Genomic DNA, 55,415 nt, shown 5'->3' on the forward strand with positions numbered 1-55,415 from the left:
AAAATCGGAATTTACATATTTCAATTATTATTCATCTAAACCATTACATATCAAGGGGCTACGCCCTATTTATTTTTTTAGCTGCGAAACTTCTGGAAATATTGTAGTTTAATTGAGTGTTACAAGGGACGGTTAATGACTTATTGTTTTGGGGCATTAATCGTCATTTTTTATTTGCTAGACGCGCCGAAGGGACGATAGCAAATAGAATCAAGCAGATGGTTATCAGGTAGAACCATTTATGCAATAACCCTTAACAATGCCCGGGCTTGGAAAAAGGGACAGACGCTTGGGGTACTATTACAAAAATATTACTCTTAATGAAGGAATTTCTATAGATTAGTAGAAATTACTAAGTATGAAGTTAGGTAGATAGAAGCCTGTATAGGTTTTGAACACTTCAAAGTAAAGGTACTAAAATGCTAGAGTTCCTGGAGTCCTTTCTTTTAAGTAATAGCCGAAAAGTATTATTGAGCTTCTCCCAGGTAAATGAAATAGAGCCGCAGGCATAGCACAGGTTAAGGGGATTTAAGGAATGCGGCATTTTATTTGGGATAGAGGAAACAAATTCCGGCTTGATGAACACGGAAAAAGATAGTATGTCTAAAAAGCAAGTTATTGGGGGCGGTTAATGACTTATTGTTTTAGGGCATTAACCGCCCCTTAATTACTTATTGAAATTAACTTCCGCTTTTTTTCTATGAAGTTTTTAATAGTCATGAATTTTTTAGTGTCACCTAATATGATGGCCCCTACAATGCGTTTATTACGGATGAATAGTTTGTAGTACCTATTGTTTTTATCGTCAACTTCAATTAACAATTCAGTATCCTGTCGCTCTTCAATATCGCCTATTGAATTCAGCGATAGGCCAAAGGCATCCATTATGGTGACTGGTGCCGGAGGTTCAAAAATTAAACCTTGATTACATATGTTTGCTCCAGCAATTTTTCCTTGCTGCGTTGCTATGCTCCATAGGCCATAAACTCTTCCGTTAAACTCAGCGATATCCCCGGCTGCAAAGATGTCATTTACATTGGTTTCCATTCTTTCATTTACCTTTATACCTCTACTTATAGAGAGCGATGTATTTTGAGCGATTTGAATATTTGGCATAATTCCTGTAGAATAAATGACCATATCGCAGGATCTTTGTATTCCTTCTTGCGTGATAAAGCCTTCAACCTTATCATTACCCAATATCTCATTAATTTGGGTATTCAGCATAACCTCCACACCATGGGATTCAATGGATTGTTTTAGTTTATTGGATGCAAAATCGTCGAGCTGACGTGCCATTAAACGTGGAGCAAATTCTGCAATAATTATTTTCTTACCACTTTTACAAAGTACATTTGCAATTTCAAGATTTTGAACACCGCCACCAATTAAGAGAACTGTTTTAATATTCTTTAAATAATCTATGACCATAAATGCTTCATTCAGTGACCTGAGGGTAAATACTCCCAATTTATCAATACCCTCAATCGGAGGGGTAAGGTTGCTTGCACCATTTGCAAGAAGCAACCTGGAATATGAAACAGAAGCTCCGCTTTGTAGAATTATTTCTTTTTTTTCAGGAGCCAGGCCAACGACTCTTTGTCCCAAACAAAGTGTAATGTTATTAGATTCATACCATTGCTTATTTTGAATTAAGATTTTTTCCTCATCCAAGCCACCTAAAAGACTCTTGGAAAGTTTAATGCGATAGTAAGGATGAAATTTTTCCTCACCGAATACAAGAATCTCACTTTGTTGATCTATATTACGTATTGCTTTAACTGCTGAAACAGCAGCAGCTCCGTTACCAACGACAACGATTTTTTTATTCAAGGATATCACCTCACTATTTGTATGATTTGTGTTTGTATAATTGTGTATGTGCACCTGCAGATAATCTTTGATGTAATCCTCGAGTATAAATTGATTATATGTTAAATTCATGACAATATATGTGATTACAATCAATTTAGAGAAGCAAAGGGTAAAAAGATTTGATTAACAATACGCGAGGGGCAATTCACATTTGATTGATGTTATAGGTATATGCTTTATTCTATAATCTATATTATAGCTATAGACACGAACAAATATTATGATATAAAGTAATTATAAGGGATAGATATATTTTTATCGCAGAAGTGTTCTGAATATTTTTTATATATAGAGAGAAAGGGGTGTTTTTAATGAAAAATATCGATATTGGAAATGGTAAAATCAATGCTTCCGAGATTTCCCTTGGCTGTATGAGAATTGCAAACCTTGAAGTTAGCGAGGCAACCAAGCTTATTAATACTGCCATGGAGGAAGGAATCAACTTTTTTGACCATGCTGATATATATGGGGGAGGAAAATCCGAGGAAGTTTTTGCAGAGGCTGTTGATATGAAGCCCAGTGTTAGGGAAAAATTTATTATTCAGACCAAATGTGGTATCCGAAAGGGATTTTATGATTTTTCAAAGGAGCATATTTTAAACTCTGTTGAGGGCAGCTTGAAGAGGCTGAGAACCGACTACATAGATATACTGCTTCTGCATCGTCCTGATACATTAATGGAGCCTGAGGAGGTTGCAGAAGCCTTTGATATATTGCACAGCAGCGGCAAGGTTAGGTACTTTGGAGTAAGCAACCATAATCCCATGCAGATTGAACTGCTTAACAAATATTTAAACCAGAAGATAATAATAAATCAGCTGCAGTTAAGCATAACCCACACCGGTATGATTGATTTCGGGCTTAATGTCAACATGAAAAAAGACGCCTCTATTGACAGGGATGGAAGCGTTTTGGAATACTGCCGTTTAAAGGACATAACAATTCAGGCGTGGTCGCCACTTCAGTATGGTTTCTTTGAAGGTGTATTCCTGAATAACGATAAATTCCCAGAGTTGAATAGGAAAATAAACGAAATAGCAGAGGTTAAGGGTGTACAAAACATAGCCATCGCCATTGCCTGGATATTAAGGCACCCCGCCAAAATCCAAACAATAGTTGGTACAACAAACAGCCAGCGCCTTAAGGATATCTGCAAGGCTTCCCAAGTTGAGTTAACAAGACAGGAATGGTATGAATTATATAGAGCAGCAGGAAATCAGTTGCCATAGGATACGCAGAGTGCTAAATGAGAAATGCACTTTGTGCCTTTATACTATACTCTAGAGGGAAGGGCAAAAAACTTTGAGATTATATTCGAGAGAAAAATAGATGAAGAAGAATAGGGGTGAGGGGTAATAAAATGAACGAGGTCTTAATGCAAATAAAAAATAGAAAATCTGTGAGGGTGTTTGAAGAGAGACAAGTTGAAGATGAGGTTAAAAATGAAATATTAAATGCTGCCCTTGAAGCTCCCACTGCGGGAGGAATGATGCTATATAGCATACTTGATATTACTGATGAAAGGTTAAAGGAAAGGCTTTCAGTGGTCTGCGATAATCAGCCATTTATTGCAAAGGCGCCTTTGGTGCTTGTATTTCTTGCAGATTATCAAAGATGGTATGATGCATATTGTTTTGAAGGCTGTAATCCGAGAAAACCCGGGGAAGGTGATATTCTTCTAGCCTGTGCCGATGCAATAATAGCTGCACAGAATACGGTTGTAGCAGCAGAATCCCTGGGGGTTGGTTCCTGTTATATTGGAGATATAATTGAAAACTGCGAAACAGTCAGGGATCTTTTGGATCTTCCTGATTATGTTTTACCTGCTGCTATGGTGGTTTATGGTTATCCTGCGGAGTCTCAAAGGATCAGAAAAAAACCTGTTCGCTTTGAAAAGGATTATATAGTCTTTAAAAACAAATATCGCAGGCTAACAAAGGAAGAGCACAGGGAGATGCATAGTATAAGAAATAAAAAATCAGGTCTTTTAGAGAGGGACGCCAGTGAAATTATTAAAGCTAATTGTGCACGCAAGTATATGTCCGATTTTTCACTGGAAATGAATAGATCTGCATCTGAATACCTTAAAAAGTTCAGGGAAAAATAAAATAAATATATACAAGGGACGGTTAATGACTTATTGTTTTATGGCATTAGCCGTCATTTTTTATTTGCCGGACGAGGCCGAAGGGACGACAGCAAGTAGAATAAAGCAGACGGTTATCAGATAAAACCATTTATGCAGTAACCCTTGATAATGTCCCTGCTTGAAAAGGGGGACAGACGATCAAGGACCGTTATAAAAATATTACTCTTAATGAAGGGGGTTATATGAATTGGTAGAAATTACTAAGTATGAAATTAGATAGATAGAATTCTGGCAGAACTAATCTGCAGGTAAAACGGAGGGCGGAAGGATTGATAATATGTACGTAAATATCAGATTTGCAACAGAAAAGGATCTCGAAATACTAGAGGAATATAGAGGCAGGGGTATAGGTACTAAAATGCTAGAGTTTCTGGAGTCTTTTCTTTTAAGTAATGGCCGAAGAGTATTATTGAGCTCCTCCCAGGTAAACGAAATAGAGCCGCAGGCATGGCACAGGTTAAGGGGATTTAAGGAATGCGGCATTTTATTTGGGATAAATGAAGGGGGAGTTGGATATTTGTACAAGTAATTTTGTATATAAATCCCAGGAGCAAACAAATTCCGGCTTGATGAACACGGAAAAAGATAGTATGCCGCAAGGGGTATAAGAGATATTCTTTAAGTTTTTGAGGAGGTAACATGATGAATTTTAATGAAGGATTCAAGGAAATAAGGTTTAAGATGAAGGAAAAGGAAAGGCTTCAAAGTCTTAAGAGTAGGGCTGAGTATCAGCAGAAGGAGCTCATGGAGAGAAAAGGGGAGCTTCAGGAGATACTTAAAAAGGAAGAAAAGGACGTTGAAAAGCTTGAGGGCATGTCTTTAACGCGCTTCATTCATATGATTAAGGGTGATATGGATGATGCCCTTTTCAAGGAACAGCAGGAGGCCATTGCTGCTAAAATGAAGTATGACGGGGTTTGCTCGGAGCTTGAGCTAGTAAACAGCGAAATAGAAAATGTACGCAGGCAGATATACGCCCTTGGAGACCTTGAGGGGCAGTACATGGCTCTTATAAGGGAAAAGGAGGAGTACATTAAAAACAATCCTGCTTTTTACACCGATGAGCTTGAAGCTATAGTTGAAAAGCAAGCGGAAGTTAGAAGAACAATAAAGGAACTTCAAGAGGCTTTATACGCAGGAAGAGAGCTAATGGTCGCCCTTGAAGGTGTGAAGGAAAGTCTTAGCTCTGCGGAAGGCTGGGGAGTTTACGACATGATGGGAGGAGGGTTTATAGCTACTATGGCTAAGCACTCTAGGCTTGATGAAGCAAGTGAAAGGATAAACACAGCACAGTCGCTTTTAACCAGATTTCACAGGGAGCTTAAGGATCTAGGTGAATATCTTGACATAAGCATAGACATTGGCTCCTTCCTGGGTTTTGCAGATTACTTTTTTGATAACTTTTTTACCGATTGGACAGTACAAAATAAAATTCACGATGCTATGGCCAGGGTAGAAGACGCTGTTTACAGGGTAAACTCCCTGATAAGTAAAATAGAAGGTCAGCTGGATGAGGCGCAAGAGGAATTTGAGAAACTTGAAAAGCAGAGGCTGGAAGTTATTGAAAGAGCTTAAGCAAGCACTTATAAGGGACGGTTAATGACTTGTTATTTTAGGGCATTAGCCGTCCATTAACTACCTAAACTAATTAAACCAAACAGCAAATACAACCTAAAAACCGGGAAGGAAAAAATCTATGTTTAGCCTTATAAAGGAAAAGAATTACGATTTATATCAATTCATAATCGGAACCTTTCTCTTCACTATCGCTGCATCCCTGTTCGTGTTTATAAGGATCTGGTACAGAGGCAGCCTGAGATATGCCTTTCTAATATGGAACATATTCCTCGCCTGGGTCCCCTTTTACCTAAGCCTCATCTTAACCCAGAGTAATTTAAGAAGCAGAGCCCTAAAGTTTATAACCGCCTTTCTTTGGATTATCTTTTACCCCAACGCCCCTTATATCATCACAGACTTTATCCACCTGTCAGCATACAACTTCTATAAATCAGGGGCCCATGCCTTTAATGCCAACTTTAACATCTGGTATGATTTCTTCCTGATCTCCATTTTCGTCGTAAATGGGCTAATACTGTCCTATGCTTCGCTGAACCTTATACATAACTATGTTAAAAAGCATATTGGTAGAGTTCGAGGGTGGATTTGTGTTGGCGCAGTATCGGCTTTAAGTGGATATGCAATTTACCTTGGGAGGTTCATAAGGGTGAACAGTTGGGAGATTGTGAGCAACCCGGGGTATTTGGTTGGGGTGCTTCTGGGGAATTTGGATGTTAGTGGAATTAGGTTTACGGCGCTGTTTGGGGGGATGGTGTTTGGGTTGTATGTGGGGTTTTACTTGGTTGGGAGGAGATGAATAGAATATAAACGGCCATAACCCTTATAAAACATATGCACTAAGGCCCAAGTGTACTATGTCTAAGACATTCACATGAAATACTATAGGATGCCTTATATTAGATTATAAAGAAATGGGGAGATAGAAATTGTTTATAATTAAAAACACGCCAAATAATACGGGAGTTTCAGTTTATGGTGATCATATGGATTTTGAAAATCTTTATGAGGCCTTGCATAATGTAGCAGGCGATGAGTATGAGTTTCCCTCCTATTCATCTGCCAGAATAAGGGTTTTAGGAGTATGCTATGACCTCCGCCATGCCATGATGGGGGGCAGGGAAGTGGAGTTTGTAGATAATGGCATGGACGCCGAGAAAAAGAGGCGGATGGATATTGTTGCCCCTGACAAAAACCTGTATTTGAAGATAAATGTGCTGTGGCCTGAGATGCTTTTTGTTACTATGGCACTCAACGATTTTATAAATCTTTACGCCAGAAAGAAGGCTAAGCTTAAATTTGAATTTGTACTTGACCGATGCAACATATGGGACCCATACATTGCGATAGTCCGTCTTTTTCAGTCAGAAATTGCAAAGTGTGTAAAGGAAACGGTTTCCGAAGCTTCCTTCGCTCGAATGATGAATATAATGAATAAAGACTATCCATGGATGGACGGCTATATTACCCAGTACTTAGACCTTTTAAATCTCAAATTTATCAATATGAACAGTGAAAAGCGTCTTAAAAGCATACCTACCATGGCGAAGAGGCTTGCCGAGCAGGGAGATGAATATCAAAGAGTTAAAGAAGAGGTAATTGTCGCAGCAAAGGAATATGGCCGCTCAGTTGAGGATATAAGGCTAAGGGAGGAGTATCCTGAGGAGATTGTGTGGTAGGGGGAAAAAGGGATACATATCTCTAAACCATTGATATAACTAACTTTTTCTTAATACAAAAAGGAAATTCACCCCAAATGTCGAATATATTAAGTGACACCAAAATAATCCAACAAAGAGGCGAATTCCACTTCCTTAAATAATAAAAAAATTGGGAAATATTATGTAACCAGTTTTTATTTGATGAATACATTATTACCAGGAAAGGATAGGACAAATTTCGATACGGTAAAGATTTATCCTATTCCTAAAAATAATATCTATAAGGTGGTATTTTTATGTATTCAGATGAATATGAGTCATATTATCCTTATTACGAAGGATATGGCGGATATGATGCATATAGCGGATATGATGGATATAGCGGAACTACAGGATACTACAATTATAGTAATTCTGGTAACCCTGATGGATGGTGGTTTAGGAGAAGGCGCTTCTTCCCATTCTTTCCATTCTTCTTCCCGTTCTTTTTCATTTGGTAAAATGCTTTGGAATATGAAATAAGGTAAAGTGGCAGGCTCATGAGTTAGCAGGCTGCTTTGCTCATGGAAAAAGAAAATTTGATGAAGCCTTAAAGGCACTGCCGGATTCAAAAAGTTTAGCTAAAGTAGCAGCTAAGGAAGGGCCTGACTTTAGTAATCAGCTTTGGTGAGATACATTACCTGACAACTGCAGAGTTTCTAGTCAAGAATAATGATATATTGATCCCCATCTATATAATAGGTGGGGATTATTTTACGCTTATATAAATTTCATAATATTAAAATTAAGTATAAATATAATAACCATAACATATCTATCAGAAAATTCAAGAGCATGAAATCCTTTAGTTCTAAAATAAAATAGCATCTGAAAGAATTACTTAACTTATAAAATAAATATGTATAAATATGCATTTTTACTATTTACATATAATGGTACTGGTGTATATAATAAACATATAAATTATAAGGAGGTAATAGTCATGAAAAGGAAAAATTACATTATCGCTGTATTAACTCTTTTACTGGCTCTATTCCCTGTTGTTAATGCTGTGGCAAAAAGCAATCAACCCAAAATCAAAGAAAACAAACAAATCACTGACCTTAATGAACTTTATAATAGGGCAGTAAAAGGGGTAAGTGACAAACAAGAAAAGCATGCAGAAAAATGGATATTTAAAAATCATACTACGAATGAAATTGTAGAGGTTGACGCCCTATCCACAACACAAATACTTAAATCAGTTATAACTAACGACTATGAGGAAATCACTTATGCAACAACAACATTCCTTGCACCGGAAGATACAGTAAATTTCACCGACGGACTTATCAGTAATGATTCTACTATGTCAGAGGTTGTTGCATTATCGGAGCCCTATGGTGAAGCAAATAAGTGGGATTCAACTTATGGGGTTAAAGCATATTCGACTAAAGTTTATACTGTTATTACATATGCTGGAAAAGAAGCAGTCAAAATGTCTAGAGTTTACGGAGGATGGTACGTAGCTGATACAACAATCAGATTAGAAATGAGACATGTTTGGTATGGACAAAATGGAACATCTGCATATGATGGTAGTTATGTAAATGATCAAGTAAGAAATTATTATCCTGCATATGATACGTGGGATTATAGTGTCGATTCTGGTTGGACACCTATAAAACGCGATGCGTCAATGTCAGTTGGTGTAAACTCTGAAGTAAACTTAGTTCGTGGCAGCTCTGTGTGGTCATTATATTTACAAAATTGGATTAGGTAAACATAATATAATACGTTATATTTATATTGTGAAGATGGACATAAAAAGAAAAAAATGCAATTATAAAATTCCATGATCATTTAATCAGGTGTGCTAATTAGGTTTAATAAACTTAGGAGCATTTTGATATTTAATTATAGTTTTAAACTATTTCTATTTATGGATAATTATACATTAATTGATATTGTTTGGTAATAACTAATTAATTTAAGATATTACTTTTAAGCATTTGCATAGGTTGATTTGCGTGGAAATATAAAATAAATTGCATATTAATATGATCACCAACAATAGTTTAAAATACAGCTATTATTATCTCCCCGATAAAACTAAAGAAAAGCCTGTATCTGATTTGGCTACATAGGCTTTTCTATATTATTTAATAGGCAAAGATAAATAATTTATAAAAATTAAGAAGTCAAGTGCAACTTTTTAGATATTTTTTCCACTATATAACTAGAGGGGATGGTTATGCTGGAGGGTGTGAAAGAACTTTATGAGACATATGAACGGTATATCTTCAGATATTTATATGGATTAACTCTAGACTACTATGTAGATGAAGAACTTACTCAAGAAACATTTTTTCAAGTGCTTAAGTCTTTTCATAGATTTCATGGTGACTGTCATGTATCTACCTGAATATATAAAATTGCAAGGAATGTTTATAGTCAGTATTGCAGAAAAAGAATTGTTGTAACAATTCCTATAGATAAAAATACGCTTGATATCTCAGACGGAGAGGGGCCTGAGGAAGCTTTTGAAAGGAAAGAAACTAATTTTGAATATAAAAATGGATAAAATAGACAGAATTAAACATTATCTTTGAAATTAGGAAATATCGTATCATAATATTTAAATAAGGGGATTATTTAAATGAAATCATGGGTTAAATACTTTATTAATATTTTATTAATACTTATAATAATGTTCTTTGGGGAACATGTTTTTGAAGGCATTACGAAAAATATTCAAACAACATTTAAAATGAATCCTTTTTTAATAAATATGGTTATGATTATTTTTTATGGATGCATAGGTTTATTATTGGGTTTAGAACATCTAATTAACGAAATAAATAAAGAAGGAACATGGATAATCAATTCACCTAAAATAGTATTTATGGTGTTGCCCTCATTATATTTTTCATTTGCTATGTTTTTATATTATAGCAGCATTCAATTTGTGAGAAATATATTGGCATACCCTGTGGGTATATTATTGGAAAGTGGAACAAATTTTATGCATGTATTTCAATTAATATTTGGATATTCAATTATTACGAGTTTCTATAAACGTAGTGAAAAAATGTGATAATAATTCCTTGAAGAGTTTATCAATAAAAACATGTAAACTCATATATTTTTAGTGGTGGTATCAGCCATCGTAGAGAGGACTGTTTTTTCTTCTTTCCACGGTGGCTATATCTATTTTAGTAAGCTTTTTTAAAACCCCTTTATTTAAACTAAAATATTCATAAATGCAATTAATTGAAAATATGCTTTAAAAGAATATGAATTTTAAGGGGTGTAGTGATGCCGATATCTTTGATAGATATGCTGCCAAAGATTGCGGAGGATGGCAGGAAAGAGGCACAGCTGATACTTGAGAGATTATCAAAGGGAAAGAATTTATTGTTGCAAACCAATGAAGTTGTTATTAATCCAAAGGATAGAAAATGTGAAAATATTAATAAAAATGAATGGTATAACAGACTAATTTATGGAGATAATCTACTTGCAATGCAGGCACTATTGGCTGGGGATGAGGAAAATGGGCTTGAACCCATGAGGGGAAAGATAGATTTAATTTACATAGACCCGCCCTTTGATTCCAAGGCTGATTATAGGACAAAGATTAAATTGTTTGGTGGCGATTTGGAGCAGTTACCGACTATAATTGAACAATTTGCTTATTCGGATACATGGAAGGATGGTACTGTAAGTTATTTAAGGATGATTTATCCAAGGTTGGTCCTTATTAAAGAATTGCTGAGTGATCAGGGGAGCTTATATGTTCACTGTGATTGGCATGTAGGGCATTATGTAAAAGTATTATTAGATGATATATTCGGTAAAGAAAATTTTAGAAATGAAATAAGCTGGTGTTATACAGGTCCTTCAAATGTAAAAACTGATTTTCCTCGGAAGCATGATAATATATTGAGATATGTAAAAGGGGACAATTTTATATTTAATAGCACGGATATAAGAATACCTTATAAGGAGCTCCACACTGACAAGGGTAAGAATGCAGCTATTTGGGGTAGTGTTGGTAAACTTCAAGATGAAAAAATTAGACAAAATTATTTGGAAAGAGGAAAATTGCCCGAGGATTTTTGGACCGACATTGGAGCTGGTGGGCATATGCCACCAAGTGAAAGATTAAATTATGATACCCAAAAACCTGAAAAACTTATAGAAAGAATAATAAAAGCATCTTCTAACAAAAATTCCATAGTTGCCGACTTCTTTGCAGGCTCCGGTACCACGGCTGCAGTTGCAGAAAGGCTGGGCAGGCGGTGGATAGCCTGTGACATAGGAAAGCCTGCGTGTATGATTATGAGAAAAAGATTGATCGATCAAAAGGCTAAAACTTTTTTATATCAAAGCATAGGTGATTACCAGAAGGAGATTTTTGAATCAACCAGGGTTTTTAGGAGAATAGGGGATTTATCTCAGGTTATTTTAAAGCTTTATGGTGCCAGGACATTTTCTCAGGAACAATGTCCTGGGAAGAACCTTGGTTGGATTGAGGGGACTAAGGAACTGGTAATGGTAGACTCACCTTCTAAGCTTACAGGACATAACTCCATCAAGCGTGCAGAAAAATATAAGGAAAGTTTTCTAGGCCAAAAATGGGACAAGGTAACTATACTAGGGTGGAATTTTGATTTTAACATAGGTAGAATTCTTATGAATTATGGCGCCAATGAAATAGAAGTTAAAATTATTCCTCCAGATTTACTTAACAAAATGAAAAATGAAAAGAGCTATCAGGATTTGATAAAGTCGGGAAAAATCAGATTTTCAAGTTTGCAATACCTATCAATAAAACCCATAATAAAGCAGCCAACCACCACAAATGACGGTAAAATGATGGACAAACTTACTATAGAACTTGAAAATTATATTATTCTTTCACCTGATGCACTACCCCTTGAGGATAAGGATAAGGAAAATCTTCAGGGTATAATCGCAAAGGATCCCCTCTCAATTATTGAATATTGGAGTATTGATACCGACTACGATGGTGAGATATTTAAAAGCACATGGCAGGATTACAGGGAAAATAATGGAACTAAGGATGGTCAGTTAAAGGTTGTAAAAAAGGCTGAACTGTTGGTTGATAAAAAAGACGGTGAGAGGAAAATCTGTGTTAAAGCAGTAGATATCTTCGGATTTGAGAGCATTGTTTTAGAGGTGGTTAAATAATGCCAACTGGGCTTAATTTAGAAACAGGAAATATTCCCCTAAAGTATGCAAAACGCATAACAGAACTTGCAAATCATGAGTGGGAAAGTGGTGCTTTTCTTGAAAAGGTAACGCCAATAACACAGTGGCTTTTGAAACATTGGTTTACCTCACCCTTTACAGACAATAGGAGTATGAATTTTCATGAAGGACAAAAACAAGCAATATTAAATACCATATATATTCATGAGATATTGAAACCACAGTCAGCAATTGAAACGTGCAAAATTATTGGAGAGGGATTTAAAGAAGAAGAAAAAATATATAAGAAACTTGATGATAGATTTGCCTATCCCAAGTATGCAATAAAGATGGCAACGGGTACTGGTAAAACCTGGGTTATGCATGCCCTCATAGTATGGCAGTATTTAAATGCAAAATTTGATACTCAAAACTCTGGGAGATATTCAAAGAACTTTTTATTAATTGCTCCAGGATTAATAGTCTATGACAGGCTTCTTGACGCGTATTTGGGAAAAATAAAGGCTAACTCAGAGCAGAATGAACTCAGGGATTTTGATACATCAGACATAAAAATAAACGCAGAGCTTTTTATTCCTGATGAGTATAGGGAAGAGGTACTGGGGTTTATACAAAGCAGCATAGTAACCAAAAAGGATATTGGCAAAAAGGTAACCGGCGATGGCATGATAGCGATAACAAACTGGCATCTACTATCCTTGGAAAACGAGGAAAAAGATGAAGCTAAAGATGATATTTACTCAATAGTAAATGATGTGTTCCCAATCACGCCAGGTAAGACTGCAAACCATTCCCTTGAAACCCTGGATGATAGATATCTAAGAGGAAATGAAATAGAGTATTTAAGCAGTTTAAGTGATATTGTTGTTATAAACGATGAGGCACATCATGTCCACGATAATAAAAACAGGGGTGAGAAAGAAGAGGTTAAGTGGCAGCAAAGCATAAACGTTATCGCTGCTTCAAAGGGAAATAAATTCATTCAGATTGATTTTTCAGCTACTCCCTACAACGTAACAGGAAGCGGACAAAGAAGAACAAAGCACTATTTTCCACACATTATAGTAGACTATGGATTGGAAGAGGCCATAAAAACCGGAAAGGTAAAAACAATTGTAATAGACAAGAGAAAAAGCATATCCGGGCAGAATCTTGAAGCCTTGGACTTTAAGGCAGTTAGAGAGGGAAAAAAGGTTGTCTCCTTATCGGAAGGGCAGAAGATAATGATTAGAGCCGGGCTTCAAAAGTTAAAGATATTGGAAAAACAGTTTGTAAGTTTTTCTGCGGATAAAAACGGAATATCAAACAAGCATCCTAAAATGCTTATTATGTGTGAGGATACAAGTGTCTCTCCATTTGTAGTTGACTATCTAGTAAAGTATGAGGGATTAAATGAGGATGAAGTTGTAAGGATAGACTCCGACTCAAAGGGCAATGTATCGGATAAGGTATGGTCAGAGGTAAAGGAAAAGCTGTTTAATATTGATAAGTATCCTAAACCAAAGGTTATTGTATCTGTTCTTATGCTTAGGGAAGGTTTTGATGTGAATAACATTTGTGTAATAGTACCACTTCGTTCCACAGAAGCTCCAATTTTATTGGAGCAGACAGTGGGCCGAGGTTTAAGGCTTATGTGGAGAGAAAGGCAGTTTGATGACATCAAGGCTGAGAACAGAAAGAAGCTTTTAGAGGAAAAGAAGGAGCCGAATAGCTATCTTGATATTCTAAGCATAATAGAGCATCCAAGATTTCAGGAGTTTTATAATGATTTGATAAACCAGGGCATATGTGGAGAAGGAGGAGAAATTCCAACTGATAGAGAGAAAATATTAGGGGATTTAATAAGAGTTCCGCTGAAGGAAAATTACAGGGATTATGATTTGTATATACCTTTCATTATAAAAGACAAGGAAGAGATTCTTGAAAATATTAAATTCAATATTGATAAAATGGAACCATTTACAGCTTTTTCACTGGAACAGATGAAAAAGTTTGTAAAGAACAAAGAGAACACCTTTTATTCTGAGGAATTGACAGTAAAAACGGTCTTTGGAAACTATAGGGTTCCTCCAGAAGTTTTTAGTGCACAAAGTTACAATGAGTACATTGCCAAGATTGTATCTGCAATTAACAGAAATGTATTAAAGACAGGTAAACATAGGAGCAGGGAATTTACCTACATGCAGATAAATACATCAGAGGTAGCAAGAGCCATAGATAAATATATCAGAATAAGATTATTTAATAGGGAGTTTAACCCACTTGAAGGGGATAATTGGAAGGTTTTACTCCTAACAAAGTATCTTATTGTTGAACACATTATCAGAGAAGTAAACAAGCTGATTTATCATCAACAAAACAACATAAAGACTGAAGAAGCAGTTGTTTTAAAAAAATATCTGTCGGATATAGACGAAATGAAAATGAGAAAAAATTATTCGATAGAAGTTTCTAAGAGCATATATAAAAGGCTGCCCTATCCAAGCAACAAGGGAGAGTTTGAAAAGGATTTCATTTTATTTTGTGACAGGCAGGCGGAGGTTGAGTCTTTTATAAAGATAAAGGAAAACATTACTGATTTCATTGACTTGACCTACATCAGAGACGATGGAATGATAGCCCATTACTATCCGGATTTTATTGTTAAGTTTAAGGATGAAATATACTTGGTTGAAACAAAGGCTGAGGTGAATATGAATAATAGGAATGTTCAGAGTAAGAAGAGGGCTGCACTTGAGTGGGTTGAAAGGGTTAATGCTTTGAAGCCCGAGGATAGAATGAATTGCAGTTGGGATTATGTGCTGTTGAGCGATAAGGTGTTTTATGAGGTAAAGGCCGATGGAGGAAGTCTGAAGGATATTTTGGAGTTGGCCAGAGAAGTGACAGGCTCATGAGTTAGGATGTATTTCCACCAACCTTTTTGCCAACAATCACAATAAGAACAAAAAGGTTGGTGTTTTTTATGGAAGAAAAGTTTAGCCTTGAAGCCACAACAATATGGAGCTTTCCTGATAGAGGCAACTGGTTAACCCATAAGGGAGATTATCCTGGAAACTTTAGTCCCTATGTGCCAAGAAATATAATTTTGAGATACTCCAGGGAAATGATATAGTTTTAGACCAATTTGTGGGCAGCGGAACGACGATTATAGAAGCGGATTTATCCTTGCTATCTCCTGAGAATTTTTATTACGAAATGGAGAAGGTTGCAAAGGAGTGCTATAGGGTTTTAAAACCTAAAAAGTACTGTGCAATCCTTATTGGGGATACAAGAAAGAATGGTTTCATGATACCCTTAGGTTTTAATGTAATGAATATTTTTCTTAACACAGGCTTTAAATTAAAAGAGATTATTATTAAGCAGCAGCATAACTGTAGCTCAACAAGCTATTGGGAGGATATCTGTATTAAAAGGAATTTTTATCTTATTGCTCACGAATATTTGTTCGTATTCAAAAAATGAAGTATAATGTTATTATATCTAATGTATGCAATGAAATATTAAAATGCTATGTGAGGAAGTTAGATATGGAGTACTATAAGAATGAGAATATGAAACTAATACTCGGTGATTGCATAGAGGAACTTAAAAAGCTGGAAGAGAAGTCAGTTAACATGATATTTGCTGATCCTCCCTATAAGCTTAGTAACGACGGGATTACATGCCAAAATGGACGAATGGTAAGTGTCAACAAAGGCGAATGGGACAGGTCAAGTGGTTTTAAAAATGACCATGAATTTAATAAGAAATGGTTAAAGGAATGTGACAGGGTTTTAAAGGACGATGGAACAATATGGATTTCTGGAACCTATCATATAATTCACTCGATAGCCTTTGCCTTAATGGAAATGGATTATTATATAATTAATGAAATCGCCTGGTATAAGCCTAATGCCGCTCCAAATATGGGATGCAGGTGCTTTACTGCAAGCCATGAAACTCTTATATGGGCTAAGAAGAGTAAGAAGGCGAAACATACCTTTAATTATAGCTTTATAAAAGAGTATAACGGTGGCAAGCAGATGAGAAGTATGTGGGAAATATCAACAACCCCTAAAAGGGAAAAGGAATTGGGTAGACATCCCACTCAAAAGCCCAAGGAACTTTTATACAGATGCATAATGTCCTGTACCCATGAAGGAGAACTAGTACTGGATCCATTCTGTGGTTCAGGAACTACTGGAGTGGTTGCAGTAGAAAACAAAAGAAGATTTATTGGAATAGATACTGAACAAGAGTTTTTAGAATTAACGAAAAGACGTATTTTACATCAGGATTTGGAGGTATATTCTTGAAAAAAGTAGAAGCAAAGCCGTTTTTGAAGTGGGCAGGGGGAAAGACACAGTTATTGGATGAAATAAACAGGAGATTGCCAGAAAAGATAAACACAGATAAGATTACAAAGTATGTAGAACCCTTTGTAGGAGGGGGTGCAGTATTCTTTCACCTAATCGCCAGATATGATTTTGAAGAAGTGATTTTAAATGACATTAATAAAGAATGCATTTTGACATATAAAGTAATTCAGAATAATGTTGAAGACTTAATTGCTGTTCTTTCCAGGATGGAAGATGAGTATTTTGGACTCGAAAGCATGGATGAAAAGGATAAAATGTATTATAGACAAAGGGATAAATTCAACGAAGGAAAAATAAATATGGATTATGATAATTTTTCAGAGGACTGGATAGAGCATGCAGCTATTATGATATTTCTTAATAAAACATGCTTTAATGGTCTTTACAGGGAGAACAGAAAAGGACTCTTTAATGTGCCCTTCGGAAAGAGGAGCAATCCAACCATTTGTGATGAACAAAACCTAAGAAAAGCGAGCCTTGCACTACAAGGTGTAAAATTACTTTGCCTTGATTTTGAGGAACTTACTCAGTTTATCGATGAAAAAACCTTTGTGTATATGGATCCACCATATAGGCCACTGAATGCTACATCAAACTTTAATGACTACTCCAAGGAGCCATTTAATGATGAAAGTCAAATAAGACTAGCTAAGTGGTTTAGGAAGTTAAGTGAAGTAAATAATGCATTCTTAATGCTCAGCAATTCGGATCCAACAAACGTAAATCCAGATGATGATTTTTTTGATAAACTGTACGAAGGATTTAATATAGAAAGGGTTAAAGCTTCAAGAGCAATTAATTCAAAGGGAAGTGGAAGAGGGCAAATTCGAGAACTCTTAATAACAAATTAATTAAGGAGTAAAGAGGATGGGGACTAAAAACGATGTTTTTGTCTATGATAAATCAAGTTCAACCTTTGAGTTTTTATTAGACAATTTGGTCGACTCTATAAAAGGATGGAACTATTTTGTTAATTGGTCAAAGGTAAAGGAAAATGTAAAGGATATTGAAATTGAGCTCAATATTTTGAACTATCTTATAGGGAAGGAAAACATAAGGGAAGAGCTAAAATACCTATTAAGAAGAAATCCAGAAATAATAAGAGCAATTCCATTTCTTATTGCCAGCAGGGACAACAAGTTTGAAATACTTAACCTGGGTGCAAATAATACTTTCAGTTTGGAGATATTTGATTTTAATAAGAAGTTTCTCAAAGAAAGTGACATTGAAAACATTATTAACTTTATTGAAAAGACAGGACTAATGGAATTATTTAAAGATAAAACTATTAAGAATCTTGTAGACTATGTATTTGGGGTAGAAGTAGGTTTGGATAGCAATGGAAGAAAAAATCGTTCCGGTACTGCGATGGAGGATTTGATAGAAACTTTTTTAAAGAACATCTGTAGTAAATACGGTTATGAATATTTTACCCAAGCAACTCCAACAAAAATAAAAAGCGAATGGGGTTATAATGTAACTGTTGATAAGTCTGAAAGAAGATTTGATTTTGCAGTTAACACTGGCAAAAAGCTCTTCCTAATTGAAACAAACTACTACGGCGGCGGTGGCTCAAAGCTAAAAGCTACAGCTGGAGAATATAAAACCCTCTTTGATGTTTTAAACGGTGACGGACATGAATTTATATGGATAACTGACGGAAAAGGCTGGCTCACTGCAAGCAGGCCGCTGCAGGAGACCTTTAATCATAATAAATATATATTGAATTTAAAAATGATTGAGCTGGGAATATTGGAGGAGATTTTGTTAGGAAAATTGGATATAAGATAAATCTTTATATTAAGGGTTATATTGGAACATAAATTTTGACTACTCTAATTTTTTTCAAGGCAACCCCGATCTTATTAAAACAGCCTGTGAGTGTGGGCTTGGGGGCAAAAATTCCCTTGGAATGGGTATGATGTAGGTCTATGAGAAAAGATGAAGGTGTATGAATAGAAGTAGGAGATTTTCATTATATCCTGTTATTGAGGAAATCTTCAGGTTGCGTTCAACGCAGCATAGAGGTAGATGGTTAAATAGTCATTCTTGATAACTAACCATATTATGTTATAATAGGATTAAATAGCAAGAAAAATTGTAAACCTCCCGTCCATTTTAAACGATTGGAGGTTTACGACGATTTTTAAGTTTCCACCCCTCCCGAGGCTTTGAAAATCTATGCCTCCCCGGAGGGGTTTTAATCAAACCATGTTGGAATTGAAACAATGCAATTATGTTAGAAGTAGGTGGATATCAATACTGTTTTAATCAAACCATGTTGGAATTGAAACTTGCATAGAAGTTGATAGTTTTATATGACTTGATAACGTTTTAATCAAACCATGTTGGAATTGAAACTTTGGTTGCATATGTAGTTGTATCTGCTGTAGCAATGTTTTAATCAAACCATGTTGGAATTGAAACTAAATTTATTAAATCTTCATGTCTGTTCCCTGATACGGTTTTAATCAAACCATGTTGGAATTGAAACTATAAACTCACTAAAGGAAAGAACTGAAGCAAGTGCAGTTTTAATCAAACCATGTTGGAATTGAAAGAATAGATAAACAAGAAGCTAAGGGATATGCTTTAACAATTTATAATGATTTAATTTGGGGAATTAAAAAAGCACTTAGGATATATATAGATAATCAGTTTCCAGAAAAGTGTTTTATTGAAAATTATAGAATCCAACTTGATCCGGAATGGAGAAGCTAAATTGAAACCCTAAGAAGCTATATTCAAAATGATGAAATTATTAAATATATTTATTTCTTATATGACCGACTTTATGATGTTTCTGATGGAATAAATAATTAAAATAATATGTCAGTGAAAGAAGTAGAAAGTGCAAATGTGTCTAATGGCACAGAAAACTTAAATTATAACAGAGCATCTCAGGCAGAGCGTAATGCACAAAATAGGCGGCAGCAGGCCAAGGCTATGGTTGTAACCTCCTCAAGGCTCCAAGCTGTGAGGTATAAGAAGGAATTCGATAAATATATAAAAGCTATTGGCTATAAGGATTATCTGATGATGGCGGTGTATCAGGAATTGAGGAGTTTGGGTAGGAGATTGATAATTTTAAATTTGTTTTAGGACTATTGGGTTGTTAAGGAGAAAAAAGCACTAATCCTGGGGGGATAGGTGCTTTTTTTGGTTTTAAAACCTTCGCAGTCATCCACTTCTGCGGTTATAATTTTACTGGGATGAAGCAACCTCCTGCATATTGTTTTAAGCCAATTGTCCATTCGGGTTTTTAAGAATCTTATGTCTGATGGGGTTGGCTGCTAACTATAAACTATTTTATATTTGTGGTATAATATTATGGTTCTTATATAATAACCATAATTAGTGGCAAATAATTCTAAATAGGAGGAACAAGTAATCAATGAATAAACAACAAATTGCTGTATTACACGAAGAAGGATATATAAAACAAAAGGAAGACGGATATTTTTCAGTAAGAATTGTAACAAAGGCGGGAACGCTGACTGCACAGCAGATGATTTGTTTATCAGAGATAGCAGATAAGTATGGTAGAGGACAGATAGGGTTTACAACCAGGCAAAGTGTAGAAATTCCTTGGATAAAGGAAGAATACATTTCTGAAGTTAAAGAAAAGATAAAATCGGCAGGACTTATAACAGGTGGTACAGGTAAGAAGGTAGAACCTATTGCTGCTTGCAAAGGAACAGTATGTTCATACGGCTTGATAGACACCCTGGACTTAAGCAATAGGCTTCATGAAAGATTTTTTGCGAGAGAGCTGCCTGGCAAGTTCAAAATTGGCATAGCAGGTTGCCCAAATAATTGTGTAACTGCCCCTATACACGATTTAGGCTTTATGGCACAAAAACTTCCCAGAGTTGAAGAAGATCTATGCAAAGGTTGCACTATGTGTAAGAGAAATTGCAAAGCCAATGCAATAGAAATGGTAGAAAAAAGGGCAAAGATAGATTATGAAAAGTGTGTTCAATGCGGTCAATGTATTAAGGTATGTCCTTTTAAGGCTATGCAGACCGAAAAAGAAGGACTAGCTGTTTTTATTGGTGGAAAATTCGGACGAAGGTATAGAATAGGCGATAGGCTTGAAACACTCATTAGTATTGACGAAGCGGTAGAGATAACCGAAAGAGTAATCGCTTTTTATGATAAAAATGGTCTTCCGGGGGAAAGACTGGCAGACGTTGTAGATAGATTGGGTATTGATAGAGTTAAAGCGGCTGTTACAGTAAAAAGCTATCTCTAAAAGCTGTTTGAAAATTAGGCTTCGGGATAGTTAACATAATTTAATAATTCGGAAATACTGCCTGGCAGCAAGGATATGCTGCTGGGCTTTTTTGAATAGGGGACGGTTCTCAGCTGTTTTGGTCCAAACCATGCAATCTTAAAGTTCTCTTTGAAACCTGTAGGCTTAGTATACATAACGAAACTAAAATAGGTTGTGAAAGTAAATTTGACATTATCAGTATGAGTAATTTCTTAAATCACTGTTGGAGATAAACTATTAGTTCTGGAGGATAAAATGATTTTAAGCGTAAGTAGAAGAACAGACATACCTGCTTTCTATAGTGAATGGTTCATTAATTGTTACACAGCACAATAAAATATGCTGATAAAGTCACAATATAATAACCTCAAAATAATAAAAAATGATTCTAAAAACAGCAGATTAAATAAACTGCTTCTAGTAAAATTAGCCTAAAATGCAAATTCAGGATCTTTTTTGATGAGAAACTAACTAATGAAATTATAGATAGAATGGTTCAACACAGACATTTGCTGAAATTCAATGGCCCAAGTTATAGGCTTTAAAACTCTCTTATGAAATACAATTAATTACATTTATGGAAATTGAGATGTTGTAATTATTTTTTCAACTTCATGTATTCAATTATTACAAAATACACACGCAAGCAGTTTTAATCAAACCATGTTGGAATTGAAATTGTAGGGGCGAACACTGTTCGCCCCTACGGGGAAAGGTTTTTATCATACCATATTGGATTTAACCCAATAAAAAACCACCTAATCCTAATTCAATTTAGGAAGGTGGTTTTTTATATAAAGCTTCATATTTTAATCAATTTCCACTAATTTAACATTGGTGTTAAATGAATTATTTTTTATGTAATTACAATCATTTTCATAATCATCATGATTTAGCCAGATTTTATATATTGTTATTGTATCACTATATTGGTTATAATCCCAAAGAGCCCTAAATACGTTTTTACCATTTCCACCCTTATATAGATATGGAAATTCAAATCCCCACTGGAAATTATGTTTAATCGAATTTTCCAAGCTTCTTGGTTTTTCATATGAACTATAGTAAAGCTTTATCTTTTTAACCATTTCAAGAATTTTTTCAAGAACAAATTTTGAATCAGAATTTCTTATAGTATTTAAGACATCCTCTGAGATTAATTTTTTAGTTTCCAGATAATCGGAGATTAAAAAGTCACCATATACATTTAAAGTAACAAGGGTGTCCTTTGCATCTTCTACAATTTCAAAAAAGAATGAATTATCCTCTATAAACTCCTTTTCATCATCAGAAAGCTCATTAAATGTTAGAACGTTTCTCTTTAGCTTTAAAAGTAGATCTTTACTTTCTACAATCCATTCCAAGTCTATTTTGATGGGCATAGGTGGTATCTTCATTAAAACCTGTGCATCTTCATATAAATATCCTGTTTGATATCCGAAGAAAGAGCCCACAACATATGCAAGATATGTAAGAACTTTATATCCTCCAATAGGTGCGAAAAATGTGTATTCCTTATCCTGTTCAAGCAATGTGTTAGAAAGCTTTTGCATAAAATCCCCAAAGGATTTTTTTAGCTTAATTCTATCCTTTACATCAACGTTATCGATTTCAACTATTTTTACATCTGCATTGAAATACTTGGAAATTATATATTGATTTATAAGTGCCGCTAGTTTTCCATCATGACTCTTTGTATAGAATATTGTTGTCGTGAATTCGTTAAAAAGCTCCTCCTCATTTTTAAGTGCATTTAAAATTGAAAATTCAGCACTTACTCTTTTAGGGCTAATTGAGCTTATGTCTAAAATTGATTTTAGATTTTGAAACTTGGATTCCAGATTTGAATATTCCACTTCCTTTAATTTTTCCATAATGGATTTTGATTTTTCTGACAGGCAGTTAGAACCATTAAATATTGAAGTTCCACCTGTTATGACGATATTTCTAAATTTGCCTCTAATCATGGTATCTATCTCCTTGATATGGTAAATTTCATATTTATATTATAACAAAAATGTAATGTAAAACTACACAAATAATGAAATAATTATCCAAAATTATTTTTTTATGGCAGGAAAATTAAATTTTTTGACGAAATATTTAAATTGATGTAATAAATGAATTGTGTGGTGATTAATGATGAAAATGCTATTACTTTTTTCACATATACTTACGCAGGATCAAAAAGTTGATGCAATTAAAAAACTAAATATAGATGAATTTATTTATTTGCCTGAAGAACTTCAAAATATATGGTCAAATATTAATCCATATGGTGAATTGGAAATTGATAAACTAAATAAAATTAAAGAATTTATTAAGAAAAACATAGATAAGGGAGATTATATTCTAATTCAAGGGGATTTTGGAGCTGTTTATCATATGGTCAATTTTGCAAAGAAGGAGGGGTTTGTACCTGTGTATTCCACCACAAAAAGAGCTCATAAGGAAAGCACACTGGATGATAATACAGTGGAATCGATAAAATTATTTAAACACGTTTGTTTTAGAAGGTATGTTTAAGGAGGCTAATGGTAATATGGCAAAAAAGTTTTTAAGCTTTGTTGGGACAGGTAATTATAGCGAATGTACTTACCGTTTTAAAAGTTTAACAAAAACCAGATTTATCCAAGAAGCACTCATTAAAGATCTGTGTTTAAATTGGACAGAGAATGATGAGATCACAATTTTTTTAACAGAACAAGCAAGAAATAAAAATTGGTTAAACAGTGTAGATCAGAACGGAAATGAACTTATTGGTTTAAAACAAAGGCTGGATCGCTTTGATAAGGATGATTATGGCTTTAAGATTGTTGAAAAGCATATTCCAGAGGGTAAAAACAAGCAGGAGATATGGCAGATATTTGACTCCATGATTGAGTCCTTAGATGATAATGATGAAGTTATATTCGATATAACCCATAGTTTTAGATCCATACCAATGCTTGCTATGGTGGTTTTAAATTATGCAAAGGTTGCAAAGGATATAAGGTTAAAGGGTATATACTATGGTGCCTATGAGGCTAGAGAAAAAAATGGAGAAGAGGAAATAGCACCAGTATTTGATCTTATAGAATTTAATATGCTACTTGATTGGTCCTATGCAATAAATTCCTTCTTGAAATTTGGAAACAGCTCTCAAATTTATGAAGTTTCAAGGCTGCAGTTAAGCGAAAAACTCAGCTTGCGGGATGAAGAGGCCATTAATATGAGGGATTTTGTTGATTCCTTAAACGACTTCACGAACACAATATTAACCTGCAGAGGTAAATATATAAGGGAATTTGATAGCATGAGGAAAAAATCTGTGGAAGTTGCCTACAGGGATATGAGGTCAAAACTTAACAAAATTAAGGATAACAATTCTTTAAAGGCTATAAATCCATTGATTGAGAAAATATCCCTTAGAACCAAGGACTTTGATAAAGGAGGTAACTTAAATACTGGGCTTGCTTATGTAAAGTGGTGTATAGATAACAACCTGATTCAGCAGGCATATACAGCGTTAGAAGAGACAGTTGTTACATATATGTGTGAAAAATATAATTTTGATTCCACAGATCCATTTTTCAGGGAAGAAGTGATTACAAAGGCACTCAGAATAAAAGAGCAGAAGATACCAAGAAGTAAGTGGAAGATTGATGAAAGGGCAATAGAATTTGTTGAGAGCGTGTTGGCTAATATGGACGATGAGATTTTTAAAATTAGTGCAACGTTAAAGATGGCTAGAAATGACTTGAATCATTTTGGGTTTACTAAAGATGTAAAGAAGTGCACAGATTTTTCAAATGAAATAAAAGATCTATACGAGAGTTTTTTAAAAATTGTCAATAAAAACTAATATTTATCCCAGGATTGATTTTTAAAATGTCAGGGGGGAGGAATTTGAAACAGGAATTTCAATTACATGAGGTATACCTATCATCACTTTTACATGATATAGGAGAATTTTACAAAAGAGCAGCCCTTGAAGATGACAAAAATAAGGTATATAACACATTTAAAGAAAAATTGCCTGCTCAAGATATCAATTCACCAGGGCATCGGGAATGGGGAGCATATTTTTGTAAAAATACAAGTTTAGACAAAAAAGATGTAATAGCTCAACGGATTTTAGAACATCACAATCCAGTAAGTTTAGTTGGTAAAATTATAAAAATTGCAGATATATTATCTTCAGGAAAAGACAGGGAACAAAAGGATAAGATAATAGACTACAGGAATATTGAATCTGTATTATCTTTGGTTGATATAGGTAAAAAAACAAATAAAAAGTATAAAGCCTTAGGCAAGGCGTCTGTGTACAAAGGCTTGCTAGACTCGGAACAACCCAACATTAAAAAGGAATATAAGATACTATGGGATGAGTTCTATGAAACTATCAAAAATGAAAAGGATGATGAAAGAATTTATTATATCCTAAAGGAATATACGCAGAACATAAGAAAGGATTTTGATAATACATCTGATATATCTTTATTTTCCCATTTAAATACTACAGCAGCTATAGCAGTTTGTATATATAGGCAGTATGAGGAGGAAATAAAAAAGGGAGAATTTGAGAAAATTGAAGCACTTCTAGATAAATTAGAAGGTGGGAAATCCCCTGAAGATGAGATATTTTGTTTACTTAAGGGAGATATATCAGGCATTCAAGGCTTTATTTACAACGTAGATATGGACGGTGCACTTAAGGCACTAAAGGGACGTTCATTTTATGTTGCTTATATATTGGAGATTATTGCCAGATACATTATAAAAAACGAAGGGCTTACATTAAGCAACTTGCTCTATTGTGGAGGAGGACACTCTTATATTTTATTACCAGCAAAGTCCATTGATAATTTGCCTAAATATCAGAGGTTTGTAGATGAAGTTTTATATAAAGCCCACAGTTTGGACGTAGCTGTTCTTCTTGCTGCAGAAAGGTTTGATGCTGGTATATTTACGAATAATAATTTTTCAGAGATATTTGATAAAGTTGGTAAGATGCTGGCACAGGGGAAAAATAGGAAAAATAAAAGTATTATGAGCCATGACATGTTTAAGCCTAGATGGCTGGCAGAAAGAATTTGTCCATATTGTAACAGGAAAATGGATTCTGATAAATGTAGTTTTTGCTCGTCCTTTGAATCCTTAGGCGACAATCTAATTAAACATAGGTATATAAGTTTTGAAGATGTTATAAATGAAAAAAGACAAATAAAAAATGTATTTGATATTTTCGAGAGCTTTGGATTTAGGATTAGATTTTCAGATGAGCCAAATTTGAAATCCTATTCTATATCTAAAGAGGAGTTTGATTTTAAGAAATCTATGTATTACATAAAAACAGCAAACCATCTTCATAAGAACGGAAATGGGGTTGTATCCCTGGATGATATATCAAAGATATCAGATGGAATTAAAAGATGGGGCATACTCAGGGGTGATGTAGATAATCTTGGAAAAATATTTCATTCTGGCTTAAAGGAAAATAAATCCATAGCCAGGGTTTCTACGTTATCAAATGAACTCGATATGTTTTTCGGAAATTTTCTTGAAGGATTTATTAGGGATGAATTTAAAGAGTGCGATGTAATATATTCTGGTGGTGATGATTTCTTTATAATCGGTCCCTGGAGCAAATTACCTTATCTTGCAGAAGAAATAAATAAAAGGCTATGCGAGTATGCAGGAGGTAATCCCAACATTACAGTTTCCATGGCCATTGAAATTGCACCGGATATTAAATTTCCAATATATAGAGTGGCTGAAGTTGCAGGTGAAAATTTAGATAGGGCAAAGGATTGTAAAAGGGGAAATTATGAAAAAAATGCAATTAGTCTTATGGGACAAGCAGTAGGTTGGGAGGAATATGATACGCATAAGCTTATAAAGGAAATCCTTGTTGGTCTTATAAATGATAAAGTTACAAGGAACATATTTAATGTTCTTTATTCTATATTTGAACAAAACCAAAGGGCCAAGGATAATAATGAAATATTTAGAACTTGGAGGCTTGTATATTACATAGCCAAATTAAAGGAAAGATATTCAAAAAATAAATCTGAAATAGATAAGCTTATAAATTTAATATTAAAGAATCATAATGAGTTATATTCAAAACTTGAGTCAGCGACAATATGGGCTGACCTTGAAACAAGATGTTAGGAGGGGGATAATATGCCAGGATATAATAATGGAAATAACAATAAACAAAGAAACAATACAAATTATCAAACAGGATTTAATTTTACAGCACAGGATGCCAAAGATATTCTAAACATAAATGAAAGGGATGGAAAGGTTTTATTTGAAAAGGCTCAAGCTGTGGGCAGGCAGTTAAAGGATGATAAAGTTACAGTTTCTCAAATTAGAAAAATTTATTCAGAAATGAGAAAGATAAATTATGATGATAAGGGAGATTATAAATATGAACTTAGACTTCTAAAGGCTCAAATAGCATATTCTTCAGGAAGATTTAAAGAGCTTAAGAACTTTAAAAATGTTTTTGATAATTTAATAGACGAAACAGTTAAGGGTGGGAAAGAAGAATTAAAAAGATTTAAAGATTTTGCTGAAGCAGTTATTGCTTATCATCGTGCTGAAAATGGAAGAGAATAATTAAGGGGGACAAAAATATGTTATTTAAAGAAATTTCTTTAAAAGGTAAATATTTAATCGAGGCGAAAATCGAACTTAAAACAGGTCTTCATATTGGAACAGCAGGCAATAGCCTGGAAATAGGCGGGGTAGACAATTCTGTAATTAAAGATGCCTTTGGAAGACCATATATTCCTGGAAGCAGTTTAAAGGGAAAGCTTAGAAGTTTGACAGAATTTCATCATGATAAATTAAGTTTAGGAAATGTAATATACTCAGTATATAATGAAGTAAAATCTGAAAATAACATTAGGATGCATATGTGCCGAGATGAAAACTGTCCTGTGTGCGGTTTATTTGGAAGGAATCACGGAGAACATAAAGTAATAATAGATAACGACGGTAAAATTAAGCCAGAAGATTTTAGTGATGGGATACAACCTACTAGGCTAATTGTTAGGGATGCTATCCTTGATGAAGACAGTATTTCAGATGAAATGAGAGATAATATGGATTTAGATTATACAGAGGTTAAGTTTGAAAATAATTTAGACAGAATAACCTCAGCGGCAAATCCAAGACAAACTGAGAGGGTTCCTGCTGGAGCTAGATTTAAGTGCTCATTTGTAGTGAATGTCTATAACGATGATGGAAATAAATATTTAAATGAACTCATTACAGCCCTTAGGCTTTTAGAGGATGATTATCTTGGTGGACAAGGCAGCAGAGGATATGGACAGGTTAAGTTTAAAGATATCAAAATTTGCTATAGGGATGCAGACTATTACAAGGGAAATAACCAGGATGAAAGAAAGTACGAATATAAAGAATTGGGTGAAATAAAGAAATTAGGTTAGGATGATGAATATGAACAGGTATAGAGTAAAACTGTCCTTTAAAACACCTATACATATAGGATATAGGGAAGGGGCAGTTGATTTAACCGATACTATAATTCATTCGGACACCATTTTTTCAGGGATTATCAACTGCTATGCATTATTATATGGAAACAAAAAGACTAAGGAATTGGCTGATTTATTTCTCAAAGAAGAGGAAGAGACACCTTTTATGGTATCTTCTGCCTTCTATTATGTAGATGATGAATATCTAATAGCAAGACCCTTTAACTTTTCGTTAGAAAGATACACAGAGGATATTAAAGAGGATATTAAAAAGGATAAAAAAGTAAAATACATATCTGAAAGAGTATTGTTTAGTAAGTTAGAAAAATTATATATAAAGGGAGAATTTGCCTTCTCAAAGGATATACAAAAGGAAATATATAAGGTTGAGGAGAGGCCAAGGGTTGTTGTTGATAGGTTTACAAATGCAACACATATTTACTACAGCAGCTGTTCTAGATTTAATGAAGGCTGCGGATTGTGGTTTTATTTAGATGTTGAAGACGGAATAAAGCATGAAATCAAATCTGCCATAAAGCTTCTTGCTGATGAAGGCATTGGTGGGGAAAGAAGTTATGGATATGGACAGTTTGATTTTTCTATGGAGAAAATAGAAAGCAGGGTAGAAAATGCAAAGCAGTATATGCTGTTGTCCCTTTGTATTCCAAATGAAAGGGATGACCTGGAAAAGCTTAAAGCATATGGGCTTATTGAAAGGACAGGATATATCAGCTCTCCCTATTTAAAATCAAAAAGATATATGCTCCACACAATGATTAAGGAAGGGAGCATACTAGGAGATAAATTTATAGGGAATGTTGTTGATAATACCCCTTCTGACTTTGATATTCACAGGGTAATAAAATATGGCAAAGCCTTTTTAATTCCTCTAGGGTTGGAGGTATGAAATGAAAAATAAGGTATATAGATATGAATTGGAAGTTTTATCACCTACCATTGTAAGCTCTGGATATGAGATTAAGAATTTTGAAATTATAAAACATAAAGATAAAGTACATATACTAGACTTGATGAAAATATTTAGATCCAATAGAAGGTTTATTTCCTTATCAAGCCAAATAAAATATGATGATAATAACTTTAATTTAGAAAGCTTCTTAAAGCAAAATGGTTTAAATAATTATCAGGACTATAAAAAGTATGAACTTGACTTAAATGGTACATATTTCAGAGGAGGAGCAGTAAAGGAAGTAATAAAAACAGCAGGAAGGCCATATATTCCAGGAACTTCAATTAAGGGTGCAATGAGGTCATCATTAATTAGGGCAATGAATGTAGAAGGTGATTACAAAAGAGCCCTGAGCAATATTTTAAACAGGAAGGTTAAAAATCCTGAAAAAACAGCCGATGATGGAGCAGAAAGTTATTTGTTTGGTGGTTCCTACAAATCACCCTTCAGATTTTTAAGGATATCCGATACAAGTACATGTGAGTATAATAGTTTAGAGCTATGTGAAATAAAGATAATGAATATCTGTAATGGAAGTGTAAAATGGTATAGCAGAAATCAAAATACTGATAGAATAAATTTAGCTACTTCAATCTACAGCGAAGCAATTAAAAGTGGGACAAAACTAGAGGGGAAGATATCCCAGGGATTTTTTGATTATTTTATAGATAAAGACGAGATTAGAAATATAAAAGTTGTAGAAGATATAGTAAGTAAGATAAGAAAAGATATTGATAACTACATCGAAAGAGAAATACAATTCTTTGAGAGATATCATATAAGTGAAATTGTAAATTTCTATAGGAACTTAAAAAATATAAAACTTGGAGATAACGAATTTTTAATTCAAATAGGTTTTTCAACAGGATATTTGCCCAAGTCTGTTGTAAGGAATATTGATAGCAGTTTTATAGCTAATCTAAAAAGAGTAAATAGCAGTGCCAGAATATATGATGATTTGTTCCCAAAGACCAGAAGGTTAACCATTAAGCATGATAGAATAGGTACACCACTTGGATGGATTAAAATAAGCTTGAGGGATGTTTAATGGAAGGTATAAGAATAAGTGTGCAATTTAAGTTAAGACAGCCTTTTTTCTTTAGTGAAAATTATAAGGAACATATAAACAGGTTCTTAATCGAATCGGGAGTAAAACATTTTGCCTTTTCAGATCTTTTATGTATAAAGCAAAAGAAATTAAATGATGGATTTTATGGATTAAATAAGGGTAGATTTGATATTGCAACTTTTATTAATGGTGATGTGATAAATTTAGTGAGAAAGTTTTCAAATGAAGATATGGATTTGGGGAATGGTACACTTCCATTAAGCAAAATAAATTTAAGTGGTATTGGCTATTTTTCAGAAGGGTATATGCTCTCTCCTGTATTAGTTCTCGATGATAGAGGGGAGAGTGTAAACTATTTTAAAAACCCGGTTATGTTCAGTGAATCTATTAGAAAAAAAATTAATAACAAAATATTTAGATATCTTTAGAAATGTTCCACAGGATGATTCATTTATTTTTATTTTTAGCTCCACACCAGAAATAATAAACTGTAAATTCGGAGTTTGCTTTAAGGGCAAATTCCAGCTGTATGGTTCAAAAGAATTAATAAGGCTATCCAATATACTGGGACTTGGAGATAAAAACGAATATGGCTTTGGGATGACTTCGAGGGATTTATATTTCTTTAAAAAGAAAATTTCCTCCCAAGTAATTTAAGGAGAAAGTTTTCTTTTTACACATTATATGTAAGCGTCAAACATTTTCCATATAGAAATGTTGTTTTATTCATGAGAAAATACTCTTTAGAAAAGGAGGCATGTCTTAAAAGGAGTTTTTTTCCATAAGACAGCCTCTTGTTCATTATGATCTAGCTTCTTTTATCTTTTGAACAAATTGTTTAGCTGTTGCAGTTATTTCATCGCTTGTCCCTTTTGTAAGATTGCCGCCAACACCAACAGCTACGCAGCCGTTTTTAATCCATTGAGCAACATTATTAAGATCAACTCCACCAGTTGGCATTAATAATACCTGCGGCAGGGGTGCCTTTACTGCTGATACAAAAGATGGGCCAAAGGCACTTCCAGGAAAGAGTTTAATTATGTCTGTTCCTGCTTCCATAGCTCTTATCATTTCAGTAATAGTCATACATCCGGCCATATAAGGTATTTGATACCTGTTACATAACTTTGCAGTTTCAATATCAAAACCTGGACTAACTACATATTTTGCTCCAGACAAAATTGCAAGCCTTGCGGTTTCACTATCTAATACTGTTCCAGCTCCAACCAATAGTTTGTCACCAAATTCTTGTGATAATGATTCAATTACTCTATTAGCACCAGGAACAGTAAACGTAATTTCAATAGCATCTATGCCACCATCCATGCAAGCTAGTGCAATGCGCCTGGCATCTTCACTATTTTTGGCTCTAACAACAGCAACAATACCGGTTGACTCAATTCTGCTTAAAATTTCATATTTTTTCATATTATCCCTCCTAACAAAAATTTATAACTAATATTATTGTGAAACTCCGTTTATATAGATATGTATAAAAATAAATTTATTAATGCTTAAAAATGGTTTAAATAAGAATGTAGAAGTGTGGAGAAAAAAGATTGAATTTATAAAAATAAATTGTTTGATAAGAAAGTAACTTTTAAATATATTATATATAAAAAATTATGATAATGTAAATAAATTTTGAAAAATTTTTTCATAAATTTCACGGTAAATATTTTCAATTTATCGATTTATGATATAATTTAGAATATTAACTGCAATATTATTAATTTAGAAATGCGAGGGAAAATATGGAACAAATAAGTTGTTTACAAAAATTAAGAGAAATTTATTCTAGTTTAAAAAATGCAGAAAAGAGAGTAGCCGAATTTATACTTCAAAATCCTAACGATGTTGTTCATTATTCCATTACAGAGCTTGCAGAAACTTGCAAAAGTGGAGAGGCTACTATTTTTAGATTGTGCAAAAGACTTGGATATAAAGGTTATCAAGAATTAAAAATTAAAATAGCAAGTGAAGTTGTTTCGCCCATAGAGGATATACATGAAGAGATTAAAGAAGACGACGACTTGTTTATCGTTATTCAAAAGATTTTTAATTCAACCATTTCTTCATTAAATTTAACTATGAAAATGAATGATACTGCAAGTATTGATAAAGCAATAAATATTTTAAGTAAATCTGAACGCATTGCCTTTTTTGGTATGGGAGGCTCATCCGCATTGGCCTTTGATGCGTATCATAAATTTCTAAGAACTGGGAAAAGATGTGAATATCATGGGGATTCTCATATACAGTCAATACTTGCTGCAGTTTTAGGAGAAAATGACTGTATTATAGCCATCTCAAATACAGGGAGCACTAAGGAATTGATAGAAAATTTGAATATAGCGAGAGAAAATAAAGTTAAGATTATTGCTGTTACATCCGACATAAAGTCACCAATAGCAAAGGTATCGGATATTGTTTTGGTTTCCTGTGGTAAAGGAAATAATCTTAAAAGTGAGGCGATGGAATCTAGAATTAGCACCTTAACTTTAATTGATTGTTTGTTTGTTGGACTTTGTTTAAGGAATAAAGAGCATTATTTTAAAACCTTAGCTAAAACAAGAAGTGCAATTGCAAAGAAGAGATTTTAAATTAAAAAATCTGTCAATAAGTAGGTTTTTAATTATGCGAAAATTTTAACTTGATAAAATTACAAAATTATTAGTAAAAAACAACTTGACTAATAAATAAAACATAGTATTATTAAATTGTGGAGAAAAATTTCACTAAAAACAAAATTCAGAATTTCTTTCAATAAAAATGAAAAAAATTTACAAAAATTTAGAATCAGAAAGAATTTAAAATTGTGTAGTCAGAATGTTTGATAGAAAGTAACATAAATTTGATTATTTAGAAATGATAGAACTTAGTGTTAATTAATTAGATTTTAAAACAAGAAAGAGGGATACGGAATGGGTTACAGGATTGCAATAGTTAATTCTAGTAGTTTTGGAAAGCATTTTCCAGAGCATATGGAAAGACTTAAGGCATTAGGTGAAGTAGAGAGGTTTACTGTTCCACAGGACATGGGTGGAAAGGAATTAGCTGATAAATTAATGGGATATTCTGTAATAATAGCGAGTGTTACAGCACAATATAATAGAGAGTTTTTTCAGTACAAAGATAAAACACTTTTGATTGCTCGCCATGGAATAGGATATAACAATATTGATATAACAGCTGCAACAGAAAAAGGAACAATAGTTACAAAGGTACCTGCTATTGTTGAAAGAGAGGCAGTTGCAGAAAACGCAGTTGCTCTTCTTATGGACGTAATAAGAAAAGTTACACCAGCATCTTTGGCTGCAAAGAATGGAAGATGGTCAGAAAGGGCATCCTTTATGGGATATGAAATAAAAGATAAGGTTGTAGGTGTTATAGGGCTTGGCAATATTGGAAGTAGGGTTGGCGAGATATTAAAAAATGGATTTAATGCAAAACTTGTAGCATATGATCCAAATCTTTCAGCTGAAGAAATAAGAAATAGGGGAGCTGAACCATTATCTCTTGAAGATCTTCTTAAGACAGCTGATATAATTTCTCTAAATGCCTACGTAGATAAGAAAAGCTATCATCTAATTTCTAAGGAAGAATTTGCCCTAATGAAGGATGGTGTAATCATTGTTAATACTGCAAGGGGAGAACTAATGGATCAGGATGCGTTATTGAATGCCCTTGATTCAGGTAAGATATGGGCACTCGGAACAGATGTGGTTGAAGGAGAACCAATTGATGTAACACATCCACTTTTATCATATGAAAATGTTATAGTTACACCCCATACATCTGCTTATACATATGAATGTTTAAAGGGAATGGGTGATAAGGTAGTTGACGATGTTGAGAAGGTTTTAAGAGGAGAGATTCCAGAAGCTGTAATAAATACAGATGTATTATCAAAGAAATAATACTAGATAATCAACAAAATGTTGTAAATGGGGCTTTAGAGGTAGGAGGTAAAATATATGAATGACATAGGATTGTTAGGCCTGGGGGTAATGGGTCAAAGTTTGGCTTTAAATATTGCAAATAAAGGTTATAATGTATCTGTTTTCAATATTACCTCTGACTTAACAAGAACTTTCATGGAAACCAGGGCAAAGGATAGAAATATCTTTCCTTTTTATGATATTAAATCATTTGTAGAATCATTAAGTAAACCTAGAAAAATTTTCTTGATGATTGTAGCTGGACAACCTGTTGATGAAATGATACAAAAACTTATACCGTATCTTGATAAGGGTGACCTTATAATTGATGGTGGAAATTCTTATTATAAGGATACAACAAGGAGATTAAAAGAGCTGAAGGAAAAGGGCATACTCTACTTAGGGGTTGGAGTTTCGGGAGGAGAATCCGGTGCACTTAATGGTCCATCATTAATGCCTGGAGGAACAATTGAAGCGTATGATTTGGTAAAAGATATTTTATTAAAAATTTCTGCTCAAACCGAATCAGGACCATGCTGTGCCTATGTAGGAAATGATTCTGCAGGACATTTCGTAAAAATGCTGCATAATGGAATAGAATACGGAATGATGCAGGCAATCTCAGAAGTATATGATATTTTAAGAAAAGTATTAAAATTGTCAACGAATGAAATAGCTGAAATTTTTGAGGAATGGAATAGAGGAGAATTAAATTCTTTTCTTATAGAAATATCGCATAAACTTATGCGGCATATAGATAAATCAACCGGAAAGCCAACACTTGAATTAATATTGGACAAGGCGGGACAGAAAGGTACAGGGAAATGGACCGCTGAGGCAGCTTTAGAGCTTGGTATTCCAACACCTTCGTTAAATGCTGCTGTTGAGGGAAGGATTATTACATTCTTCAAGGAGGACAGAACTAAATTATCTAGAAAAATACAAAAAAAATATCCAGACCTTACATTAGACAAGGAAAAGATTATAGAGGAACTTAAAAACGCTCTTCTTTTCTCAAACTTTATACTTTTCTCTCAGGGGCTTTGGTTAATGTCAGAGGCTTCAAAGGTTTATGGATATAATATAAGAATTTCAGATGTACTAAAGATATGGAAGGGCGGATGTATAATTAGGGCTAAAATGCTGGATTTTTATAGGGAAATAGTTGATGAAAAGGATGATAACTCTAATCTTCTAAATAATGAAAAGTCTATAAAATTCCTTATGGAAAAAATAGAATCTGTAAAATATATAACAAATGTTGCAAGAGAATACTATATACCAATGCTTATACATAATACCGCATTAGATTATTTCTTAAGTATGACTGAAGAAAACCTTCCAGCTAATCTTATTCAAGCACAAAGAGATTTTTTTGGAGCTCACACATATAGCAGAATTGATATGGAAGGAACTTTTCATACGATTTGGGAGTAAAAAAAGTGCATATATAATTTTATAAAGACTTTATAAATGTGTTTAAAATTTTTGCAGTTTTCTGCATTTACTATATTATAACAAATGAGGGAGGGATTAAGGAATACAATTTAATTTAGAATTTATTTTTATAATTATTAATTAAGTGAAATAAGGGGGAATTATTAAAATGCAACATGCTAGTCTTAGTGTAGCACAATCTTTGTTGATAGCATTGTGGGTAGCAGCTGTTCAATCTCGTGCATTAGGATACTCAACATTAATGCTTAGATTTAGCCCAATGATGACAGGTTTTATAGTTGGATTAGTAATGGGAGATGTAGCCCAGGCAATGAAAATAACTGCTGCTATTCAGTTGGTTTATATGGGTATGATAGCACCTGGTGGAGCAATGCCAAGTGAACCAGCAGTTGCAACTTCAATAGCTGTGCCAGTAGCATTATTATCAGGTTTAAAACCAACTGAAGCAATTGCAATAGCAGTTCCGGTTGGTATGTTAGGTAGTTACCTTTACCAGTTAAGATTTTATTTCAACACATTTATCATACGTTTAACTGATAAATTTGCCAGTGAAACGAATGATAAGGGATTATTCCTTGGAATAATTGTTCTTCCTACAATCGTAAGCTTTGTTTTATATGTACCATTAATATTTGTTGCACTTTATTATGGTGCTCCTGTAATAGCAAACTTTACAGCTTCACTTGCTGGTGGAAAGATATTCCACATACTAAGTGTAATAGGTGGAGGACTTGCGGCGCTAGGTATTGCCTTGATACTTAAGGTAATAGGAAAACCAAGTTTTCTTGTATTCTTCCTGCTAGCTTACTTTATGGCTGTATCTCTAGCATCACTTAAGATTAATACTGTTACATACGCAATAATCGGTGGAATAGTAGCTTATTTGTATGTAATGTTTACCAGTGCAAATGCAGAAGCATAGAATGAGGGGAGTTGAATAGAGATGAGTGCAGAAAAGGATAAAAATTTAGCACCTGAAAAAATTACCACGAAGGATTTAGCTAGAAGCTGGTTCAGATGGTGGTATGCAAATGAAATTCCTCACAGCTTTGACAGATATATAGCACCTTCTCTTCTTTGGGGGTTAATGCCAATATTGAGGAAATTATATAAGAAACAAGAAGATTTAAAGGAAGCTTATGAAAGACATATGCAGTTTTTTAATACACAGGCTATTTGGGGAGGCGGCACTATTTTAGGAATAACTGCTTCACTTGAAGAGGCAAGGGCAAATGCTCTTTATGAAGGGAGAGAGGATGAAGCAGTCAGTGCTGAAGTTATTAACAGTACAAAACTAGGTTTAATGGGGCCCCTTGCAGGAATAGGGGATGCCATAGATTCAGGTACAGTGCAGTACATACTGTTAGCCATAGCACTTCCGTGGGCGCAGGCTGGCAGTGGTCTTGGAGCATTAATTCCATGGATTGCCTTTGTAACACTCACCTATATTTATGGTTTCTATTTTGTTAAGCTCGGACACAGATTAGGACGTGCGGCAGCAGTTGAAATAGTTGGTGGCGCTAACATAAAGAAATTGCTAAATGGATTATCAGTATTAGGTATATTTATGATGGGTATCCTCGCTGCTTCCTATGTGAAGGTATCAACATCATTTAAATGGACAATTTCAGGAAAGGAATTTGTTCTTCAAAATATATTGGATCAAGTATTACCAGGTTTACTGCCACTTGTTACTGTAATGGGTGTTTACTTATACTTTACAAAGAAGGGATTAAAGATTACTCAGGCACTATTAGGATTATCAGTTATATTAGGAATCCTTGCAGGAATAGGATTACTGTAATTTAAAATTAGTATTCATGTTGTGGGCAGCTGGTTGACAGATGCATTATTATAATGAAAATTTTATATATCCATGCTGCCCATAACAAAAATGTAAATTCGAAAAGTAACTTATAATATAAGATATTGTAAGTTTTATGGATATATATGGATCAAGTAATGAGGTGATTATATGAAGAAAAAATTCCTATTAATTATTACCCATGGAAATTTTGGAAAGGAATTACTAAAAAGTGTTGAAATGATCATGGGTGAACAGGAGGATGCCGCTGCTCTTGGACTTAACCTAGGTGATGATGTTGATGTTTTAAGGGCTGATGTTGAAAGGATTATTGCAGAAAATGAAAAAGCCGATAAAGATACTATTGTTCTTGTTGACTTATTGGGAGGAAGCCCATCTAATGTAGGGCTGTATGCTCTAAAAAATCATGATATTAAGGTTATTACAGGGGTTAATATGCTTATGCTAATAGAGTTCTTTTCATCTAGGGAGTTTGAAGAGTTAGAAGATTTAGTTGAAAAAATGATAAATTCAGGCGTTGAAGGTATAAAAAAATTTCAAAAATAATACTTATTAATAAATAAATTAGAAAGGGAAGTGATAAATATGGGAGAAATAAATTTAGCAAGAGTAGATGACAGACTAATTCATGGACAGGTTATGACAAAATGGTCAAGAGGACTAAATACAAATGCTATTTTTGTTGTTGATAATCCAACTGCCAAGGATCCATTCATGAAGGAAGTTTACATTATGTCAACAGCAAGTTCTGGAATGACAATAAAGGTTTTCAGCACAGATGAGGTAGTGGAATATTGGAATAAGACAAAATTTGAAAACTACAGGGCAATTCTTTTATTCAAAAATATTGATACTGTCAATGAAGTTGTTGAAAAGGGATTGCCTATAACTAGATTAAATATTGGTGGAATTGCTAAAACAAAGGAAGCTAAATTTGTTATACCAAGTGTTGGTCTTAAGCCTTCAGATGCAGAAATCCTTAAATCACTAGCTTCAAAAGGAATAGAAGTATTTTTCCAAACAGTTCCAGATACAAAAGCTGTTACTTTGCAGGATGCATTAAAGAATTTTTAATAAGATATAAAAAATCTCTATAATAAAAAAACCCCATTTCCAAAGCAGACCAATAATTTTAACAATAAAAGGACATTTGGAAAGGGGTTCAAATTTTATGATTATAAATAAAAATAATCTATTGTTTAATAAAGGAGGATAAAAAATGACTAAGAGAATATTAATAACTCCGAGATCATTTGGAAAAACAAGTAATGCTCCATTTGAAATTTTGGAGAGATATGGATATGAAATAATTAAAAATTCTTCTGGCAAACAGTATACAGAGGAGGAATTATTAAATATTGTTGAAGATATAGACGGAATGATTGTAGGATTAGACACTATTTCAGCTAAAGTATTACAAAGGGCAAAAAATCTAAAAGTTATAACTAAATATGGTGTTGGTTTAGATAATATAGATCTTGAAACAGCAAAAAAACTTGGAATTAAAGTTACATATACACCAGGTGCCAATAATGAATCGGTAGCAGATCATGCCTTTGCTTTGATGTTAAGTTTAAGCAGAAATATTATAAAGCTGGATAAAATAGTTAGAGATAGGGGATGGGAAAAAATAATTGGATGTGAAATATACGGTAAAACAATAGGAATTGTTGGAACAGGAGCAATTGGAAGGGGAGTAGCAAAGAGAGCAAAGGGGTTTGATATGGAAGTATTGGCCTATGATATATATCCTGACCATGATTTTGCTGTAAAAAATGGAATAAAATATGTAGATAAAAGGACTTTATTAGAAAAATCTGATTTTATAACACTTCACGTACCTTTAACAGATGAAATGTATCATTTTATAGATGAGGAAGATTTAAATCTAATGAAGAACACTGCCTATATAATTAACACAGCTAGAGGTGGAATTGTTAATGAGGAAGCATTATACAGGGCTTTAAAAGATGGCAGAATTGCAGGGGCAGCACTAGATGTATTCGAGATTGAACCCCCTGTTTCTAATAAGCTATTGGAGCTAGATAATGTAATTTTATCTCCACATTGTGGGGCTTCTACAATTGACGCTACTAACAGAATGGGAATGATGGCAGTAGAAGGACTTATAAGCGTATTGGAAGGGATTGAACCTAAATATCTTGTACAGGGGTTTTAGTTTCATTTTTTATTAAAACGCAGGGGGAATGATAGTGAATTTTCAAAATGATACAAGTAAATATAAAAAAAGATTTGGATTAAACATAGAGGAAGCAAAAAATATAAAACTAATTGCTTTAGATCTAGATGGAACATTATTAGATGATGATTTAAAAATCTCTAAAAGAACAATTGATTGTATAAAAAGTCTGGTACATAGAGGTATCAACATTGCGTTAGTGACGGGAAGAACTCTAGGATCTGCCTATTTGGTTAGAGACATTTTAGGTGTTGAGGTACCAATAGTTGCATATAATGGCGGAAGAATAGTTGTTCCACCAAAGGGAGAGATTTATACTGCCAAAATACCCCTTACTGAGGCTATAAAAATAATAAAATATGCTGAAAATAAGGAGCTTTATGTTAAGGCATATATAGATGATTTGATGTATGTTGAAAAAGATGAAGAAGCCTCAAGGATTTTCTGCCAAAAACGCGGGATAGAATATAAGGTTGTTGGAAAGCTGAGTGAAAACCTTACAGAAGATGTTAATATGATTATAATTTATTATAAAGACCCAATATACGGTAAGATTGATGACGAACTTAAGAATATAAATGTAAATATAACTGCTTCAGCCACAATAGCATTGGACTTTGTACCAAAGGAAGTATCAAAAAGCAATGGACTAAAATTAGTTGCAAATTACCTTAACATTAGAAGAGAAGAGATTTTAGCCATAGGAAACAGCCAAAATGATATTGATATGCTTAGTTTTGCTGGAATAGGAATAGCAATGAAAAATGCAGATTCTATGCTTCAGGAAAGATGGAACCACTTTACCGAGTATACAAACAATGAAGAAGGGGTATATCATATTTTAAAACAGATTTAGCTTTGAGAACGCCCACAGATTTGTGTAAATTTATTTAGATAAGATTAATTCAAACTGGAAATTACTATAGGAGACAACTCCTGTAGTAATTTTTATTTTTTGTGGGGTATTACTAAATAATGTGATAGTGTAACTGCGGTTCAATGTGAATGTCAATAGAAATTTGAGCCACTTCCTAAGGTTTTATTCTCAGGCTAATCCATGTTGCCTTGCAACCAAAGATACATTACCTGTTTCTACTGCTGCTTTAACTATTGACTCTTTAAATTCAGGTGTATATTTCTTTCTTGTTATCGACATAATGCATTCCACCTAGCCAATAATATCTTATCATATTAAGACACACTGCCCAAGTACTTTAGGGGGCTAAATAGCAGGGCTATTTTGTTGTATATATGTTTGAGATTTTTGAGAATTGTCCCGAGGTATGAGGTACGGGGTGCCTGTTATAGGATGAGTGTTTTCATAATATTGTAATTTTCGACAGATATGGTATAATCACATTTGATAATATAGGTAATTTTCAAACGTTTCTGATAAAAGAGTTATAGATTTAGTTTGAGATATAGTTTATAGTTTTAAAAAGTGAGGGGCAATTATTTAAAAAGTGAGGGGGGAATTATGGAAAATTTAGCTAAATTATTTAATAAATTAACAAATAGCGAACAGAAGGTATTCACATATATCTATCAAAATCAACAAAAAGTTATGAAGATGAGGATAAGTGATTTAGCTAAGGAAACTTATACGTCTAAAACTGTGATTATTAACATGGCTCAAAAGTTAGGATTTGAGGGCTTTGCGGATTTAAAGTATTATCTTAAATCTGTAAATAATGATGAAGATGACAAAAAAGTTTTAGAGGATTTGCAGTATAACTTAAAACAAAATATTGAGAAAACATTTGTTGTAGTAGAAACGGATTTATATAAAACAATTACCAGGCAGATATTAGATGCTAAAACTGTGTACGTTTTTGCCAGGGGTACAAGTAAAGCGGCCGGACATTACTTGAATCATCTGCTCCTTACCATTGGGATCAAGTGTATATTTGTCGACGACTATAATTTGCTTACCCTTGTTGGTAATACATTGACAAGAGATGAATTGGTAATTTTGATTTCCTTGTCAGGGAATACGGAAAAAATACTTGAGGTGGCTAATATGGCAAAGGTCAAGGGGGTTAAAAGCATAGCAATAACCTCCTTTGGGAACAATGAATTATCCAGGATATGCGATTATACCCTGCATTGTGTAGCAAATGATACCGAGACTAAGCACAACGACAGCATATCCAGAATAGGAATGTTCATAGTTATTGAAATGATTGTTAATTGTATAAAGGAACTCGATAGAAAATAGCTCGTTTAAAGACGGGCTATTTATTTTTATCCAGACTTTAACATGACCCAGTTCATTTCCCATGACCTGAGACATTATCTAGGAAAAGAGTATCATCAGGAATCATTGTCAAGCCTTCCGGCGGAATGTAAAATCTTTATTAAGAAGGGCGCTCTTCTAGTAAATGCTTCATAGGATATATTTTAAAATTTGTAAATGGAGGAAGGCGAGATGTCCAAGAATTTTAGTCAGAAGATACAGCAGTTTGGTAGAACTTTGTTATTGCCAATTGCAGTTATGGCACCTGTAGGAATGATACTAGGCTTAACAGGTGCACTTGTTCAGTCCTATATGATAGCCAGATTCCCTTTCTTAGGTAATCCGGTACTAAATACAATACTAGTTAATTTGAGAACAATAGCTGGTGCGGTTTTTGATAATATTCCCCTAATGTTTGCTATGGGAGTAGCATATGGAATGAGCAAAAAGGATAAGGGCATAGCAGTATTTGCATCTACAATAGGATATATCATTCTGATAATATCCATGAATGTATGGCTGACAGTTACCGGAAAGATGGCAGCACCGGAGGTAATGAGCCAGTTTGGACAGATAAAGGTGCTGGGCATTCAGACTATGAATGTAAACGCCCTGGGCGGAATAATTACAGGACTTGTTGCGGCATGGGCAACAGATAGATTCTACAAGCTTGAGCTTCCAATAGCCTTTGCTTTTTTCTCAGGCAAGAAGTCAGTTCCTATTATAACTATGGGAATAATGATGGCAATTGGTTTAACAATACCCTTCATATGGGAAATGTTCGTAGGCATATTAACTAAATTATCTGTAGTTTATCTAAGTCCTGTAGGACCTTTCTTCACAGCAGCCGGAGAAAGATTATTTATTCCCTTCGGTCTTCACCACGTATGGAATGCTCTGTTTAGATTTACAGAGGCCGGAGGTTCCTATGTAATAAACGGAAAGACCTTCGTAGGAGTAGTTCCTACTCTTAATGAGATACTATTCAATTTAGGACCAAACAGTGAATATTGGAGCATGCTTCCGAAGCTGACAAGGTTTATGGCTCAGCAGCAAATGCTAGTTACATTGTTTTTATTCCCTGCAATAGGGCTTGCTATGTACCATACAGCATACAAGGAAAATAAAAAGCTGGCTAAATCTCTGATTGTTACTTGTATATTAACAGCATTTTTAGGTAATGTTACAGAACCACTTGAGTTTTCCTTTGTATTTATTGCGCCAATCCTATATGTAATTTACGCATTTATTGTAGGAATTGGAGCAGTGGCATTATCATTGGCTAATGTCGGAATAGGATATATAAGGGGAACTATATTCGACTTTGCCATATTCGGTTTGCTTTATGAAAGAACAAACTGGGTAGCTTTCGTGATAATAGGTTTGATTTTTGCAGTTGTTACCTACTTTATATTCAGGTGGGCAATATTAAAGTTTGATTTAAAGACTCCAGGTAGGGAAGATTCACCATCTGCAGATAACAATCTTATCAAGGAAAAGAGATACGATGAAATAGCTAGAATTGTAATACGGGCCTTAGGAGGAAAAGCCAATATAAAACATGTTGATAACTGTATAACACGTTTGAGAATTGATTTAGGTGATGTAAACTTGGTTGACCGTAAGTTGCTTGAAAGTTCAGGTTGTACAGGAATATTCTTCCCTGCGCCAAAGCATATTCATATTGTTTACGGGCCTTTAGTAGAGTTTGTAAGAAATGAGGTAGATGAGCAGTTAGCTAGGATGTAAAATATAAATAATGGAGGAATAGACATGAGAAGCAGCAATATAATCACAATAACTGGAGCAGGCAGTGCCAGAACTCCTGCATTAGTTGGAAGTTTAGTAAAATATAAGGACAGGTTCCCGTTAAAGAAGATAATTTTCTATGATATAGATAACGAAAGAACTTCAAAAATGGAGGATTATATAAGACTTGTTTTAAAGACTTACTGTAGTGAAACGGAAGTAGTTTTTACTACAGATCCGGATATAGCATATGAAAATACAGATTTTGTATTTTGCCAGATGCGTGCTGGAAAAAACGAAATGAGAAGCCTGGATGAAAAAATTCCACTAAAATATGGATTAGTTGGACAGGAAACCTGCGGACCGGGAGGCTTTGCCTACGGCATGAGATCCCTTGGTGCAATGATAGAGATGGTTAACCAAGTGCGCAAGCATTCAAAGGATACTTGGATTTTAAACTATACAAACCCAGCTGCAATAGTGGCCCTAGGCCTTGACAAGGTTTTCCCTGATGATAAGAGAATATTGAATTTATGCGACCAGCCATATTCACTTATGAGATCCTTTGCTAAGATTCTTGGAGTTGAACAAAAGAATTTAAGAGCTACCTATTTTGGATTAAATCATTTTGGATGGTTTACAGGACTTAAGGACATCAATGGAAAGGACTATTTTGAGCAGCTAAGAACCTACCTAAGGGATCATGACTTCAGGCCCTATAATGCAGAGCAGCGTTCCAAGTCCTGGTTGGATACTTATTTAAGAGTAAACAAGTACATGAAATTCTTTGATGAGTATATACCAACAACCTATCTTCAATACTATTTCTTCCCTGATGAAATAGTAGCTGAAAGCAATCCAAACTACACAAGAGCAGATGAAGCAAGGGATTCAAGAGAAAAGGAAGTTTGGGAAATCTGTTCCAAGGCTGTTAATGCTAAATCCATAGATGATGTGGAAATCATAACAAACAGTGTCTTTGGTGACCTGATGGTAGAACTGGCAGAATCTATTGCATACGATTTGCATAGTGAATTCATTCTGATGAGCAGAAACAATGATATAATAACCAATTTCAGCAGGGATGCCATAGTGGAAGTAGCGGGTACCGTTGGAAAAGATGGAGCACATCCTTATGTCTACGGAGAAATTAAGCCTTTCTATAAAGGTTTAATGGAGGCTCAGCATGCCTACGAACTTCTAACAGTTGAAGCGTTCTTGGAAAAGGACTATGTAAAGGCACTTCAGGCCCTGACCTTGAACAGAACTGTTATAAATCCTGAAAAAGCTAAAGCTGTACTTGATGATTTGATGGAGCATAATAAAGACTACTGGTATTTGGAGAAAAAGAATTAAGACTTTTTCTATCACGTCATGAATAGAAGTGTAGGGGACATCCCCCTTTCGAGGATGATAAAGGGGCTGTCTCACAATAATTCCTTGTGAGGCAGTCCTTTAATTATTGTCCTGTTTAGAATTAACTATCCCTTGTTATATTATCTGGTTATAAAAAATAAAGGGGTAGAGACTATGCCATGTTTATTTAAATCCACAAAGTGTATTGGGCCTTGCAACTGGAGGTACTCCAGTTCCTATGTACAAGGAACTTATATCAATGCACAGAGAGAAAAAGCTTGATTTCAAAGAGGTAAAAACCTTCAATTTAGATAAATATATCGGTTTAAATAAAGATAATCCCAATAGCTATTATTACTTATATGCTTTATGTTAATATACAGAATGACTTGGAGGAATAGAATATGTCTATTTATGAAGATTCCCTGAAATTTCATAATGAAATTAGAGGGAAGATTGAGATAAAGTCTAGGACAAAAGTACAAAATGAATTAGATTTGAGTTTAGCCTATACTCCAGGAGTTGCAGAACCTTGCAGAGAGATTTGTAAAAATAAGGAAAATGCCTATATCTATACAAGAAAATGGAATAGTGTAGCTATAGTATCCGATGGTAGTGCTGTTCTAGGGTTAGGCAATATAGGTCCTGAGGCATCACTTCCTGTTATGGAAGGGAAGGCAGTTTTGTTTAAGGAATTTGGAGGCGTAGATGCCTTTCCACTGGTTTTAAATACAAATGATGTGGATGAAATTGTTGATACTATTGTTAGGGTGTCTCCAGGTTTTGGGGGGATCAATCTTGAGGATATATCGGCTCCAAGATGTTTTGAAATAGAGAGAAAGCTTAAGGAAAGGCTTGATATACCAGTATTTCATGATGATCAGCATGGCACAGCAATAGTTACTTTAGCGGCTTTAATTAATGCGTTAAAGATAGTTAAAAAAAGACAGGATGAAATAAGGGTTGTCGTAAACGGTCCGGGTGCAGCGGGAACTGCCATAACCAAACTACTTCTAAGTTTTGGGGTAAAGGATATAGTTGTATGTAATAAAAAGGGCATTATTAATAAAGAAAGCAATTTTGAAAACGAAGCCCAGCAGGAACTGGCACATATTACAAATCCAAGGGGTATTAGTGGAACCTTGGCGGATGCTATGGTGGGTGCTGATGTATTTATAGGAGTTTCAGCACCAAACGTTGTTACAAAAGAGATGGTGAAAACCATGAACCGTGATTCAATAATATTTGCAATGGCAAATCCAACGCCTGAAATATTTCCTGAGGAGGCTAAGGCAGGTGGGGCAAGGATTGTAGGAACTGGACGTTCTGACCTTCCAAATCAGATAAATAATGTTTTAGCCTTTCCGGGAATATTCAGGGGAGCACTGGATGCAAGGGCAAAGGAAATTAATGAAGCAATGAAATTAGCAGCTGCCTTTGCAATAGCAAATTCAGTACCAGAAAAGGATTTGAAAGAAGATTATATAATACCAAGGCCTTTTGATTATAAGGTTCAAAGGGCAGTGGCAGAGGCTGTATCAAGGGCTGCAAAAGAATAAAAATTAAATTTGTAAACAAAGCTTCTGAACAGGTTATTACGGCTGCTTACTCAGAATTGAATAAGCAGCCGTATTTAATGATAAGAAAAAACTGGTAAATGGATCTTTGGAATAGGTTCAGCTGCCAGTTTTTGCCTATTTTATCTTATATAAAATCAATAGTTGGCTATTAATTTTTTGTGATAAAATGTAAATATATCAAACTAAAGCTATTTCAAGGAGTGAACATAAATGGAGAACAAACTAACCTTATCCCAGCTTGAAAGCTTTCTCTGGGGAGCGGCTGATATATTAAGGGGCAACATGGATGCTTCTGAGTATAAGAACTACATATTCGGAATGCTCTTTTTAAAGAGGGCAAGCGATGTTTTTGATGAGGAAATAGAAAATATTATAAAGAGGGAAATGGAACTTGGAGCCTCGGAGGAGGAAGCAAGGGAGATCGCTGAGGACAGGGATGAGCATGATATATATGTGCCTGAAAGGGCCAGGTGGAAGAATATAAAGGATTTGAAGCACGATATAGGACCGGAAATTAACAAGGCCTTTGAGGAGCTTGAACATGAAAATCCAATACTCGAAGGAGTTTTGACAGCGGTTGATTTTAATGATAAGGACAGGCTGCCTGACAATAAGCTAAGGTCCCTTATACTGCATTTTGATACATACAGGCTTAGAAATTCTGACTTTGAAAAGACAGATATATTGGGTGCCGCCTATGAGTACCTTATAAAGCAGTTTGCCGATAGTTCGGGAAAGAAGGCAGGGGAGTTCTATACACCTGCCGAGGTTGTCAGGCTAATTGTAAACCTTGTTAAGCCGGAGGAAGGAATGCAGGTTTATGACCCTACTGTTGGCTCTGGTGGTATGCTTGTTCAAACAATAAGGTACATAGAGGAGCATGGTGGAAACCCAAACAACGTTTCATTATATGGACAGGAAATAAACTTAAGCACCTGGGCTATTTGCAAGATGAACATGATACTCCATGGTGTCACAGGGGCTAAGATTTATAAGGGTGATACCATAAGGGCTCCCCAAAATATAGAAAATGGAAGGCTTATGCAGTTTGACAGGGTTATTGCAAATCCTCCATTCAGCTTGAAGAACTGGGGAAGGGAAGACGTTGAGAATGATGGATTTAACAGGTTTACATATGGACTTCCTCCTGCAAGCTATGGGGATTTAGCATTTGTTCAGCACATGATTGCCTCATTAAAACTTACTGGAAAGATGGCAACGGTAGTTCCCCATGGAGTTCTCTTTAGAGCCGGAGCAGAGGGAAAGATAAGGGAAGGCATGATAAAGGATGATATTATAGAGGCTGTTATAGGCCTGCCTTCAAAGCTTTTCTATAACACAGGCATCCCTGCAGCAATACTTGTGATTAATAAGAACAAGGAGACAAAGAGAAGGGGAAAGGTACTATTTATAGACGCGAGCAGGGAATACCAGGAAGGAAAGAACCAGAACGTTTTAAGGAATGAGGATATAGAGAAAATAGTTAAAGCCTTTGATGGTTTTGAGGATATGGAGAAGTATGCAAAGGTTGTTACAAATGAAGAAATTAATAAGAACGAGTATAATCTGAACATTTCAAGGTATGTTGATGTAAGCGAGGAGGAAGAGTTGATTGATATAGAGGAAGTTATTCAAAAGCTCGACGAACTTGAAGAGGAAAGAAAAGCAATAGATAAGAAGCTAAATGGATTTTTAGTTGAGCTTGGATTTAGGGATTAGACAGGTGGTGATAGCGTGAAGAAGGTTAGAGAAGGATATAAGATGACGGAGATTGGGGAGATACCTGAGGAGTGGTCAATTGTAAAACTTGGTAGTGTAATAAAAAGTTGTTCAAATGGTTTAAGTGATAAGCAAAATCGAGAAGGTAAAGGTGTTAGAGTCACGAGAATTGAGACAATATCAAACGGGATAATTGATATTAATAAAGTTGGATATGTTGAAACTGAAAGGGATCTAACTGATTATAAATTACATACAGGGGATATATTGTTTAGTAATATAAATAGTGTTGAGCATATTGGAAAGGTAGCATATGTTGATAAAGACTATAACTTATATCATGGAATGAATTTACTAAGGATTAGATCGGATAAAGATAAAATATATGACAAATATTTGTATTTCTTATTATGCTCATATAATGCCAGGAAATATTTTAGAGATAATTGTAAGAAAGCTGTAAATCAAGCAAGTTTAAATCAGGAGGATTTAAAAAGATTTGTTTTTGCTCTTCCTTCATTTACGGAGCAAAAAAAGATTGCTCAAATCCTTTCCACCGTCGATGAATTAATAGAAAAAACTGATGAAATAATAGAAAAAACAAAGGAACTTAAAAAGGGATTAATGCAAAAACTTCTTACAAAGGGTATAGGGCACAGCAAATTTAAGATGACTGAAATAGGGGAGATACCTGAGGATTGGGAAGTTAGAAGATTAGATGAATTAGCAGATGTAATTATGGGGCAATCACCTGATTCAAGTACCTATAACGATGTAGGGGAAGGAATCCCATTTTTCCAAGGAAAAGCTGACTTTGGAACAACATATCCAACAGTGAGAAAATGGTGCATTCAACCTACTAAAATTTCAGAACCTCTTGATATATTGTTGTCAGTTAGGGCACCTGTTGGAGATGTAAATATAAATAATGTAAAGGCTTGTATCGGCAGAGGGTTAGCAGCGATTAGAGCAAAAAGAGAGAATGATTTTAAGTTCATTTATTATGCTCTTCAACAGTATAAAGACATATTCGATAAAGTATCTCAAGGAAGTACGTTTAGTGCAATTAATAGTGGAGAGCTAAAAGCTTTAAAGTTAGCCAGTCCTAACAAAAACGAACAACGCCAAATTGCCTCAATCCTCTCTGCTGTAGACGAAAAAATCGAAGCCGAAGAAAAACGCAAAGAGCAGCTATTACAGCTTAAAAAAGGCCTTATGCAGCAGCTTTTAACAGGAAGGGTTAGGGTAAAGGTGTAATGATTCTTTATACGGGCGAACACTGTTCGCCCCTATATAACAATGTAATTTATATGGCTGGAATGAATTGTTGATTAACATGGGCGAACGATGTTCGCCCCTACAAAATAATGTAATTTTATAGATGGCACGAATTGTTGAATGAACATGGGCGAAGGATGTTCGCCCCTACAAAACAATGTAATTTTTATAGATGGGATGCATTGTTGAATGAACATGGGTGAAAGATGTTCGCCCCTACTGTACCAATGATGGGGTGAATTATAGAATAAAAATTTTAATTACGGTAAACAATCTGGTGGTGATGTGATGGATTATCCGAAAAGAAAATCAATTCGTTTAAAGGGTTATGATTATAGTCAAAATGGATATTATTTTATTACAATATGTGTTCAAAACATGAAAAATATTTTATGTAGGGGCGAACACTGTTCGCCAGAAAATAACCACCAATTTGAGTTATCAGATATAGGAATATTAGTGGATACTGCAATTAGAAATATACCTAAATATTATGCGAATGTTGAAATTGAAAAGTACGTTATTATGCCAAACCATCTGCATATGATTCTTGTATTGCAGAGTAATGAAAGCGGGCGAACGATGTTCGACCCTACAGCACCGACAATAGGGCGAATCATTAAACAAATGAAGGGATACATAGCAAAGCAAATAGGCTATTCAATATGGCAGAAATCCTATTACGACCATATTATACGTAATGAGTCAGAATATCAAAAGATTTGGCAATATATTGACACCAACCCATTAAAATGGGAGTCGGATAAATATTATAATAGGTAATCCTATCATAATGGGCCCTAAATAGGAAAACAGTCTATGCGGTGACGTATGTCACCCGAAGTGTATGTACAAACGATGTTTAATGTGTAGGGGCGAACACTGTTCGCCCCAACGGTGGGATGGGTTATTAAGCAAATGAAAGAACACGTAAACATGAAAACAATCCATGTAGTGGCGAATATTATTTGCCGCAACAGGCCTAACGATTGGGGATAATTAAACAAACAGGAGGATACGCCGATATGAAAAGAATCTATGTAGAGGCGAACATTGTTCGCCCCTACGGTGGGATGGGTTATTAAGCAAATGAAAGAACACGTAAACATGAAAACAATCTATGCAGGGGTGAACACTGTTCGCCGCAACAGGCCAAACGATGAGGATAATTAAACAAACAGGAGGATACGCCGATATGAAAAGAATCTATGTAGAGGCGAAGACTGCTCGCCCCTACGGTGGGATGGATTAATAAACAAATGAAAAGACATGTAAACATGAAAACAATCCATGTAGTGGCGAATATTATTTGCCGCAACAGGCCCAACGATGGGGATAATTAAACAAACAGGAGGATACGCCGATATGAAAAGAATCTATGTAGGGGCGAACACTGTTCGCCCCTACGGTGGGATGGGTTATTAAGCAAATGAAAGAACACGTAAACATGAAAACAATCTATGCAGGGGTGAACACTGTTCGCCGCAACAGGCCAAACGATGAGGATAATTAAACAAACAGGAGGATACGCCGATATGAAAAGAATCTATGTAGAGGCGAAGACTGCTCGCCCCTACGGTGGGATGGATTAATAAACAAATGAAAAGACATGTAAACATGAAAACAATCCATATAGTGGCGAATATTATTTGCCGCAACAGGCCTAACGATTGGGGATAATTAAACAAACAGGAGGATACGCCGATATGAAAACAATCTATGTAGGGGCGAACACTGTTCGCCCCTACGGTGGGATGGATTAATAAGCAAATGAAAAGACATGTGAACATGAAAAGAATCTATGTAGGGGCGAACATTGTTCGCCGCAACAATGGGGGTGGAACTGTTGAGCATCTGGACAGAGGAAAGCGAAGTAGAGCTTCCTGCCATTAAGAGGTTAAAGTGGCTTGGGTACACTTATGTTGAGCCTGAGGTTCTCATGGAGGAAAGGGAATCCTTAAAGGAAGTTATACTCGTTAAAAGGCTTAGGGAAGCGATAAAAAGAATAAATCCGTGGATAGATGATGTTAACTTGGATAAGGCAGTCAGAAGGTTAACCCATGTTAGTGCAGTTGGGCTTATGGAAGGTAATAGGGACGTCTATGAAATGCTTACCTCCCATATATCCCTTGAGCAGGACTTGGGAACGGGTAAAAAGGGACAGACTGTAAAGTTTATTGATTATGAAAATATAGATAACAATGAATTTATAGTAACCCGCCAATATAAGGTGCAGGGAGTTAAAGAAACTATTATTCCCGACATAGTTGTGTTTATAAATGGCCTTCCAATCGGAGTTATAGAGTGCAAGGCCGAAAGCAGGCCAAATGCCATGGAGGAGGGGATAAAACAGCTTTTAAAATATACGAATATGAGAAAGCCCGAGGAAAATGAAGGCGCTGAAAAGCTCTTTTATACCAATCAGGTTCTTGTTTCAACCTTTGGTGGAGGAGCAAAGTTTGGAACGGTGGGTGCAGGGTATGACCACTATCTTGAGTGGAAGGACCCATATCCACTGAGCATAAAGGACTTGGGAAAGCATAAGATACAGGATATACTTCTTGCAGGAATATTTAAAAAGGAGAACATTCTTGACCTTATTCAAAACTTTATAGTCTATGAATCTGTAAATGGAAAGCTCATTAAAAAGCTTGCAAGATATCAGCAGTTTAGGGCAGTAAACAGGACACTCGAAAGACTTATTAATGCTAAAAACTCAAAGGAGAGAAGCGGTGTTATCTGGCATACACAGGGTTCAGGCAAGTCCCTTACAATGGTGTATCTCTGTGGAAAGATAAGAAGGATTCCTGAGGTTAAGGCATCAACAATACTCATCATAACCGACAGGGTTGACCTTGATGAGCAGATAACAAATACATTTAGAAAGACCTCAGGGGATGAGGTTATTCATATAGGAAGCAGAAGGCAGCTAAGGGAGCTATTAACTAAGGATAAAAGCGTTGTTATTATGTCAACTATACATAAATTCCTCGGAGTTGATGAAGATGTTGAGTATCCTGTGCTTTCTGAGAGTGAAAACATAATAGTAATGGTTGATGAGGCCCATAGAACCCAATACAGCGACCTTGCAAGAAATATGAGAACTGCCCTTCCTAATGCAGCATACCTTGGCTTTACAGGAACTCCAATATCCAAGATAGACAAAAACACAAGAAGAACCTTTGGAGATTATATAGACAAGTATCCGTTTAATGCAGCAATTAAGGATGGTGCGACTGTTCCTATTTTATACGAGGGAAGAAAACCAGAACTTATGGTTGAGGGTGCAAACCTTGAGGAGCTTTTTGACAGGGTGTTCTACAATAAAACACCTGAGGAAAAGGCGGAGATTAAGAAAAGATATGTTAATGCAACATATATTGCCGAATCTCCCTCAAGAATTAAAGCAATATGCCTTGATTTAATTAAGCACTTTGAAGAGAGGGTAAAGCCAAACGGATACAAGGCAATGGTAGTTGCAAGCTCACGCCTTGCTGCGGTAAGATACCTTGAAACCTTAAGGGAGCTTAACGGACCTGAGGCAGAGATAATCATATCAGGTCAGCAAAACGATGAGGCCGATATTGCTAAATACGTTTATGATAAGGACAAGCAAAAGGATATAATAAACAGGTTTAAGAATGATAAAGATAACTTATCAATACTTGTTGTAAACAACATGCTCCTAACTGGATTTGATGCTCCAGTTGTTCAGGTTATGTACCTTGACAGGTCCCTTAAGGAGCACAACCTCCTTCAGGCAATTGCAAGGGTTAATAGAAAGTATAAGGACAAGCAGGCTGGAATTATCGTAGATTACTTTGGAGTTTCAAAGCATCTTCACCAGGCCCTTGAAATATTTTCAGATGAGGATATAGAGGGAGCATTAAAGCCTGTTTCGGATATACTTCCGTACCTTGACAATGCAGGAAGGGAAGCTGTGAAATATTTTAGAAATGTTGATAGAAATGACCTTGAGGAATGTATATATGTCCTGAAGGATAAGAATATAAGGGATGAGTTCAATGCAGCCTTTAAGGAGTTTGCAAGGTACTATGATATATTAATGCCGGACCCACTTGTAAATAAATATAAGGCTGACTTTAAATTCCTAAGCCTTGTATATGCTGCGGCCAAAAACAGATACAGGGACGATTTTATGAACCTTGAGGGCTGTGGAGAAAAGGTAAGAAAGCTTATAGAGGAGCATATAAGAAGCTCAGGTATAAGCACAGTAATAAAGCCCATTAGTATAATTGACAAGGGCTTTGATGCACATGTAAAGGGACTTACAAGCAAGAAGGCACAGGCCTCGGAAATAGAGCATGCTATAAGGCACTACATTTCAGTAAACATAGATAAGGACCCGGTTTATTATAAAACCCTCCTTGAAAGGCTTGAGGAGATAATAAGGAAGTATGACGAAAGCTGGGAACAGCTTGCAATGGAGCTTGAAAAGCTTAGGGATGATATTAAAACAGGCCACAGGGATGAGGCGGAGGATAAGGGGCTTAGCGAAGTTGAGTATGCCTTCTACGGGCTTCTTAAAAAGTTTGAGAGGGATGAGGTTTTTGAGGACATGGTGGCAGAGAAGGGGGAAGAGTATGGAGATGTTACAGTATATAGGGCAAAGGAAGTTGTAAAAAAGGTGAAAAAATGTGCTGTAGTTGACTGGACGAAGCGAGATGATGCCCAGAAGGATATGAAGAAGGAACTTAAGGGGCTTTTAAGATCCTTTGGCTACAGTTTAAGAGAAGCAAATGAAATAACAGCTGAAATAGTAGAACTTGCAAAAGTACACTTTGGAAGGTAGATGACTATGCCGCAGATTGTATATGGTAGTGAATGTTTTGAATATAAAGCAATAAAAAAGAAGAAAAAGAACATAGGAATACTCGTAACACCGGAGGGAGAAGTTATCGTAACTTCTCCCCTTCATGTAGAAGATAGCCTTGTCCACGAAGTTGTCATGAAGAAGGCAGGATGGATTTTAGGAAAACTCAAGCTTGTTAGGGAGATTAGTAAAGAGATAAGGGAGAAGGAGTTTGTAAGCGGTGAATCAATAGAGTATTTGGGGAGAAGATACAGGCTTAAGGTTATTGAGGGTGGTATCAAGGGAGTAAACGTAAGGCTCTTTAGGGGAAAGTTTGAAGTCACAGTAGATTCAAAGCTCGAGAAGGATAAGAGACAGGAATTGATAAAGGCAGAGTTAATTAAGTGGCTTAAGGAACAGGCCAAGGTTAAACTTAAGGAAAGAACTGAAGTTTACAGCAAAAAGCTAAATCTTGTTCCTAACAGGGTAGTAGTAAAGGAACAAAAAAGCATTTGGGGAAGTTGCTCCAGCAGGGGAAATATAAATTTTAACTGGAGGCTTATAATGGCCCCCTTGTCTGTAATTGATTATGTTGTTATACATGAGCTTTGTCATCT

The 55,415-nt window shown here is 34.9% G+C and carries 53 protein-coding genes, 1 pseudogene and 1 CRISPR repeat array; of the genes and pseudogenes, 50 read left to right on the forward strand and 4 right to left on the reverse strand.

Annotated elements, in window-relative coordinates; all coding sequences use genetic code 11:
• Positions 1-663 precede the first annotated feature (663 nt).
• Positions 664-1,833, reverse strand: coding sequence for an NAD(P)/FAD-dependent oxidoreductase (locus EDD71_RS10565; protein WP_133628711.1), 1,170 nt, complete (start codon positions 1,831-1,833; stop codon positions 664-666).
• A gap of 353 nt (positions 1,834-2,186) precedes the next feature.
• On the opposite strand from EDD71_RS10565, the gene EDD71_RS10570 reads away from it, so the two are divergent.
• From EDD71_RS10570 to EDD71_RS16205, 22 genes are all read left to right on the forward strand, one after another.
• Entirely contained in the window at positions 2,187-3,104 is a 918-nt protein-coding gene (locus tag EDD71_RS10570) for an aldo/keto reductase (RefSeq protein WP_133628712.1), read from the forward strand.
• Positions 3,105-3,235: 131 nt separating this feature from the next.
• Entirely contained in the window at positions 3,236-3,982 is a 747-nt protein-coding gene (locus EDD71_RS10575) for a nitroreductase family protein (RefSeq protein WP_133628713.1), read from the forward strand.
• Between the two features lie 319 nt (positions 3,983-4,301).
• On the forward strand, positions 4,302-4,553 hold the full coding sequence (locus EDD71_RS10580) for a GNAT family N-acetyltransferase (protein WP_133628714.1): 252 nt from the start codon (positions 4,302-4,304) through the stop codon (positions 4,551-4,553).
• Between the two features lie 113 nt (positions 4,554-4,666).
• Positions 4,667-5,599 (forward strand): hypothetical protein, encoded by a 933-nt coding sequence (locus EDD71_RS10585; protein WP_133628715.1) that lies wholly within the window; start codon positions 4,667-4,669, stop codon positions 5,597-5,599.
• Between the two features lie 121 nt (positions 5,600-5,720).
• Positions 5,721-6,398, forward strand: a complete 678-nt coding sequence (locus EDD71_RS10590) for a DUF1361 domain-containing protein (RefSeq protein ID WP_133628716.1) — start codon at positions 5,721-5,723, stop codon at positions 6,396-6,398.
• A 130-nt stretch (positions 6,399-6,528) separates the two neighbouring features.
• A complete protein-coding gene (locus tag EDD71_RS10595) occupies positions 6,529-7,278 on the forward strand; it encodes a DUF6904 family protein (RefSeq protein ID WP_133628717.1) in 750 nt (249 codons plus the stop codon).
• Positions 7,279-7,556: 278 nt separating this feature from the next.
• Positions 7,557-7,760, forward strand: coding sequence for a hypothetical protein (locus EDD71_RS10600; RefSeq protein ID WP_133628718.1), 204 nt, complete (start codon positions 7,557-7,559; stop codon positions 7,758-7,760).
• A 482-nt stretch (positions 7,761-8,242) separates the two neighbouring features.
• Positions 8,243-9,022 (forward strand): hypothetical protein, encoded by a 780-nt coding sequence (locus EDD71_RS10605; protein WP_133628719.1) that lies wholly within the window; start codon positions 8,243-8,245, stop codon positions 9,020-9,022.
• 471 nt (positions 9,023-9,493) lie between these two features.
• On the forward strand, positions 9,494-9,664 hold the full coding sequence (locus EDD71_RS16140) for an RNA polymerase sigma factor (protein WP_166636446.1): 171 nt from the start codon (positions 9,494-9,496) through the stop codon (positions 9,662-9,664).
• A 234-nt stretch (positions 9,665-9,898) separates the two neighbouring features.
• Positions 9,899-10,336 carry a hypothetical protein gene (locus EDD71_RS10615; protein ID WP_133628721.1) on the forward strand — a complete coding sequence of 146 codons (438 nt, stop codon included), beginning with the start codon at positions 9,899-9,901 and terminating at the stop codon, positions 10,334-10,336.
• 221 nt (positions 10,337-10,557) lie between these two features.
• Entirely contained in the window at positions 10,558-12,456 is a 1,899-nt protein-coding gene (locus EDD71_RS10620; protein ID WP_133628722.1) for a site-specific DNA-methyltransferase, read from the forward strand.
• Entirely contained in the window at positions 12,456-15,371 is a 2,916-nt protein-coding gene (locus EDD71_RS10625) for a DEAD/DEAH box helicase family protein (RefSeq protein ID WP_133628723.1), read from the forward strand. The genes EDD71_RS10620 and EDD71_RS10625 overlap by 1 nt, the downstream gene beginning before the upstream one ends.
• A gap of 68 nt (positions 15,372-15,439) precedes the next feature.
• Positions 15,440-15,589: a hypothetical protein gene (locus tag EDD71_RS16000; RefSeq protein ID WP_341472337.1), complete on the forward strand. Its 150-nt coding sequence runs from the start codon at positions 15,440-15,442 to the stop codon at positions 15,587-15,589.
• Between the two features lie 83 nt (positions 15,590-15,672).
• Entirely contained in the window at positions 15,673-15,939 is a 267-nt protein-coding gene (locus tag EDD71_RS16005; protein WP_341472338.1) for a DNA methyltransferase, read from the forward strand.
• Positions 15,940-16,004: 65 nt separating this feature from the next.
• Complete coding sequence (locus EDD71_RS10635; RefSeq protein ID WP_133628724.1) at positions 16,005-16,772, forward strand: DNA-methyltransferase; 768 nt, start codon at positions 16,005-16,007, stop codon at positions 16,770-16,772.
• A complete protein-coding gene (locus tag EDD71_RS10640; protein WP_133628725.1) occupies positions 16,769-17,686 on the forward strand; it encodes a DNA adenine methylase in 918 nt (305 codons plus the stop codon). Before EDD71_RS10635 ends, EDD71_RS10640 begins: the two co-directional genes overlap by 4 nt.
• Before the next feature lie 16 nt (positions 17,687-17,702).
• Entirely contained in the window at positions 17,703-18,626 is a 924-nt protein-coding gene (locus EDD71_RS10645) for a type II restriction endonuclease (RefSeq protein WP_133628726.1), read from the forward strand.
• 28 nt (positions 18,627-18,654) lie between these two features.
• Positions 18,655-18,762 (forward strand): CRISPR-associated endoribonuclease Cas6, encoded by a 108-nt coding sequence (locus EDD71_RS16145; protein ID WP_207669339.1) that lies wholly within the window; start codon positions 18,655-18,657, stop codon positions 18,760-18,762.
• Between the two features lie 270 nt (positions 18,763-19,032).
• A CRISPR array of direct repeats spans positions 19,033-19,395; the repeat unit is 29 nt; unit sequence GTTTTAATCAAACCATGTTGGAATTGAAA.
• A gap of 269 nt (positions 19,396-19,664) precedes the next feature.
• Positions 19,665-19,937, forward strand: coding sequence for a hypothetical protein (locus EDD71_RS15390; RefSeq protein WP_166636445.1), 273 nt, complete (start codon positions 19,665-19,667; stop codon positions 19,935-19,937).
• 292 nt (positions 19,938-20,229) lie between these two features.
• On the forward strand, positions 20,230-21,090 hold the full coding sequence (locus EDD71_RS10655) for a 4Fe-4S binding protein (RefSeq protein ID WP_133628727.1): 861 nt from the start codon (positions 20,230-20,232) through the stop codon (positions 21,088-21,090).
• 276 nt (positions 21,091-21,366) lie between these two features.
• Positions 21,367-21,447, forward strand: a complete 81-nt coding sequence (locus EDD71_RS10660) for a DUF1848 family protein (RefSeq protein WP_243116450.1) — start codon at positions 21,367-21,369, stop codon at positions 21,445-21,447.
• 89 nt (positions 21,448-21,536) lie between these two features.
• Positions 21,537-21,656, forward strand: a complete 120-nt coding sequence (locus EDD71_RS16205; protein ID WP_479724200.1) for a hypothetical protein — start codon at positions 21,537-21,539, stop codon at positions 21,654-21,656.
• A 264-nt stretch (positions 21,657-21,920) separates the two neighbouring features.
• On the opposite strand, the gene EDD71_RS10670 is transcribed toward EDD71_RS16205, so the two are convergent.
• Positions 21,921-22,985: a hypothetical protein gene (locus EDD71_RS10670; RefSeq protein ID WP_207669335.1), complete on the reverse strand. Its 1,065-nt coding sequence runs from the start codon at positions 22,983-22,985 to the stop codon at positions 21,921-21,923.
• 268 nt (positions 22,986-23,253) lie between these two features.
• Here EDD71_RS10670 and csx20 point away from each other — a divergent pair, with 268 nt between their 5' ends.
• The 9 genes from csx20 to EDD71_RS10715 are packed head-to-tail and all read left to right on the forward strand — an operon-like array spanning position 23,254 to position 31,300.
• On the forward strand, positions 23,254-23,637 hold the full coding sequence (gene csx20, locus EDD71_RS10675) for a CRISPR-associated protein Csx20 (RefSeq protein WP_207669336.1): 384 nt from the start codon (positions 23,254-23,256) through the stop codon (positions 23,635-23,637).
• Between the two features lie 16 nt (positions 23,638-23,653).
• On the forward strand, positions 23,654-24,955 hold the full coding sequence (gene csx2, locus EDD71_RS10680; RefSeq protein ID WP_166636447.1) for a TIGR02221 family CRISPR-associated protein: 1,302 nt from the start codon (positions 23,654-23,656) through the stop codon (positions 24,953-24,955).
• 44 nt (positions 24,956-24,999) lie between these two features.
• Positions 25,000-27,267, forward strand: a complete 2,268-nt coding sequence (gene cas10, locus EDD71_RS10685; protein WP_166636448.1) for a type III-A CRISPR-associated protein Cas10/Csm1 — start codon at positions 25,000-25,002, stop codon at positions 27,265-27,267.
• Between the two features lie 12 nt (positions 27,268-27,279).
• Positions 27,280-27,720: a type III-A CRISPR-associated protein Csm2 gene (gene csm2, locus EDD71_RS10690; RefSeq protein WP_133628732.1), complete on the forward strand. Its 441-nt coding sequence runs from the start codon at positions 27,280-27,282 to the stop codon at positions 27,718-27,720.
• Between the two features lie 17 nt (positions 27,721-27,737).
• The gene (gene csm3, locus EDD71_RS10695; RefSeq protein WP_133628733.1) at positions 27,738-28,556 is read left to right on the forward strand and encodes a type III-A CRISPR-associated RAMP protein Csm3; all 819 of its coding nucleotides are present in this window, start codon (positions 27,738-27,740) and stop codon (positions 28,554-28,556) included.
• 10 nt (positions 28,557-28,566) lie between these two features.
• On the forward strand, positions 28,567-29,511 hold the full coding sequence (csm4, locus tag EDD71_RS10700) for a type III-A CRISPR-associated RAMP protein Csm4 (protein WP_166636449.1): 945 nt from the start codon (positions 28,567-28,569) through the stop codon (positions 29,509-29,511).
• 1 nt (position 29,512) lies between these two features.
• Positions 29,513-30,622 (forward strand): type III-A CRISPR-associated RAMP protein Csm5, encoded by a 1,110-nt coding sequence (gene csm5, locus EDD71_RS10705; protein ID WP_133628735.1) that lies wholly within the window; start codon positions 29,513-29,515, stop codon positions 30,620-30,622.
• Positions 30,622-31,071 (forward strand): hypothetical protein, encoded by a 450-nt coding sequence (locus EDD71_RS10710; RefSeq protein WP_133628736.1) that lies wholly within the window; start codon positions 30,622-30,624, stop codon positions 31,069-31,071. The genes csm5 and EDD71_RS10710 overlap by 1 nt, the downstream gene beginning before the upstream one ends.
• Positions 31,022-31,300 (forward strand): CRISPR-associated endoribonuclease Cas6, encoded by a 279-nt coding sequence (locus EDD71_RS10715; protein WP_166636450.1) that lies wholly within the window; start codon positions 31,022-31,024, stop codon positions 31,298-31,300. Before EDD71_RS10710 ends, EDD71_RS10715 begins: the two co-directional genes overlap by 50 nt.
• Positions 31,301-31,444: 144 nt before the next feature.
• Here EDD71_RS10715 and EDD71_RS10720 read toward each other — a convergent pair whose 3' ends face one another.
• On the reverse strand, positions 31,445-32,071 hold the full coding sequence (locus EDD71_RS10720) for a bifunctional 2-keto-4-hydroxyglutarate aldolase/2-keto-3-deoxy-6-phosphogluconate aldolase (protein WP_133628738.1): 627 nt from the start codon (positions 32,069-32,071) through the stop codon (positions 31,445-31,447).
• Between the two features lie 326 nt (positions 32,072-32,397).
• On the opposite strand from EDD71_RS10720, the gene EDD71_RS10725 reads away from it, so the two are divergent.
• The 9 genes from EDD71_RS10725 to EDD71_RS10765 all read left to right on the forward strand — a co-directional run bounded on the left by EDD71_RS10725 (position 32,398) and on the right by EDD71_RS10765 (position 40,923).
• Positions 32,398-33,246, forward strand: a complete 849-nt coding sequence (locus EDD71_RS10725; RefSeq protein ID WP_133628739.1) for a MurR/RpiR family transcriptional regulator — start codon at positions 32,398-32,400, stop codon at positions 33,244-33,246.
• 321 nt (positions 33,247-33,567) lie between these two features.
• Positions 33,568-34,563 carry a D-isomer specific 2-hydroxyacid dehydrogenase family protein gene (locus EDD71_RS10730; protein WP_133628740.1) on the forward strand — a complete coding sequence of 332 codons (996 nt, stop codon included), beginning with the start codon at positions 33,568-33,570 and terminating at the stop codon, positions 34,561-34,563.
• Between the two features lie 57 nt (positions 34,564-34,620).
• The gene (gndA, locus tag EDD71_RS10735; protein ID WP_133628741.1) at positions 34,621-36,021 is read left to right on the forward strand and encodes an NADP-dependent phosphogluconate dehydrogenase; all 1,401 of its coding nucleotides are present in this window, start codon (positions 34,621-34,623) and stop codon (positions 36,019-36,021) included.
• 169 nt (positions 36,022-36,190) lie between these two features.
• Positions 36,191-36,964, forward strand: coding sequence for a PTS mannose/fructose/sorbose/N-acetylgalactosamine transporter subunit IIC (locus EDD71_RS10740; RefSeq protein WP_133628742.1), 774 nt, complete (start codon positions 36,191-36,193; stop codon positions 36,962-36,964).
• A gap of 21 nt (positions 36,965-36,985) precedes the next feature.
• Complete coding sequence (locus EDD71_RS10745) at positions 36,986-37,846, forward strand: PTS system mannose/fructose/sorbose family transporter subunit IID (RefSeq protein ID WP_133628743.1); 861 nt, start codon at positions 36,986-36,988, stop codon at positions 37,844-37,846.
• A gap of 171 nt (positions 37,847-38,017) precedes the next feature.
• Entirely contained in the window at positions 38,018-38,413 is a 396-nt protein-coding gene (locus tag EDD71_RS10750; RefSeq protein WP_133628744.1) for a PTS sugar transporter subunit IIA, read from the forward strand.
• A gap of 39 nt (positions 38,414-38,452) precedes the next feature.
• Positions 38,453-38,941 (forward strand): PTS sugar transporter subunit IIB, encoded by a 489-nt coding sequence (locus EDD71_RS10755; RefSeq protein ID WP_133628745.1) that lies wholly within the window; start codon positions 38,453-38,455, stop codon positions 38,939-38,941.
• A gap of 145 nt (positions 38,942-39,086) precedes the next feature.
• Entirely contained in the window at positions 39,087-40,046 is a 960-nt protein-coding gene (locus EDD71_RS10760) for a phosphoglycerate dehydrogenase (protein ID WP_133628746.1), read from the forward strand.
• A gap of 34 nt (positions 40,047-40,080) precedes the next feature.
• Positions 40,081-40,923 carry a Cof-type HAD-IIB family hydrolase gene (locus EDD71_RS10765; RefSeq protein ID WP_166636451.1) on the forward strand — a complete coding sequence of 281 codons (843 nt, stop codon included), beginning with the start codon at positions 40,081-40,083 and terminating at the stop codon, positions 40,921-40,923.
• Between the two features lie 189 nt (positions 40,924-41,112).
• Here EDD71_RS10765 and EDD71_RS10770 read toward each other — a convergent pair whose 3' ends face one another.
• Positions 41,113-41,223 carry a transposase gene (locus tag EDD71_RS10770; RefSeq protein WP_133628748.1) on the reverse strand — a complete coding sequence of 37 codons (111 nt, stop codon included), beginning with the start codon at positions 41,221-41,223 and terminating at the stop codon, positions 41,113-41,115.
• A 321-nt stretch (positions 41,224-41,544) separates the two neighbouring features.
• On the opposite strand from EDD71_RS10770, the gene EDD71_RS10775 reads away from it, so the two are divergent.
• The 10 genes and pseudogenes from EDD71_RS10775 to EDD71_RS10815 all read left to right on the forward strand — a co-directional run.
• Positions 41,545-42,285, forward strand: a complete 741-nt coding sequence (locus tag EDD71_RS10775; RefSeq protein ID WP_133628749.1) for a MurR/RpiR family transcriptional regulator — start codon at positions 41,545-41,547, stop codon at positions 42,283-42,285.
• Between the two features lie 210 nt (positions 42,286-42,495).
• Positions 42,496-44,052, forward strand: a complete 1,557-nt coding sequence (locus EDD71_RS10780; RefSeq protein WP_133628750.1) for a PTS transporter subunit EIIC — start codon at positions 42,496-42,498, stop codon at positions 44,050-44,052.
• Positions 44,053-44,076: 24 nt separating this feature from the next.
• Positions 44,077-45,408 (forward strand): family 4 glycosyl hydrolase, encoded by a 1,332-nt coding sequence (locus EDD71_RS10785; RefSeq protein WP_133628751.1) that lies wholly within the window; start codon positions 44,077-44,079, stop codon positions 45,406-45,408.
• Between the two features lie 181 nt (positions 45,409-45,589).
• Positions 45,590-45,766, forward strand: a pseudogene (locus EDD71_RS15395) (glucosamine-6-phosphate deaminase); the annotation flags it as partial.
• A 46-nt stretch (positions 45,767-45,812) separates the two neighbouring features.
• Positions 45,813-46,967 (forward strand): NAD(P)-dependent malic enzyme, encoded by a 1,155-nt coding sequence (locus tag EDD71_RS10790; RefSeq protein WP_133628752.1) that lies wholly within the window; start codon positions 45,813-45,815, stop codon positions 46,965-46,967.
• A 231-nt stretch (positions 46,968-47,198) separates the two neighbouring features.
• Complete coding sequence (locus tag EDD71_RS10795) at positions 47,199-48,707, forward strand: type I restriction-modification system subunit M (RefSeq protein WP_133628753.1); 1,509 nt, start codon at positions 47,199-47,201, stop codon at positions 48,705-48,707.
• A 15-nt stretch (positions 48,708-48,722) separates the two neighbouring features.
• Complete coding sequence (locus EDD71_RS10800) at positions 48,723-49,964, forward strand: restriction endonuclease subunit S (protein ID WP_133628754.1); 1,242 nt, start codon at positions 48,723-48,725, stop codon at positions 49,962-49,964.
• A gap of 309 nt (positions 49,965-50,273) precedes the next feature.
• Positions 50,274-50,768: a transposase gene (locus EDD71_RS10805; RefSeq protein WP_207669337.1), complete on the forward strand. Its 495-nt coding sequence runs from the start codon at positions 50,274-50,276 to the stop codon at positions 50,766-50,768.
• A 1,063-nt stretch (positions 50,769-51,831) separates the two neighbouring features.
• Positions 51,832-54,798: a type I restriction endonuclease subunit R gene (locus EDD71_RS10810; RefSeq protein ID WP_207669338.1), complete on the forward strand. Its 2,967-nt coding sequence runs from the start codon at positions 51,832-51,834 to the stop codon at positions 54,796-54,798.
• A 6-nt stretch (positions 54,799-54,804) separates the two neighbouring features.
• A partial coding sequence (locus tag EDD71_RS10815) for a M48 family metallopeptidase (RefSeq protein ID WP_166636453.1) occupies positions 54,805-55,415 on the forward strand: 611 nt, incomplete at its 3' end.

It is taken from the genome of Fonticella tunisiensis (genome assembly GCF_004364155.1).
GTDB lineage: Bacteria > Bacillota > Clostridia > Clostridiales > Caloramatoraceae > Fonticella > Fonticella tunisiensis.

Bases quoted from the DNA above. Each gene is read 5' to 3' on its own strand.
- EDD71_RS10645 (WP_133628726.1), top strand. From the start codon at position 17,703: ATGGGGACTAAAAACGATGTTTTTGTCTATGATAAATCAAGTTCAACC.
- EDD71_RS10780 (WP_133628750.1), top strand. From the start codon at position 42,496: ATGTCCAAGAATTTTAGTCAGAAGATACAGCAGTTTGGTAGAACTTTG.
- EDD71_RS10785 (WP_133628751.1), top strand. From the start codon at position 44,077: ATGAGAAGCAGCAATATAATCACAATAACTGGAGCAGGCAGTGCCAGA.
- csx2 (WP_166636447.1), top strand. From the start codon at position 23,654: ATGGCAAAAAAGTTTTTAAGCTTTGTTGGGACAGGTAATTATAGCGAA.
- EDD71_RS10760 (WP_133628746.1), top strand. From the start codon at position 39,087: ATGACTAAGAGAATATTAATAACTCCGAGATCATTTGGAAAAACAAGT.
- EDD71_RS10670 (WP_207669335.1), bottom strand. From the start codon at position 22,985: ATGGAAAAATTAAAGGAAGTGGAATATTCAAATCTGGAATCCAAGTTT.
- EDD71_RS10730 (WP_133628740.1), top strand. From the start codon at position 33,568: ATGGGTTACAGGATTGCAATAGTTAATTCTAGTAGTTTTGGAAAGCAT.
- EDD71_RS10725 (WP_133628739.1), top strand. From the start codon at position 32,398: ATGGAACAAATAAGTTGTTTACAAAAATTAAGAGAAATTTATTCTAGT.
- EDD71_RS10615 (WP_133628721.1), top strand. From the start codon at position 9,899: ATGAAATCATGGGTTAAATACTTTATTAATATTTTATTAATACTTATA.
- EDD71_RS10795 (WP_133628753.1), top strand. From the start codon at position 47,199: ATGGAGAACAAACTAACCTTATCCCAGCTTGAAAGCTTTCTCTGGGGA.
- EDD71_RS16140 (WP_166636446.1), top strand. From the start codon at position 9,494: ATGCTGGAGGGTGTGAAAGAACTTTATGAGACATATGAACGGTATATC.
- EDD71_RS10590 (WP_133628716.1), top strand. From the start codon at position 5,721: ATGTTTAGCCTTATAAAGGAAAAGAATTACGATTTATATCAATTCATA.
- EDD71_RS10655 (WP_133628727.1), top strand. From the start codon at position 20,230: ATGAATAAACAACAAATTGCTGTATTACACGAAGAAGGATATATAAAA.
- EDD71_RS10625 (WP_133628723.1), top strand. From the start codon at position 12,456: ATGCCAACTGGGCTTAATTTAGAAACAGGAAATATTCCCCTAAAGTAT.
- csm4 (WP_166636449.1), top strand. From the start codon at position 28,567: ATGAACAGGTATAGAGTAAAACTGTCCTTTAAAACACCTATACATATA.
- EDD71_RS10805 (WP_207669337.1), top strand. From the start codon at position 50,274: ATGGATTATCCGAAAAGAAAATCAATTCGTTTAAAGGGTTATGATTAT.
- gndA (WP_133628741.1), top strand. From the start codon at position 34,621: ATGAATGACATAGGATTGTTAGGCCTGGGGGTAATGGGTCAAAGTTTG.
- EDD71_RS10660 (WP_243116450.1), top strand. From the start codon at position 21,367: ATGATTTTAAGCGTAAGTAGAAGAACAGACATACCTGCTTTCTATAGT.
- EDD71_RS10775 (WP_133628749.1), top strand. From the start codon at position 41,545: ATGGAAAATTTAGCTAAATTATTTAATAAATTAACAAATAGCGAACAG.
- EDD71_RS10605 (WP_133628719.1), top strand. From the start codon at position 8,243: ATGAAAAGGAAAAATTACATTATCGCTGTATTAACTCTTTTACTGGCT.
- EDD71_RS10710 (WP_133628736.1), top strand. From the start codon at position 30,622: ATGGAAGGTATAAGAATAAGTGTGCAATTTAAGTTAAGACAGCCTTTT.
- EDD71_RS10790 (WP_133628752.1), top strand. From the start codon at position 45,813: ATGTCTATTTATGAAGATTCCCTGAAATTTCATAATGAAATTAGAGGG.
- EDD71_RS10635 (WP_133628724.1), top strand. From the start codon at position 16,005: ATGGAGTACTATAAGAATGAGAATATGAAACTAATACTCGGTGATTGC.
- EDD71_RS16005 (WP_341472338.1), top strand. From the start codon at position 15,673: ATGGAGAAGGTTGCAAAGGAGTGCTATAGGGTTTTAAAACCTAAAAAG.
- EDD71_RS10770 (WP_133628748.1), bottom strand. From the start codon at position 41,223: ATGTCGATAACAAGAAAGAAATATACACCTGAATTTAAAGAGTCAATA.
- EDD71_RS10755 (WP_133628745.1), top strand. From the start codon at position 38,453: ATGGGAGAAATAAATTTAGCAAGAGTAGATGACAGACTAATTCATGGA.
- csm5 (WP_133628735.1), top strand. From the start codon at position 29,513: ATGAAAAATAAGGTATATAGATATGAATTGGAAGTTTTATCACCTACC.
- EDD71_RS10750 (WP_133628744.1), top strand. From the start codon at position 38,018: ATGAAGAAAAAATTCCTATTAATTATTACCCATGGAAATTTTGGAAAG.
- EDD71_RS10740 (WP_133628742.1), top strand. From the start codon at position 36,191: ATGCAACATGCTAGTCTTAGTGTAGCACAATCTTTGTTGATAGCATTG.
- EDD71_RS10570 (WP_133628712.1), top strand. From the start codon at position 2,187: ATGAAAAATATCGATATTGGAAATGGTAAAATCAATGCTTCCGAGATT.
- EDD71_RS10580 (WP_133628714.1), top strand. From the start codon at position 4,302: ATGTACGTAAATATCAGATTTGCAACAGAAAAGGATCTCGAAATACTA.
- EDD71_RS10585 (WP_133628715.1), top strand. From the start codon at position 4,667: ATGAATTTTAATGAAGGATTCAAGGAAATAAGGTTTAAGATGAAGGAA.
- EDD71_RS10575 (WP_133628713.1), top strand. From the start codon at position 3,236: ATGAACGAGGTCTTAATGCAAATAAAAAATAGAAAATCTGTGAGGGTG.
- EDD71_RS10620 (WP_133628722.1), top strand. From the start codon at position 10,558: ATGCCGATATCTTTGATAGATATGCTGCCAAAGATTGCGGAGGATGGC.
- EDD71_RS10600 (WP_133628718.1), top strand. From the start codon at position 7,557: ATGTATTCAGATGAATATGAGTCATATTATCCTTATTACGAAGGATAT.
- EDD71_RS10720 (WP_133628738.1), bottom strand. From the start codon at position 32,071: ATGAAAAAATATGAAATTTTAAGCAGAATTGAGTCAACCGGTATTGTT.
- csm2 (WP_133628732.1), top strand. From the start codon at position 27,280: ATGCCAGGATATAATAATGGAAATAACAATAAACAAAGAAACAATACA.
- csx20 (WP_207669336.1), top strand. From the start codon at position 23,254: ATGAAAATGCTATTACTTTTTTCACATATACTTACGCAGGATCAAAAA.
- csm3 (WP_133628733.1), top strand. From the start codon at position 27,738: ATGTTATTTAAAGAAATTTCTTTAAAAGGTAAATATTTAATCGAGGCG.
- EDD71_RS10745 (WP_133628743.1), top strand. From the start codon at position 36,986: ATGAGTGCAGAAAAGGATAAAAATTTAGCACCTGAAAAAATTACCACG.
- EDD71_RS15390 (WP_166636445.1), top strand. From the start codon at position 19,665: ATGTCAGTGAAAGAAGTAGAAAGTGCAAATGTGTCTAATGGCACAGAA.
- EDD71_RS16000 (WP_341472337.1), top strand. From the start codon at position 15,440: ATGGAAGAAAAGTTTAGCCTTGAAGCCACAACAATATGGAGCTTTCCT.